The following is a 54,527-nucleotide window of genomic DNA, read 5'->3' as shown; positions in this document are numbered from 1 at the left end:
CCAGCTTTCAGACGGCTGTCTCTGCTGCACGGTGCACGGCGAACTGGTCGACACGCTGGCCGATCTCGTCGATCGGTTGCAGACCGGCCGCATCGCCCGGCTTGCCCGCATCGTCATCGAAACCACCGGCCTCGCCGATCCGGCGCCAGTGCTGCAGTCGATCATGGGGCATCCGGCGCTGGTCCAGGCCTTCCGGCTCGACGGCGTCGTCACGCTGGTCGACGCGGTCAACGGCAGTGCGACGCTCGACGCCCATGTCGAGGCGGTGAAGCAGGTGGCCGTCGCCGACCGAATCGTGCTGACGAAAGCCGATCTGGCCACCGATCCGCTTGATATAGAGGCCTTGCGGACCCGGCTGCGGCAGATCAATCCGGGTGCCGAACTGCTCGATGCCGGTGACAGTAGGACCGATGTAGCGGCGCTGTTCGATTGCGGCCTCTACAACCCAGCCACCAAGTCCGCCGACGTGCGGCGCTGGCTGGGCGAGGAAGCTGCCCATGATCATCACCACCATGGTGACCACGGCGACCATGACCGCGACCATCGGCACGATTCCCGTGTGCGCTCCCACGCGCTCGTCCATGATGGGCCGGTGCCGTTTTCGGCGATCGAGATGTTCCTAGACCTGTTGCGATCGGCGCATGGCGAGCGCCTGCTGCGCATGAAGGGCATCATCGAATTGCTGGAAGACCCGGCGCGGCCGCTGGTCGTCCACGGCGTGCAGAAGATCCTGCATCCGCCGGCGCGATTGCCGTCCTGGCCTGACGGCCAACGCGGCACGAGGCTGGTGCTGATCACGCTCGACATGCCGGAAGATTACGTCCGCCGGCTGTTTGCCGCCTTCACCAACCGGCCGTCGATCGACACGCCCGACCGCGCGGCGCTGGAGAACAACCCGCTGGCCATCGCCGGGCGGTAGCTTTCCTCTGGGTTCAATTCGAGCCACGAGGCGAGGCTGGCAGAAGCTCGCCGAACTCAGGCGATATCGCCGCGCTCGACCAGAAAGCGATGGCCGCCGGAAACCGCTGTCGTTTCGACCAGATGATGACCGCTCTCGGCACAGAAGGAGGGAATGTCGATGACGGCGAGCGGGTCGGTGGTCTCTAACCAAAGCTGGCTGCCCGGCTGCATCGCCGCCAGCCGTTTCTTCGCCTTGAGCACCGGCAAGGGACAGTTCAGCCCCTTGAGATCGTAAATAGCAGCGCGCTTGGTCAAGGTGAGAAACTTCAGCCGCCAAACATGCCGAGCAGCTTCCTCTTCAGCTTTGTCGCTGTGCTGTCCTCAGCGCTCGCCGCCTGCGTTTCGGTCACCGGGGCGGCCTCGGCGGGCGCGATGGTTGCAGTGGCGACAGGCGCTTCGGCCGCGGCCCTGACCGCTTCCTCTTCAGCCAAGGACTGAATCCTGGCCGCCTCTTTCTCGGCCTTGGCTGCTTCTATCGCGGCAAGCCTTTGCTCCTCGGCCTTCTGCTTGGCAGCCTTCTCCGCGTCGAGCGCGGCCATCTTGCGGCCCGCCGGCGAATCGATGCGGCCCATGCGCGCCGTCTCGGTCAACGAGCCGTCGGCGTTGAGCGAAGGCGGCTCGATCGGCACGCGTTCGCCGCGGGCGCGGCGCTTGGACCAGTCGGAAACGATGCTGGCTTCTTTGATGCCGGCGATGGTCGGCTTGGGTGCCGGCACGCTGGCCTTGACCGCGCCGTTGAAAGCCGCTTCGTAGGTGCTCTGGTAGGCATTGAAGGCGCTCTTCAGCGAATCCGGCTGTGTCGTCGTGGGGCAGGCGCTGGCCGGATCGAACGTCGCGCCGTCGGCCGCGACCTGGTTGAAGACATAGCGCTTCTCGCAGACGTCGACCTTCGGCGGCACCTTGGTGATCTCGAAATTGTCGTAGCCGACCTTCAGCATCTTCCAGAATTCATAGTTTGGATCCTGGCGATAACGCGCCATGTTGGCGGCGGTCATGCGGAACGGGAAGGCCTGGATTTGGAATTCGGTCTGGCCTCCCTGGAAGGCATCGCGGCCGAAAGCGTAGATTTGCTCGATCTGCGCGTTGGTCATCGAATAGCAGCCCGACGACGAGCAGGCGCCATGGACCATCAGATGGGAACCGGTGCGGCCATTGGCACGATCGTAGGCGTTGGGGTAGCCGATGTTGAAGGCAAGGTGGTAGCTCGACCGCGGATTCATCTGCGCCGGACGGACCGTATAGAAGCCTTCCGGCGCCTGGCGGTCGCCTTCGGTGAATTTGGGGCCCAGCTTGCCCGACCATTTGCAGATGTCGTAGCTGGCGACGATGTCGTAGCGGCCGTTGGTCTTGGCCTTCCAGATTTCGAGCTTGCCCTCTTCCTTGAAGATGCGGGCCATCACCGGCGAGGTGCGGGTCATGCCCTTGGCCTTCATGCTGGCCAGGATCTTGTCGGGCAGCGGGTTGTTGGCCGAAGGATTGAAATCCTTCATCGAGGAATCAGTGCAGCCGGCGACCCCTATCGCGGCAATCAGAAATCCGGTGCGGGCAAGCTTGGCAAACATGCGTATGGCTATGTCTTTTTTCTTTCGGACTGCAGGCATCAGCACCGTCAGACCCAACCCTAAACCCGTTAACCTTGAAAATTCCTTACCGCAAGCGCCGGGCGCATCCCTCACGGCAATCTGATTGAACCGAATGCAGCGGCATTTTTGTGGCGAAGCGCTCAATCTTGCTACATTGCGGCGCCGAGATCGTCTCGCGGTCCATCCGATTGAAAATCGGACGGACAGAATCTTCTTGTTTGACCACGATCTCCAGCGAAAACCGGTTCCGACTTTTTTGCTACGCTGACCTTCGGTCCGGGATCATGGTCTAGAGGTTCCGGCCCATAGCCAGGTATTTCTCGCGGCGCTGCTCGCGAAAATCGGTGTTGGCGCCGGCGAACTCCTTCATCGTTTTCGCGATGAGGTCGCCGGTGGCGGCGATCACCGTTTCCGGGCCACGATGGGCGCCGCCGAGTGGCTCGGGAACGATGGCGTCGATGATCTTCAGCTCGAGCAGGTCCTGAGCCGTGATCTTCATATTGGTCGCCGCATCCTTCGAGCGGGTGGTGTCGCGCCACAGGATCGAGGCGGCGCCCTCCGGCGAGATCACCGAATAGATGGCGTGTTCGAGCATGTAGACGCGGTTGGCGGTGGCGATCGCAATGGCGCCGCCCGAGCCGCCTTCGCCGATGACCACCGAGATCGACGGCACTTTCAGGCCGAGACAGGCAGAGGTCGAACGGGCGATGGCCTCCGCCTGGCCGCGCTCCTCTGCGTTGACGCCGGGATATGCGCCGGCCGTGTCGACCAATGTCAGCAACGGGATTTCGAAGCGGTCGGCGAGTTCCATCAGCCGCACCGCCTTGCGGTAACCCTCCGGTCGCACCGAGCCGAAATTATGCTTCAAGCGGCTCGCCGTATCCGAGCCCTTTTCCTGGCCGATGATCGCCACCGGTTCGCCACGGAAGCGGGCGAAGCCGCCGACGATCGCCTGATCCTCGCCGAAATTGCGATCGCCGGCGAGCGGCGTGAAATCGCTGAACAGACCCTTGATGTAGTCGACGCAATGCGGTCTGTCCGGGTGGCGCGCCACCTGCACCTTTTGCCATGGCGTCAGTGCCTTATAAATGTCGCGCAGCGCGTCGCGGACGCGTTTCTCGAGACGGCCGATCTCATCGCCGACATCGACCGCCTCGCCGTTCTCGGCAAGCTTCTTCAGCTCGAGGATCTTGCCTTCGAGATCGGCGATCGGCTTTTCGAAGTCGAGGTAATTGTACATTCTTCTGCGGACCGGTAAGTCGGAAGGCAATGACTGGCGGAACCTAGGAAACAAAGGCTCCGAGTGGCGGAACGTCGCCTCACATAGCGATATGACGCCTAGTCGGCAAGCGGATGATGATCGTTGACCAGTCGCACAAGCCGCTCCTCCAGCACATGGGTGTAGATCTGGGTGGTCGAGATGTCGGCATGGCCGAGCAACTGCTGCACGGCCCTGAGATCGGCGCCGTTCTGCAGGAGATGGCTGGCGAAAGCATGGCGCAGCACATGCGGCGATATTTTCGCCGAGGCGATGCCGGCTCGCGCGGCAAGGCCCTTCAGGTCGCGGGCGAAGACCTGCCTGGAGAGATAGCCGCTGCCGCTTGCTGCCGGAAACAAGAACGGGCTGTCTGCGAAAGCCGGCACCGTTGCCCGGGCAACGAGCCAGGCCCGCATCGCCATGCGCGCCTTTGCCGACAGCGGCACCATGCGTTCCTTGTCGCCCTTGCCGCGCACCAAGAAGAAACGATCGTCGCGCAACGCCACCGTCACCGGCAGGCCTACCAGCTCGGAAACGCGCAGACCAGTGGCGTAGAGCACCTCGACCAGCGCATGCAGGCGCAGCGCCGCCAGGCTGTCGCCATTGTTCAGCGAGGCGTCGCCTGCCTCTAGCGCCGCACGGTCGATCAGCCGGCCGGTATCGGCCTCGCTCATCGTCTTCGGCAGCGGCCGGCCCTTCTTCGGACTGTCCAGGGTTCCGGTCGGATCGTCGCCGCGCAGGCCCTCGGCATAAAGGAACTTGAAGAACTGACGGATCGCCGACAGTTTGCGTGCCTGTGAGGCGGCGGCAAAACCGCGCGCGGCGATATCGTCGAGGTAGGCGCGGATATCGGCGGCGGCGGCACCCGCAAGCCCGCCGTCGATCTCGGCCGAAGCGTCTTCGAGGTCGCGGCGATAGCTGGAAAGCGTGTTTTCGGCAGCGCCCCGCTCGGCGCTCATCATTTCCAAAAAGGCTTCGATGCGGGCCGCGCTGTTCATTTCTTTTGGGTCAATTTTTCTTGGGATTCAGCTTTTCGGGAGGAATGCGTACGCTCATTTCGACCTTTCTCGGCTCGACAAACATCGCCAGAGCGAACATCGCGCCATAGACAATGCCGGCCAGAATCGTGAGCGTCACGACAAAGCGAAACAGTGTCGGCATCAATTTACGCCCGTCTTCTTGTTCTGCGTTTCCAAACCCTGTGCCCTTATGGGATGCCAAACCGGCCAATTCAAGGACGAAGCTCGAGCGACGCGCGGCGCGCGTCACGCTTGACGCAAACAGGCTTTTGATGTCGATACGCCGGCAAGGAGGGCTCCAAGCAGGCATTTATGGCCAGCCCACGAATACCTGCTTGGATTCTTTGGTTTGTCGCAGGTTCTTATCGCCAACCCGTGGGGCACTTTTGCGGAACCTGCTTGGAAACATCATGGTGTCATGAACGCGCTGCCAGCAAATCCTCCTGATGAAAGCCATGCCGCGCTGCTCGGCCGGCTGGGTGACCGTTCCGTCGTCTTCGTCGGCCTTATGGGCGCAGGCAAGACGGCGATCGGCCGCAAGGTCGCGGGGATGCTGGGGCTGCCTTTCATCGACAGCGACCAGGAGATCGAAAGCGTGTCGCGCATGACGGTTCCCGAACTGTTCGAACGCTATGGCGAGACCGAGTTCCGGGCGCTTGAGCAACGCGTCATCCTGCGCGTGTTGGAACACGGTCCACAGGTGCTGTCGACCGGCGGCGGCGCCTTCATGAGCGCGCAGACGCGGGAGGCGATTGCGGGCCATGGCGTGTCGGTATGGCTGAAGGCCGAGATCGACCTGCTGATGGATCGCGTTTCCAAGAAGCAGAACCGGCCGCTCCTGAAAAGCGCCGATCCTCGCGCCGTGATCGAGCGGCTGATGGTCGAGCGCTATCCGGTCTACGCAACCGCAGATGTCACCGTGCCGACCCGCGACGATCGCAAGGAGGTCATTGCGGCCGAGGTGGTGAGCGCGCTTTGCAGGCATTTTGGCGTTGCAACCGAGACAGGCGAGGTGCGGTCGTGAGCGCCAACGCGACAGTCACCGTCGAAGTCGGGCTTGGCGACCGCGCCTACGACATATTGATCGGCCCCGGCTTGCTTTCCCGCGCAGGCACCGAGATTTCGCGCCGCTTGCCCGGCACACGCGCCGCGGTGGTCACCGACGACAATGTCGCCACAGCACATCTCGAAACGTTAAAGGCCGGTCTCGAACAGGGCGGCATCCAGCCTGCCGTCATCACGCTGCCGGCTGGGGAAAAGACCAAGAGTTTCGCGCATCTCGAGGAGGTGGTGGACGGCGTGCTCGCCGCAAGGCTCGAGCGTGGCGACGTCGTCATCGCGCTCGGCGGCGGCGTCATCGGCGATCTGGCCGGCTTTGCCGCCGGCATCGTACGCCGCGGCATGAATTTCGTGCAGATCCCGACCTCGCTCCTCGCCCAGGTCGATTCCTCGGTCGGCGGCAAGACCGGCATCAACAGTGCGCGCGGCAAGAACCTCGTCGGCGTCTTCCATCAGCCGAAACTGGTGCTGGCCGACACCGAAGTGCTCGACACGCTGCCGATCCGGGAGTTCAGGGCAGGTTACGCCGAGCTCGCCAAATACGGGCTCATCGACCGCCCGGACTTCTTCGCTTGGCTGGAGGAGAACTGGGGGCAAGTGTTTGCCGGCGGCCCGGAGCGGGCACAGGCCATCGCCGAAGCCTGTCGCGCCAAGGCCGACGTCGTCGCCCGCGACGAGTTCGAGACCGGCGACCGCGCGCTGCTCAATCTCGGCCACACGTTCGGCCATGCGCTCGAGGCCGCCACCCGCTATGACAGCGCCCGTCTCGTTCATGGCGAGGGGGTCGCCATCGGCATGGCGTTGGCTTATCGCTTTTCGTCACGCCTCAATCTGGCAAGTCCCGATGATGCGGCGCGCGTCGAGACGCATCTTCGCGCCGTTGGCCTGCCCTGGCGCATGGCCGATATTCCGGGCGAATTGCCTGATGCCGAGGCGCTGCTCGCCTTCATCACCCAGGACAAGAAAGTGTCGCGCGGCGCGCTGACCTTCATCCTGACGCACGGCATCGGCCAGGCGTTCATTGCCAGGGATGTGCCAGCGTCGGAAGTGCTGTCGTTTCTGAAGGAGAACCATCCGGGTCGGCAGAAAAGCCGCCCGGGTCAGCAGAGCAGCCCGGGTCAGCAGAGCCGCCCGGGATGAACGAGACCGGCTGGATCGTCGCTGCTGTCCTTGCCGGGCTCGGCCTGCTCGCTTTCGCCTTTCGCGCGCGCCTGCTCGCGGCCTTCGGCTACAAACTGCTGCGCATCGAGCCGCAGCATTCGAACCATGACGAATCGCGCGGCGCGATCGATGATTTTCGGCGCGATGGCCAGGTGGTGCGCGAGGATCGCGCCCGCATCGGCCGCCTCTCCGATCTCGATGAGCTCGAAGTGTCCGACGTCATGGTCCATCGCACCAACATGCGCTCGGTCAATGCCGACAATCCGCCGGAAGCGGTGGTGCGCGAGATCCTGCAGAGCCCGCACACCCGCATGCCCTTGTGGAAGGGCTCGCTCGACAACATCGTCGGCGTGCTGCACGCCAAGGATCTGCTGCGCGCTCTGAACGATGTCGGCAACGACTTTTCCAAGATCGACGTGATGAAGATCGCTTCAAAACCGTGGTTCGTGCCCGATACCACGACGCTGCAGGAACAGCTCAACGCCTTCCTGCGTCGCAAGGCGCATTTCGCCGTCGTCGTCGACGAGTATGGAGAGGTCGAGGGGCTGGTGACGCTGGAGGACATCATCGAGGAGATCGTCGGCGAGATCGCCGACGAACACGACATCGACATGCAGGGCGTCAAGCAGGAAGCCGACGGCTCCGTCGTCGTCGACGGCACGGTGTCGATCCGCGACCTGAACCGGGCGCTTGGCTGGGACCTGCCGGACGAAGAAGCCACCACCATTGCCGGCCTCGTCATCCACGAGACGCAATTGATCCCGGACGAGAAGCAGGCTTTCACCTTTCACGGCAAGCGCTTCGTCGTCATGAAGCGCGACAAGAACCGGATCGCAAGGCTGAGGATCAGGCCGGCCGGCGAGGTTTAGGTTCTTGTCCGGCTTACCAATCCTTGACTGGACGCTCGCCGCGCCGGCATGCACTTTCGACTGGGCTGTCTGGAACTGGGCTGTCTGGAGATGACGGTGATCGATCGGCGAACCCTGCTTTTGATGTCAATAGCTTTGTTGCCGGCCAGCGCTTCAGCGGCATCGCGCCGGCGTTCGCCGTCTCCGCAAACCTTCGACTACGGACCGGCCAGGCTCGACATCTACTCGCGCGATGGCGCACGCAACCTGCCTGTGGTCTTTTACATCCATGGCGGTGCCTGGCGAGCCGGCAATCGCACCAACGTGGATTCCAAGCCGGCCTTCCTGCTCGACAACGGCTTCTGCTTCGTCTCCATCGACTATCGGTTGCTGCCCAAGGCTGATGTCGCCACCCAGGCCGACGATGTCGAGCGGGCATATCGCTACGTGCGCGCCAACATCGCCAAACACGGCGGCGATCCGGAACTGATAGTGGTGATGGGCCATTCGGCCGGCTGCCATCTCGCTGCATTGACCGGCCTGCGCGGCGGCCTGCCCAATGTCGCAGCGCTCATCCTTGGCGATACCAAGGCCTATGACCTGGAGGCGCTTGCAAGGAGCGGCGGCATGACACGGGCCTATGCCAGGGCCTTTCCCGACCCCGCGCAGTGGCGCGCACTGTCGCCTGCCGCCCATGTCGGCGGACGCAAACATCCGCCGACCTTCATCGCCTATTCGCGCGCATCCGGTCGCGCGACCGTTTCACGGACTTTCGCCGAGCGCCTGCGGGCGACCGGAACGGAGGTGACACTATTCGACGGCAGTGCCTATTCGCACATGTCGATCGATCGCGCTTTCGGCGACGAGGGCGATGCCTTGACCTCTGCGGTGATGATCTTCCTGAAGTCGGCGCTCGGCTGATCCTACCATCTGGTCTTTTCGCCAGGTGCTGCCGGCTCGATAGCCAGCGCATGGACACCGGCCTTCAACTCGTCGGCCAGCAATTCGTTGACCGCGCGGTGGCGGTCGATGCGGCTCATGCCGGCAAAGGCCGAGGAGACGATGCGGACGCGGAAATGCGTCTCGCCGGTGCCGTCATAGGTGCCGTGATGGTCGGAGTCCTGATGGTGATGGCCGGCATGGAGATGGCTTTCGTTGATGATGACCAGCCGCTCCGGCGAGAACGCCGTCTTCAACTTGCCTTCCATCGTCGACTGTATGGACATTCGCACTTCCCTCCACCACATATGGCCGGCGCATGATCCCCGGAAATCGGTGCTCTTTGCGCGTCCAGGAGGACGCGCGATGCCCTCGCCGCGACAAAATTCGCCAATCGCCTGCTTTATGCCGCGATTCAGCGGTTAGGGCGATCATCGCGAAAATGTCAATTCTTGTTTCGTAACAGCGAACAGCCCATAAATGGGTGAGATGAAACCGTACCCCAAATATTTCGAGAAAATTCGCATCCGCCCGGAGAAGGATGCGGAGCTGAAGTCGCGCTCGCCGATCTGCCAATGGGACGGTTGCAAGGAGGCTGGCACCCATCGCGCGCCGGTCGGGCGCATGAAGGAGGGCGAGTATTTCCAGTTCTGCTTCGATCATGTGCGCGAGTACAACAAGGGCTTCAATTATTTCTCCGGTGTCCCCGACACCGAGATCGCCCGCTTCCAGAAGGAAGCGATGACCGGCCACCGGCCAACCTGGAAGATGGGCATCAACGGCGCCTCGACGCGCTCCTCGCCAGATTTCGCCCAGCAGCGCTCCGGCCGTGCCGGCTACTACAACCGCATGCGCGACCCGTTCGACCTGTTCAACGGTCCGAAGGATCCGCGCGCGGCGCATGCGCGCAAGGCCAAGCCGCTTGAGGCCAAGGCGCTGGAAACGCTTGGTCTTGATACAAAGGCGACTGGCAAGGATATCAAGGCGCGCTATAAGGAACTGGTGAAACGCCACCATCCGGATGCGAATGGCGGCGACAGAGGTTCGGAAGACCGGTTCCGCGATGTGCTTCATGCCTATCGCGTGCTCAAGCAGGCAGGATTGTGCTGAGCGACCTTACGGTCCGTGTCGTTTTCCAACTTTCATAAGGTTGGAAAAGGCTCTAAGACCGCCCCCGGACAAAATCGATTGCCGGCGAAATCAGGCGTTTCGCCCGTGGAGACGTTGATAGTGATGAACAAGGTCGATCGCGACATCGCCAACCTGCCCGACACTACGGTGTCGGTGAAGGAGAAATTCGGCTTCGAGTCCAAGATGGTCGTGCCGGCCTATTCGGTGACGAGCGAGCATGTGCCCGACGTCGATCCGGACTATCTGTTCGACAAGAACACGACGATGGCGATCCTCGCCGGCTTCGCCTACAACCGCCGCGTCATGGTTTCGGGCTATCACGGTACCGGCAAGTCGACGCATATCGAGCAGGTCGCCGCCCGCCTCAACTGGCCTATGGTGCGCGTCAACCTCGACAGCCATGTCAGCCGCATCGATCTCGTCGGCAAGGACGCGATCGTCGTCAAGGAAGGGCTGCAGATCACCGAATTCCGCGACGGCATCCTGCCCTGGGCCTACCAGCACAATGTCGCGCTGTGCTTCGACGAGTACGATGCCGGCCGCCCGGACGTGATGTTCGTCATCCAGCGCGTGCTGGAATCGTCGGGCCGGCTGACGCTGCTCGACCAGAGCCGGGTCATCCGCCCGCATCCGGCGTTCCGGCTGTTTTCGACCGCCAACACGGTCGGCCTCGGCGATACCACCGGCCTCTATCACGGCACCCAGCAGATCAACCAGGCGCAGATGGACCGCTGGTCGATCGTCACCACGCTGAACTATCTGCCGCACGACAATGAGGTGAACATCGTGCTGGCCAAAGCCAAGCACTATCGCGACGGCAAGGGCAAGGAGATCGTCAACAAGATGGTGCGCGTCGCCGACATGACGCGTTCGGCCTTCATCAACGGCGACCTTTCGACCGTCATGAGCCCGCGCACGGTCATCACCTGGGCCGAGAATGCCGAGATTTTCGGCGACATCGGCATGGCGTTCCGGCTGACCTTCCTCAACAAGTGCGACGAGCTGGAACGCTCGCTCGTGGCCGAGTTCTACCAGCGCGCCTTCGGTGAAGACCTGCCCGAATCGGCCGCCAATGTGGTGCTGGGCTAAGTATGGTTCCGAAAAGTCGCACGATTTTTCGGGCAAGATCATGCGTCAAGGAATGATCGATGGCGGGTCCGGGCGACAACACGCGCAACAAGTCGAAGACGGGTTCTGAAGCCGACAGCTTCAAGCGTGCCGTGACCGTCTGCATGCGCGCGATTGCCGGCGACAAGGATCTCGAAGTCGGTTTCGCCAAGGATCGGCCGGCGCTCGCCGGCAGCCGCGCCCGGCTCCCCGAACTGCCGAAGAAAGCGTCGAAAGCCGACATCGCCATCACCCGCGGCCTCGGCGATTCCATGGCGCTGAAGCGAGCCTGCCACGACGCGCGCATCCACACCAGGCTGGCCCCGGAGGGCAAGCAGGCCCGCGCCGTCTACGATGCGGTCGAGCAGGCCCGCGTCGAGGCGATCGGTTCTCGCGCCATGCAAGGTGTGGGCGACAACATCGGCTCGATGCTCGAGGACAAGTACGCCAAGGCGAACCTCGTCGACGTCAAGGACAAGGCCGACGCGCCGATCGAGGAAGCGCTGGCCCTGATGGTCCGCGAAAAGCTGACCGGCCGTGCCGTGCCGAAGAGCGGCGAGCGGCTGGTCGACCTCTGGCGCCCTTGGGTCGAGGAGAAAGCCGGCGCCGATCTCGACGGGCTGTCGGCAAAGCTCGACGACCAGCAGGCCTTCGCCCGTGTCGTGCGCGAGATGCTGGCTTCCATGGAAATGGCCGAGGAACTCGGCGACGACCAGGAGACCGAAGACACCGAGGACGACGACGACAACCAGCCGCAAGGCGAGGAGCAGAGCGAGGAGGGCGGCGAGGAGGATTCCGGCTCCGAGCAGTCGCAGTCCGACGACACCGAGGCGTCTTCCGACGACGAGCAATCGGCGGAGACGGAGGCGTCAGATGCCACCGCCGACGACCTGTCCGACGATGACGACGCCGATGCCGAGACGCCCGGCGAGGCGCGCCGTAACGACAATCCATTCACCAATCTGTCGAAGGAGATCGACTACAAGGTCTTCACCACCGCCTTCGACGAGACGGTGGGTGCGGAGGAACTGTGCGAGGAGGAAGAGCTGGATCGGCTGCGCGCCTTCCTCGACAAGCAGCTTGCCAACCTGTCCGGCGTCGTCGGCCGGCTGGCCAACCGTCTGCAGCGCCGCCTGATGGCGCAGCAGAACCGCTCCTGGGATTTCGATCTCGAAGAGGGTTATCTCGATCCGGCGAGGCTGGTGCGCGTCGTCATCGACCCGATGCAGCCGCTGTCCTTCAAGCAGGAACGCGACACCAAATTCCGCGACACGGTGGTGACGCTGGTGCTCGACAATTCGGGCTCGATGCGCGGCCGGCCGATCACGGTCGCCGCCACCTGCGCCGACATTCTGGCGCGCACGCTGGAGCGCTGCGGCGTCTCGGTCGAGATCCTCGGCTTCACCACCCGCGCCTGGAAGGGCGGGCAGGCGCGCGAGAAATGGCTGAAGGACGGCAAGCCGCCGAATCCCGGGCGGCTCAACGATCTGCGCCACATCATCTACAAATCAGCCGACCATCCGTGGCGGCGGGCCCGCCGCAATCTCGGCCTGATGATGCGCGAGGGCCTGCTCAAGGAAAACATCGACGGCGAGGCGCTGCTGTGGGCGCATAACCGCCTGATCGCCCGGCCTGAGCAGCGCAAGATCCTGATGATGATCTCGGACGGCGCGCCAGTCGACGATTCGACGCTGTCGGTCAATCCGGGCAACTATCTCGAACGGCATCTGCGCGCCGTCATCGAACTGATCGAGACGCGCTCGCCGGTCGAGCTCCTGGCCATCGGTATCGGTCACGACGTTACCCGCTACTATCGCCGCGCCGTCACCATCGTCGATGCCGAGGAACTGGCCGGCGCCATGACCGAGCAGCTCGCTTCGCTGTTCGGTGAGGAAAGCGCGCGGGACACGCGACGCGGCAGCATGCGGCGCGCCGGATGATTCTTTCGCGGGGCGGCTTTCGGCAGACGCTTTTCGCCGCTATAGCGCTGTTCGTTGCCGGTGTCGCCTTGTCGCCGGCCATCGCCGCCGGCCCGGTTTTGGTCGAGCCGATCGAAGTCTCGGTACGGCCGATAACCCGGTTTCATATCGGCCGTACCGAAGAACGGTTCGGTTCGCTCGAATTCGTCGGCGGGCTGGAGATGACCTCGCCGTCACGCGATTTCGGCGGGCTGTCGGCGTTTCGCTTCCTCAAGCCGGGCAGCGATTTCATTGGCGTCGCCGACACGGGCTTCTGGTTCTTAGGCACAATTGTCCACGATGCCGACAAGCGCCCCGTGGGCATTCAGAATTTCCGCATGCAAGAGATGGTCGATGGATCAGGCCAGCCGATCGACGAGAAGTGGGAGGTCGACGCCGAAGGCCTCGCGGTCAAGGGCGGCATCGCCACAGTCGGCTTCGAGCGCCAGCAGCGCGTCGCCCAGTTCAGCATCGATCCGGACAATATGAAAGCGCCGTTCAAGCAGCTCGATTTCCTGGTTCCGGCCCGGGAGCTTCGCCTGAATCGCGGCTTCGAGACCGTCACCCATGCCAATCCAAACGGCCAGCATCAGGGTGGGTTGGTCGTGGTGTCGGAGAAGAGCCTCGACAAATCTGGCAACATCTATGCCGCCATCATCGAAGGGCCGCACAAGGGCGTCTTCACCGTCAAGCGCAACGGCGATTTCGATATCACCGACGGCGCCTTCCTGCCGGATGGCGACCTCCTGCTTTTGGAGCGCAGTTTTTCGATGGCCGGCGGCGTCAAGATGCGGCTGAGGCGTATCTATGGCGAAAGCGTCGAGAAGGGCGCCGTTGCAGACGGACCGGTATTGATGGAGGCCGACATGGGCTACCAGATCGACAATATGGAAGGGCTGGATGTCTGGACCCGCGACGACGGCGCGCTGATGGTGTCACTGGTCTCGGACGATAACCACTCGATCCTGCAGCGCAATCTTTACCTGGAATTTGTTCTGCACGAGGATTGAGGCAGTCGGCGGGAACGACCGAAGCAGGTCTACAATTTCGCGCCGGCTGCTGCAGGCCGGGGTCCGTTGGTCGCGATCCAGATGACGTGGCGGGCACCGCGTTTGCCGTTGGCGCGGACCTTGACCTCCTCGACCGCGAAGCCGGCTTGGCCGAGCCTGCGTGTAAAGCCGCTGTCGGGGCCTTGCGACCAGATCGCCAGAATGCCGCCGGGCTTGAGCGCTGCTCTCGCGCTGTTCAGCCCGGCAATGCTGTAAAGGGCATCATTGGCCTTTTGGACGATCCCTTCCGGCCCGTTGTCGACGTCGAGCAGGATGGCATCCCAGGCAGAGGCTTCCGACCGTATGAGTTGTCCGACATCCGCTTCGCGAACACTCACGCGCGGATCGTCGAGACAGCCGCCAAACACCGGGGCCATCGGGCCGCGCGCCCACGCGACGACGGTGGGCACCAACTCGGCGACAACGATACCGGCATCCGTGCCAAGCTCGGCAAGGGCCGCGCGCAACGTAAAACCCATGCCCAGCCCGCCGATCACGATTTTCGGTTGCCTACGGCCGGCAATCCTTTGGCAGGACAGTCGGGCCAGCGCTTCCTCGGAACCGCTGAGGCGGCTGTTCATCAGCTCGTTCGAGCCGAGCATGATCGAGAATTCGGCGCCGCGCCGTTTCAGGCGAAGCTCGTGGTCGCCGTCAGGTGTTTTCGCGGTATCGAGTTGGACCCATGGGATCACTGCCTATACCGCCAGTGCCGGCTGGCTCCAGCGGGCGGCAAGCAGCCGGTAGGGGATCAGCGCCACCACCGCGATGATCAGCTTCACCGCTAGATCACCGAGCGCCCATGACACCCAGCGCATGGCCTCAATCGGCAGCACGCCCATCAGCGGCGCGGTCTCGAGCGCGAAGCCATCGTTCGGGCCAGCAAAGGCGAAGGCCGCCGAAAAGGCGACGGTGAAGAACACGGCGGTGTCGAACACCGAGCCGACCAGCGTGCCGACGATCGGCGCCCGCCACCAGCTCTGCCGGCGCAGCCGGTTGAACACGGCCACGTCGAGCAATTGTGCGATCAGGAACGCGGTACCGGAAGCCGCGGCAATGCGCACCAGCCGGTCGGCGGCCGTCTCGAACTCGATCAGCCCCTGGCGGAACAGGAAGGGCGGAACGAGGATCGAGCAGATCACCGCGGTCATGAAGCCGACAAAGACGATCCGGCGCGCCAAGGCCGGGCCGTAGCGGCGGTTGGCAAGGTCGGTGACCAGGAAGGAGAACGGATAGGTGAAGGCGCCCCAGGTCAAAATGTCGGCCAGCGAGAGGCCGCCGACCGCACCTTGCATCGGAAACTGCACAAGGATGTTCGACGCCACGACGACAAGCGCCATAGCGGCCACAAAGGGCAGGTATCGGGAGAAAAGAATCATTTTTTTATCCTGGGTAATGGAACCAGCGAAGTGTCATGCCGAGTTCGGACGACACTCCTTGGAAGGCGACCGCCTGAAAAATTAAGCGACCGGCTGTTCGGCCAGCTTCTTGGCGATCTGCTTCTTCAACAGACGGGCGCGCTGCGACAGCTCCTTGGCGTCGGCCTTGACCAGGAACGCATCAAGGCCGCCGCGATGCTCGACCGAGCGCAACGCGTTGGCCGAAATGCGCAGGCGCACGTTCTGGTTCAGCGCTTCCGAGATCAGCGTCACATTGACAAGATTCGGCAGGAAGCGACGCTTGGTCTTGTTGTTGGCGTGGCTCACATTGTTGCCGGACATGACTGCCTTGGCAGTGAGTTCGCAGGTGCGGGACATGATTCTAACCTTCAGTTCTCGGTCTGACCAAACATTCAACCCGCGCCGGGTGGCGCGCGGTTTCGGTCAGGCGGCCTTATGGAAAAAGTTGGCGTTCCATAGTTGCATTTCGCCGATGCGTCAAGCTCCGGCTTGCGGCCGGGTTGACGGCGCCTTTCACATAAAGGCCGGAATTCAGCCTATAAGCGGTCGCACAGGGCCATGCCAGGCCGGAGTTGCCCATCTCCGGCCGAAAATCGAGGACCGATTGCCACCATGCTTCGTTCGTCTCATGCTTTTGCTGCCTTGCTCGCCGTTGCGCTGCCGACGTCAACGTCCGCCGCCGCGCCACGATCCTTCAAGGGCGAGTATACGGTGTCGTTCCTCGGCCTCTCGGTGGCGAAGGCAACCTTTTCCAGCAGTTACGAAGGCGATACCTATTCGATCGACGGCAGCGTCTCCAGCGCCGGCCTTGCCACAATTTTCGACGACACGCGTGGCACGATCTCGTCAAAAGGGCGCATTTTGGGCGCGCAATTGCAGCCGGAGGCGTTCCGTGCCGACTACAAGTCGGGCAAGAAAACGTCGATGATTGATATCCAGTTCGCCAATGGCGCTGTTACCGCGACAAAGGTCGTGCCTGCGCCGAGGAAGCGCAATCCCAGGAATTGGATACCGCTAGGCGCCAACGATCTCGCGTCGGTGCTCGATCCGATGGCCGCCACCGTCATTCATGCCGATAGTCTCGACAAGGTCTGCGGGCGCACGGTGAAACTCTATGACGGGGAGATGCGCGCCAATCTGACACTGACCCACGATTCGAATGGCTCGACATCGGTGCGCGGCTACAAGGGCGATACCGTCACTTGCAAGATGGGTTTTGAGCCGGTGGCGGGTTACCGGAAGAATCGCAAGGCATTGAATTACTTGAAGAATCGCAGCCGCATCATGGTGACGTTTGCACCGGTCGGCCAAACCGGCGTATATGCGCCGATCCACGCCACGGTCAGCACGAAAATCGGCACTCTTACCGTCAGCGCGGAACGGTTCGAAGCAACAGAATAGGCGCGTTTCGCGCGCCGCCGGAGACGGGCATGGGGCGCGCAACATTGATAGGCTTCTCGGCGGTCGCCATGTGGGCGCTGCTGGCGTTGCTCACGGACGCGTCGGGTGCGGTGCCGCCGTTCCTGCTTTCGGCGATCACCTTCACGATCGGCACCGGCGTCGGGCTCGTCGCGCGGCTGTTCATGCCGGCCGCCGACAGGAGCGAGAAGATACCGCCGCAAGTGTGGGTGATCGGCATTGCCGGCCTGTTCGGCTACCATTTCTTCTACTTCACCGCGCTGCGCAATGCGCCGGCGGTGGAGGCGAGCCTCATCGCCTATCTGTGGCCACTGCTGATCGTGCTCGGATCGGCGCTGATGCCGGGCGAGCGGCTGGCCTGGAACCATGTCGTCGGCGCGGTGCTCGGCCTCGCCGGCACTTTCCTGATCGTCACCAAGGGCGGCGGGCTGGCCTTCGACGCGCGCTATGCCTTCGGCTATGCGATGGCCGGCGTCTGCGCCGTGCTGTGGTCGTCCTATTCGCTGCTGTCGCGGCGCTTCCCGTCGGTGCCGACCAGCATCGTCACCTGGTTCTGCGCGGCGACGGCAGTCCTTTCGCTCGTCTGCCATCTCCTGCTGGAAGAGACGGTGTGGCCTGACGGCGCCGGCCAATGGCTGGCCGTGCTCGGTCTCGGGCTGATGCCGGTGGGTGCTGCCTTCTATGCCTGGGACATCGGCGTCAAACGCGGCAACATCCAGGTGCTGGGCGCGGCGAGCTATGCCGCGCCGCTGCTGTCCACCCTGGTGCTGATTGCGGCGGGCTTCGCCGAGCCTTCCTTGCGCATTCTCGCGGCCTGCGTGCTCATCACCGGTGGCGCGGCGCTGGCGGCGAAGTCGCTGTTCCTGCGCAAGCCGACGACGAGCGAGGCGGCGACATGATGCCGTTTCCCGGCGGTATCGACGCCAACGCCAATGCGACGCTGGTGTTTTCCGTCGCGGCGGCGGTGATCTACGCTTTCACCCTGGACATGCGGCCGACGCTGGCGCGTTCGGCGGCCAAGACGCTGGCGGTGGCAATGCTTGCCGTGCTGGCATCGCTGCAGGGCGGTCCCTGGCTGCTCGTCGCGGCGCTGGCGCTCAGTGCCGTCGGCGATGCCTTCCTGTCGCGCGACGGCGAAAAGGCCTTTCTCGGCGGGCTCGCCAGTTTTCTCGCCGCGCATGTGCTCTATGTCGTGCTGTTCGCGCGCTCCGGCGGCGGGTTCGGGCTGCTCTCGGCCGAGCCGTGGCGCGGAGCGATTGCCGTGGCGATGGCCGTCTTTGCGCTCGCCATGCTTCTTGCGCTCTGGCGCCGTGTCGGTCCCGCCTTACGCCTTCCGGTAGGCGCCTATATAGCGGCAATCCTTGCCATGGGGATTTCCGCGCTCACGCTCAGCCATGTCTGGATCATCGGCGGCGCGGTTCTGTTCATGGCCTCCGACGGGCTGCTGGCCGCGGAAAAATTCCTGGCGCCCGCCCTCTCGCCGCACCGCGTGTGGATGCGTTACGCGGTCTGGGCGCTGTATTACGCCGCCCAACTGGCGATCACCCTGGGTTTTCTGCTGAAACACGGCTCAGTCTAGGTCAAAATTCACTCGGCTGGCTGCCACCAATGGCCGGGATGGGTGGGGAAGCGGAAGGGCGGCTTTTAGCAACTGAGCGCGATAGCTGAAGTTGAAGATCACCTGGTGCGGACTTGGTTCAGCGCCCAAACGCCTCCCAGCCGGTCAATTCGCCTCGAGGAAGCCCTCAATGTGCGGCAGGATATCAACCGTCAGATCGTGGCCAATACCAGCGACCTCCGCGTGCCGTCCATGGGAGAGCTCGCCCGCTATTTTGGCTGCTGTCTCACCCATCCAACTGGGACTCTTCTCGCCATAGAGCAACAGCACGGGCTGGTCGACCTTAACCGCCAAACCTTCTGGAAGGGTTAGATCCCGCATGATCGCCGCTTCGTAGGACAGCGTCTGGGCCATGCTCTCCATGAATGGCCGGAAAGGCGCGTTGCGCATCTGGGCAATAACGCCCTCAGGCATGCCGATGTAATCGCGTTGGAACAGTTCCACGGCCTCGCCAGGTTGGCCCTTGGCGACTAGTTCCCGTAGACTAGCCTCCAGATCAAGGTCGGGCCTGGGGCGTGCCTCGGAGATCATCCATGGCGCTTCCACGAGGATGAGCTTCGAGAGAGGAATACCCTCGGCCGCAGCCATTAGTACGAGCGACGCGCCAGACGAAAAACCGAGAACATCGGCATCTCCGCCAACGGCTTCCAGGATCGCGGTGAGGTCCTCAACTTCGCGGTCCGTCGAGTAGGTGGGTGCATCTCCGCTCGCCCCTCGGCCGCGCCTGTCATATGTCACGACGGTGTAGGAGCGAGTGAGTTCTGCAGCCAAGTCTGCCCCTGTATTGTGATCATTGAAAGCACCCACCACCATGATGATGACTGGGCCATTTCCATTAGACCAGAAGGCGATCTTGGTGCCATCCTCAGACATAGCATATCGCGGCTTGCTAACCTGCATCGGTATCGTCTCCTTGTTGATCTGAGCGAATGTCTTGTTTGTCGATAGGCAAAGCAGAGCCGTGGCTTCGGCGAGGAAGCAGCGTCGTTGCATCTCGATTGTCCTTGAGGTTTATGGATCGACGGGCAAGAGACGAGTCAAAAGCTGAGTAAGCCGGTCAAGCCCTTGCTCGAGCCCCTTGTCCATTCCAAAGCCGACCAAACGGCGGCGGTCGGCGGCGGACGCAAAGGTCACGTCCAAGGTTACGAGTGTTGCCAAATCAAGTTGATCGAAGCGGACCGTGTGTTGGATTCTGCCAGGAATATCTCCATGCCACTCGGCGATCGATGGATCAGGCTCGTCACTGTAGACAAGGCGGCTGTTGGGGATCACTTCGATGTATTCACCCGCATTGGGATAAAGCTTGCCGCTGGCTGTTTGCATATAGATGCGCCACCTTCCGCCTACCCGCACATCCAACTCGCAAAGCTGAACGGTCGAGCCTTGAATGCCCCACCATTGGGAGACGAGAGCAGGTTCGGTCCACAACCGGTAGACCTCAGCACAAGGTGCGTCGAAGGAGCGGGTCAAGGTCAGGCGTCGAGCGTCATTCATGGCGGGCCTCCTTAAGCAGCGCAGCCATTCGATCGAAACGACCTTCCCAAAGCGCCCGATATTGCTCCAGCCAAGCATCTACCTCTTGGAGTGGCGCCAGTTCCAAGCGGCTGGGCCGACGCTGGGCGTCGCGTGTTCGAGAAATGAGACCGGCCTTTTCGAGCACACTCACGTGAAGAGAAACCGCCCGGGGCGTCATGTCAAACGGCTCTGCGAGTTCGGCGACCGACGCCTCGCCAAGGGCAAGTCTCGCAAGGATGGCGCGGCGAGTTGGGTCGGCGAGAGCTGAGAAGGTCTTGTCGATGTCCATATCGTATCCGGTATTAATTACTTCCGGAAGGAATATCTACCAGATAGTTTCGCCTGTCAAGAGGCGCGCCTTGAGTCTACTCCTGAGGTGTACGGCGGTTGCCAGCTCATGAATCCAAGCAATTCCATTGATCGCCGCTTGGGCCTGCCTTGGGAGTCCGAATCCTGAGCGATCTGCGGCCGCTTTCGGGAAGCCCCGCAGCGGCAGTGAATGACAGGTCGAATTCGTCGTTCGAAGCGATTGGGTTTTAACCCTGGGGCAGGCCCGGCTCCCACCCCGGTTCGGCCATCTCGAAGGCGGCGAAATCGAAGCCTGGCGCCACGGTGCAGCCGACCAGCGTCCATTCGCCGAGGCTGCGCGCCGACTGCCACCAGCCGGCCGGAACGACGATCTGCGGCCGTTCGCCGGCGGCAAGAGCCGCGCCCAGCACCTGTTCGATCACCGGACCATCTTCCTGATGCATCGACAGCGCCAGCGGGGCGCCGGTATAGAAATGCCAGACCTCGGCCGCGTCCCTGACCCGGTGCCAGGCCGACAGTTGCTGCTCTTCCAGCAAGAAGTAGATCGCGGTCGAATGGCCGCGCCCGCCTTCCGCGCCATCGCGAAAGGTCTCGGCATACCAGCCGCCTTCCGGATGTGGCTTCAGGCCGAGCGTGGCGATGATTTCGGCGGCGCTGGTCATGCGTTCAGGCTAGCACGGCTTCTTGTTCGGACATCGGATTTTTCCCAAAACCGGTCTCCATTTTGGGTCCGAAGCTCTAGAGCCTGGTCCATCCCGATAGAATCGGGATGGGGCTCTAACTTTTTTGTTTGAGCATGATCTTTTCCGAAAACCGGAATCCACTTTTCGGGATCATGCTCTAGGCCTTTGTTTTTTCACATGATCTTGTCCGAAAAGTCTGCAACTTTCTGCTGCGCTGACCTTCGGTTCGGGATCGTGCTCTAGAAATTGTCCTTGCGCTTGCGGATCTCGGCGAACACTTCGGCGTCGGTGGCCTTCTCCATGCCGAGATGCTTGCGGATTGCCGGGTCGTGCCAGCGCAGGAACGGATTGGTCGACAGTTCCTCGCCGATCGTGGTCGGCAGCGTCGGCTTGCCGTCGGCGCGCAGCGCCTCGATCTTGGCGGCGCGCTCCTTCAGCGCCGAATTGGTCGGTTCGACGGTCAGCGCGAAGCGGGCGTTGGCGAGGGTGTATTCATGGCCGCAATAGACGACCGTCTCGGCCGGAAGTGCGGCGAGCTTTTTCAACGAATCATACATCACCGGCGGCTTGCATTCGAACAGCCGGCCGCAGCCGAGCGCGAACAGCGTATCGGCGGTGAAGGCCACTTTCGACGCCGGCAGATGATAGGAGACATGGCCTGCCGTGTGGCCGGGCGTGGCGATCACGTCGATCCTCTCCTCGCCGAGGCGGATGACCGAACCTTGCTCGACGGTCTCGTCGATGCCCGGGATCTTGGCCCTTTCCGCCTCCGGTCCGACGATGCGCAGCTTGAAGCGCTCCTTCAGCGCCATATTGGCCTCGACATGGTCGACATGATGATGGGTGGTCAGGATCATGGTCGGCGACCAGCCGGTACGCTCGATCGCGGCCAGGATCGGCGCCTCCTCGGGCGCGTCGATGATCGCGGTCTGGCCGCTTTTCGGGTCATGCACCAGCACACCGAAATTGTCGCTGCGGCACATGAACTGTTCAATTTCAACCGGCATCGCGTCTCTCTCTCTCTCCTTCGTCGGCCCCTTGTCGCCGCAGACATAGGGCGCTTGCCCGCGGATGTCATCCGCCTTTGTTGAACTTGAGCAGCATCGAAGATACCGTCGCGCGCATGTATTCCGATATCGTCGATCTCCGTTCCTTCTATTCGACCACGCTCGGGCGATTGGCCGAACGCTCGATCACCATGGCGTTGTCCTCGATATGGGCTGTCGTGCCCAATGAGCGGCTGGTCGGCCTCGGTTACACCTTGCCGTGGCTGGAGCGGTTCGGCGCAGACGCGGAGCGCGTCTTTGCCTTCATGCCGGCGACGCAAGGCGCAGTGGTCTGGCCGGCCACGGGGCCGACCGCGACCGCGCTGGTCTTCGATGAGGAATTGCCGCTGGTCGATGCCTCCATCGACCGCATGCTGCTCGTCCATTCGCTCGAACATGCCGAGAACCCGCGCGAGACGCTGAACGAAATCTGGCGGGTGCTGTCGCCGGCCGGCCGCGTCGTCATCGTCGTGCCCAACCGGCGCGGTGTCTGGGCCCGTTTCGAGCATACGCCTTTCGGCAGCGGCCGACCGTTCTCGCGCGGCCAGCTCACCGAACTGCTGCGCGAAGCAAACTTCACGCCCGCGGCCTGGTCCGATGCCCTGTTCTTCCCGCCATCGCGGCGACGCTTCATGATGCGGTTCCACAATGTGCTGGAGCGTGCCGGCCGCAGGTTCTGGCCGATCTTTTCCGGCGTCATCGTGGTCGAGGCGCAGAAGCGGCTCTATCAGGGCGTGCCGGTCGCCCAGCGCGCCTCCCGCCGCGTCTTCGTGCCGGTCTTCTCACCGCATGGCGCCACAAGGCTCGGCCGCACGTCTTAAGCAGGACGGAGCGCCTTTGGCCGCCGGGGTGACGCGTTCGTGAAAGGAATTGCGCTTTTTCTCACCTATCTGTCGAGGACGGGTTCGGGCATGCCCCGTCAATGCCCGTGACCGGGGTTAGCGCCGCTTCCGAATGCAAGGATCTCGCTCATGGCTGATCATCCGGACGACAAGGCCAACGCACGGCCAGGCGCCGCGTCGGTCGAGGCCAGCAGCCTGCGCGACCAGCTGGCGACAATCCGGCTGGCGCTGACCACCTCGCCGGTTCGCAAGACGCTGCTGTGGATGTCGATAGGCATCATGGCCGTCATTGTGGCAACCTCGATCGGACAGATCCTGCTCAACCGCTGGAATCAGCCTTTCTACGACGCGATCGCACGCCGTGACATGCAGGGCTTCCTGCATCAGCTTGTTGTCTTTGCGGCAATAGCCGGCGGGCTTGTGGTGCTCAATATCGGCCAGACCTGGCTTGACCAGATGATCCGGCTGAAGCTGCGTGAGGCGCTGACGCTCGATCTGATCGACGAATGGATGCGGCCGAGCCGCGCCTTCCGGCTCGCCAATGCCGGGGCCATCGGCGTCAACCCCGACCAACGCATGCAGCAGGATGCCGGGCATCTCTCCGATCTTTCCACCGGTCTCGGCATCGGCCTGCTGCAATCGCTCATTCTGCTTGTTTCCTTCGTCGGCGTCTTGTGGTCGCTGTCTTCGGGCTTCGTTTTCCATATTGGCGGCTATTCGCTGGCCATTCCGGGCTACATGGTGTGGGCTGCGATCCTCTATGCCGGCACCGCCTCCTGGCTGAGCTGGCTGGTCGGACGGCCGCTCATCCGCTTCAACAACGACCGCTATACGCGTGAAGCGGAGCTGCGGTCCTCGGTGGTCCGCGTCAACGAGAATGTCGATGCCATCGCGCTTGCGCATGGCGAGGCTGACGCGAAACGACGGCTTGAGCTGGACCTTGGCACCCTGCTCGGTGCCATGCGGCGCATCTACAGCGCCCAGATCAATCTCTCCTGGGTGACCGATACCTATGGCTGGATCACTGTCGTTGCGCCGATCCTGGTCGCGGCGCCGGTCTATTTCGCCGGTGATATCAGCTTCGGCGGGCTGATGATGGCGGTCGGCGCCTTCAACCAGGTCCACTCGTCGCTGCGCTGGTTCATCAACAATATCGGCGGCATCGCCGATTGGCGGGCCACGCTGATGCGGGTCGCCGACTTCCGCATTGCGCTTGGCGAAACCGACGTGCTTCACCACACCGAAAGGCGCATCGCGTTCGGCGAGAACCCAAACGATAGCCTGACATTCGAGGCGCCCGAGGTTGCGTCGCCGGATGGATGCACGAAACTTGCCGAGCCACATGTCGAAATCCGCGCCGGCGAACGCGTCATGATCACGGGAGAGCCGCGCGCCGGCAAGACGCTGCTCTTTCGCGCCATTGCCGGTCTGTGGCCGTGGGGAAGCGGGCGTATCGGCATGCCGGCCGGAGCAGTGCTCGCCTTCGTTCCGCGCACCCCCTATTTCCCGCTCGGCACGCTGCGCGAGGTGCTCGACCATGCCGACGGCACGGCCACGGCGGATGATGCCGAGATCTCGGCGGTGCTTGCCGAGGTCGGTCTCGAGCGCCTGTCGTCCTCGCTCGACCGCTCCGCACGCTGGGAGCGTGAACTGGGCGAAGACGAGCAACGCCTGCTTGCCTTTGCCCGGCTCGCCCTGCGGCAGCCAAAATGGGTGATCATCGACGAGGCTCTGGATACGTTCGACGGCGCGACGCTGAGGCGGGTACTGTCGATGCTGAAGGCGCGTCTTGCCGACGCCGCGATCCTCAATATCGGCCGTGGCCAGCACAACATTGAATTCTTTCCGCGCTCATTGACGATCGTGAAAGACATCGATCGACCGGCTCTCAAGCCAGTCCGCGTCAAGGCCGGCGCGATCGAGCCATCCCCGGCCATCGTCCCAGCCTATCAAGAGGAATAGCCGGTCATACGCAGCCAAGCTTTATTTCGCCGTGATCGCAGCGAAAGATCACCGGCTTCGTTCGGAAGTCCGCGGCGTTAGACCGGTGCTTGACGCGCTTAAAGCGCGTCCCATTGAAGGGAGCCATGCGACGCGCTTTAGGCCTTTGTTTCTATCCATGTCGGCACCCCAAAACCGCTGCACACTTTTGGGCGACATGCATTAGCCTGCTTGCCTGCCTTGCCTGCGCTCAGGCAGCACCACTGGCCGCGCCCGCCGATACCATTGCCGTGGATGTCGAACTGGTGCTGGCGGTCGACATTTCGCACTCGATGGACGAAAGGGAATTCGCCCTGCAGCGCGCCGGTTATGTCGAGGCGCTGCGCCACCCCGACTTCATCAAGGCGGTGCGTTCGGGTGCGACCGGCCGCATTGCGCTCGCCTATTTCGAATGGGCGGGCACCGTCCGCGACGATGCGGTCATTGCCTGGCAGGTTATCGACGGTGCGGAGAGCGCCGACGTTTTCGCCGACAAGATCGAGGCCCGCCCTTTCAGGAGCTTTCGCGGCACCTCGATTTCCGGTGCGCTCGCCTTCGGCGCGAGGCTCTTCGATGGAACCGCTTTTGAGAGCGAACGCCGCGTCATCGACATTTCAGGCGATGGCCCCAACAATATCGGGATGCCCGTCACCACGACACGCGACGCCGCGGTGGCAAAGGGCATCGTCATCAACGGCCTGCCGATCCTGATCAGCCCGTCGCCCAGCTTCAGCCATCTCGACCAATACTATGCCGAGTGCGTTACCGGCGGGCCCGGCTCCTTCGTGCTGCCGGTCTATGCCGCTTCCGAATTCGTGACCGCCATACGCCGCAAGCTGGTCCTCGAGGTCAGTGGCGTTGCCAACCCTTGGGCCGATCCCTGGACCGATCCAGGGACGACCCGGATCGATGCGGCGGCTCCTGTCGACTGTTTGCAAGGCGAGCGCGACCGGCGGTTTTTCTCTGATCCGTATTTCCCGGAACTTGACCGGTAAGATTCTGCCGGGAAATGGGACGGTCCTTGTATTCGGATCATTACCTTCGGGGTAATCGACCAGTGCGCAACGTCTCGGCAAACTGCTTCTATCAAGCCGGTAGTCCGGCTTCGAACCACCAGGGAGTACAGCCATGACCGCCTATGCCGTCGCCCATATGCGCCAGGTCACGCCGGGGCCGCAAATCGTCGAATACCTGCAGAAGATCGATGCCACACTGGAGCCGTTTGGCGGGCGCTTCATTGTGCACGGCAGCGAGGTGGACGTGGTTGAAAACACCTGGCCGGGGCACCTCGTTATCATCGAGTTTCCAGACTTGCAGCATGCGCGCGGATGGTACCACTCGCCCGCCTATCAAGAGATATTGCCGCTGCGTACCGACAATTCCCGGTCCGATGTGTTCTTCGTCGACGGCGTCAGGCATCCGCACAAAGCCACCGACGTTCTTGAATAGGATCGGCCCCGCGCCGCTCCTAACGCTTCAGCAGGAACACCGCTTGCTGGCCAAAGAAATTCCAGAACCACCATGGCATCGAGAGGCCGATTTTCTGGCCATTGGCGTCGAGCGCGGTTGCCTTTTCCACCGTTGCGCCGAGCTCGTCGCAGAGATTGACGAAGTCGCGGATGGTGCAAAAATGGATGTTGGGCGTGTCGTACCAGGAATAGGGCAGGTCCTTGGTCACCGGCATCCGCCCGTCGAGGAACAGCGAAAGGCGCACCCGCCAGTGGCCGAAATTGGGGAAGGAGACGATGGCGTGCTTGCCGATCCTGAGCAACTCGTCGAGCACCAGCTTCGGGTTGCGGGTCGCCTGCAAGGTCTGCGACAGGACGACGAAATCAAAACCCTTGTCGGGATAGAATTCGAGGTCCTTGTCGGCGTCGCCCTGGATGACCGACAGGCCGCGCGCCACGCATTCGTTGACGCCGCGCTGCGACAGTTCCATCCCGCGGCCGTCGACCTGCTTCGTTGCCTGCAGCAATTCGAGCAGCAGCCCGTCGCCGGAGCCGACGTCCAGCACCCGCGACTGCGCCGGGATGAGATCGGCGACGACTTCGAGGTCGACGCGCTGGGCATGGTTGACACTCATGGTCTCGCCTTTTGCTTGGCGCATGATCCTGATCCGAAAAGTCCGCAACTTTTCGGGGTCATTCGCTGAGCCCCCTGGCGCGGGCCGCCGAGGCGATGAAGCCGTTGATGGCGGCAAACAGCTCCGGCTCGTCGAGCAGGAAGGCGTCGTGGCCGCGATCGGTCTCGATTTCGACGAAGGACACCGAGGCGCCGGCCGCGTTCAGCGCGTGAACGACCGAGCGGCTCTCCTCGGTCGGGAACAGCCAGTCGCTTGTGAAGGAGACCAGGCAAAAACGGGTCTTGTTGCCGGCGAAGGCGTCGGCCAGCCGTCCGCCATGGTCGGCGGCGAGGTCGAAATAGTCCATTGCCCGGGTCATGTAGAGATAGGAATTGGCGTCGAAGCGGTCGACGAAGGTCATGCCCTGATGGCGCAGATAGCTCTCGATCTGGAAGTCGGCGTCGAAACCGAAGGTGAGCGCCTCACGGTCCTGCAGGTTGCGGCCGAATTTCCGGTGCAGGGCTGCCTCCGACAGATAGGTGATGTGAGCGGCCATGCGCGCCACCGCCAGCCCTTTTTCCGGGCGCTTGCCATGCTCGAAATATTTGCCGCCATGCCAGTCCGGATCGGCCATCACCGCTTGCCGGCCGACCTCATGGAAGGCGATGTTTTGCGAGGAATGGCGCGCGCCGGTGGCGATCGGCAGCGCCGAGAACACGCGCTCCGGATAGCTCGACGCCCATTGCAGCACCTGCATGCCGCCCATCGAGCCGCCGAGCACCGAGAACAGTTTTTCGATGCCGAAATGGTCGACCAGCATCAACTGCGCCCGCACCATGTCGCGGATGGTGATGATCGGCAGGTCGAGCCCGTAAGGCTTGCCGGTGGCGGGGTTGGTCGAGGCGGGACCGGTGGAGCCGAGGCAGCCGCCGATGACGTTGGAACAGATGACGAAGAAGCGGCTGGTGTCGATGATCCTGCCGGGCCCGATCAGCACTTCCCACCAGCCAGGCTTGCCGGTTACTGGATTGGTGCTGGCAACATGCTGGTCGCCAGTCAGCGCATGGCAGACGAGGATGGCGTTGGAGCGGGCCTCGTTGAGCGTGCCGTAGGTCTTGTAGGCGATCTGGAACGGCGACAGCAGCGTGCCGGCGTCGAGCTTGAGCGGCTTGTCGGCACCGAAACGCAACACCGGGCTCGACGGCTCGTCGGCCTCGTTGTTGGTTCTTTTAGCGCGCAGCGCGACCATCGCGTCCCTCTTACACTAACCCATCGCGCTTTCCGAAAATCGATTCCGATTTTCGGGCCGATGCGGTTGTCCGGCCGGCAACGGACAACAAAAAACCGGCATTGCCTTCGCAAAGCCGGTTACAGGATGCAAACGGCCCTTTAGCGAGTTGTTTAACGTGGCTGCAAGCCGACCGGCCAAATCACCACGGGATTTCGCCTCTCTTCTAGGACCGGCGCGCCCCGGCGTCAACGGCCAGCCGACACGACCAGTCGCTCACCCATGATTGCCGCCTCTCGACATTCCAGGCCACGGCTTGTATTTCCGCTGCGGCCTCCGGGCGGAAACGCTCTCTCGACGGATTTTTGCAATATGAACCAGGCATCGGATCAGGCACGTCCAACGCCCCGCGCGGGGATCATGGACATCGAAGCCTATGTGCCGGGCAAAAGCACGGCGCCGGCCGGTGTCGCCAAGGTCCACAAATTGTCGTCGAACGAGAACCCGCTCGGCCCCTCGCCGAAGGCAATAGAGGCCGCGCGCGACGTCGCGGCCAAACTCGACATATATCCCGACGGCACCGCCAGGCGCCTGCGCGAGGCGATCGCCGAGGTGCATGGCCTCAATCCGGCGAACATCATCTGTTCCAATGGTTCCGACGAGATTCTGGGCCTGCTTGCGCAGACATATCTCGCGCCCGGCGATGAAGCCGTCATCACCGAACATGGTTTCATGGTCTACAAGATCTATATCCAGTCGGCAGGTGCCGTCCCGGTGTCGGTCAAGGAAACCAATGAGCGGGCCGACGTCGACGCGATCCTCGCCGCCGTGACGCCGCGCACCAGGATTATCTTCCTCGCCAATCCCAACAACCCGACCGGCACCTATCTGCCGTTCCAGGAGGTGCGCCGCCTGCATGCCGGCCTGCCCCGGAATGTGCTTCTGCTGCTGGATGCCGCCTATGCCGAATATGTCCGCCGCAACGACTATGAAGCCGGCGTCGAACTTGTGGCCGGCGCGGATAACGTGGTCATGACCCGCACCTTCTCCAAGCTCGGCTTGGGAGGCGCACGGGTCGGCTGGATGTACGCGCCAATGCATATCATCGACGCGATCAACCGCGTGCGCGGTCCCTTCAACGTCAACGCGACGGCGATCGAGGCCGGCATTGCCGCGATCCGCGACCGTGCCCATGTCGAGCGCAGCGTGGCGCATAACGAGACCTGGCTGTCATGGGTGAGCGAGGAATTGACCAAACTTGGATTGCGTGTGACGCCGAGCGTCGGCAATTTCGTCCTTGTCCACTTTCCCGAGGACAAAAAGCATTCGGCGGAAGCTGCGGACGATTATCTCTCCGCGCGCGGCTACATATTGCGGCGCGTTTCCGGCTACGGCTTCCCGAATGCACTGCGCATGAGCATCGGCACCGAAGAGGCCAATCGCGGCGTTGTCGCCGCCCTCACGACATTTTTGAAAAGCTGAACCAATGACATCACCGATGTTCGAAAAGATCGCGCTGGTCGGCATCGGCCTGATCGGCTCGTCGCTGGCCCGCGTCATCCGCCGCGAAGGCCTTGCCCGCCACGTTGCCATCTCGACGCGCAGCGAAACGACGCTGGCGCGGGCAAGCGAACTGGGCCTCGGCTCGTCCTACACGATGGACGCGAAAGAGGCGGTCCGCGATGCTGACCTGGTCATCGTCTCGGTACCGGTCGGCTCTTCGGGCGAGGTCGCCGAGGAAATCGCGCCGGCGCTGAAGCAGGGCGCCATCCTCACCGATGTCGGCTCGACCAAGGCGTCGGTCATCGCGCAGATTGAGCCGCATGTGCCTGATGGCGTGCATTTCATTCCCGGCCATCCGTTGGCCGGCACTGAAAAATCAGGCCCGGACGCCGGCTTTGCCGAGCTGTTCGAAAACCGCTGGTGCATCTTCACGCCGTTGCCCGGCACCGATCCGGCAGCCTTGGAGAGGCTCTCGGAATTCTGGCGCCGCTGCGGCTCCAACATCGACACGATGGATCCCCAGCATCACGATATGACGCTGGCCATCGTCTCGCATCTGCCGCACATCATCGCCTACAACATCGTCGGCACCGCCGACGATCTGCAGTCGGTGACCAAGTCCGAGGTCATCAAATATTCGGCCTCCGGCTTTCGCGACTTCACTCGCCTTGCCGCTTCCGACCCGACCATGTGGCGGGATGTCTGCCTGCACAACAAGGATGCCATCCTCGAAATGCTGGCGCGGTTCTCGGAAGATCTGGCCTCGCTGCAGCGGGCGATCCGCTGGGGTGACGGCGAAAAGCTGTTCGACCTGTTCACCCGCACTCGCGCCGTCCGCCGCTCGATCATCGAGGCCGGCCAGGACATCGACGTACCGGACTTTGGCCGACAGGCGGTCGAGCATCCTGTAAAGGGGTAGGCTCTCTCAGGCCGGCCAGTGAGCCGCCATCATCGCCAGCGTCTCGACCCTGTCCGGCGCGCCCAGCCTGCCGCCGAAGCGCAGGCATTTGAGCGCGGCGGCGGCGCTGGCAAAGCGCAAGCTCTGTTCGACCGGCATGGCCTCCGCCAGCCCGACGGCGAAGGCGCCGTGAAACACGTCGCCGGCGGCAAGCGTATCCACGGCCTTGATGCTTGGCGCCGCGACATGGCGCACGGATCCCACAGAGCGGTCGAACCACCAGCTTCCTGCCGCGCCGCCCGTCACGGCGACGAACGCATCGGTGCGTCTGGCCAGCGCTTCGCAGGCCTTTTGCGGGCTTTGCTCCTCGCCGCAGAGGATGACGGCCGCCGGCTCCGATGCGACGATGTGCGAGGCCAGCGGAAACAGGCGTTCCAGCACATTCCGTGGCGCGGTGTCGGCGTCCAGTATGGCCGGACGGCCGATTGCGCGCGCCGCCTCGAGCGCCAGAGCCGCGGCGCCCGGCCAGCGCACGTCGACGAGGACGGCATCGAATGCGGTGAGGTCTTGGATGGGGAGCGCTTCGGGGTCGGCCTGGGCGAGCTTGTCATAAAAAGGAACGATGATGCGCTCGCCATGCGTGTCGACCAAGATGGCCGACAGCGCCGACCGCGCACCGGTGACGCGCCGGACAAGGCTGCAATCGACGCCCTCGGCCTCGATCCCGGCGACCAGCTGATCGCCGACTGGGTCGTCCCCCGCGCTCGCCCATAGCGATACGTCGGCGCCGAGGCGGCGTGCGGCGCAGGCCGCGCTCGAAGCCATGCCCGAGGCGATCTGTACGCCGTCGGACGCGATGAACTTGCCCTGGCGTGTCGGAAGCGTGTCGACGCCAAGGATCGTATCGAGCGTCAGCGCGCCAACACTCAGGAGCTTCACGGGCTGTTCATCTGTTTTCCTGTTTGGCCATGATCTTTTCCGATAACCGGGTCCCACTTTTTGCTTCGCTGACCTTCGGTTCGGGATCATGGTCTAATCGACCGGCTTGATCCTGCCCAGCGGGATGAAACCGAGCGAGGCCTTGCCCTTGACGATCTTCAGGGGCATCGACGGTTCGTTGCCAAGCAGCGCCAACCCGGCAAAACCGGTTTTGATCTGGCTCTTCTGCTCGGGAATGGCCTTGCCGAGGATTGCCGCCACGGCTTTCGGGTCGCTGATTTTGATCATCAGGTCGGCGTCGATAAGCCCGTCGGCATCGATCGACACCGGGCCGGAAACGGTGATGCGCCCGGTTCCCGACGACAGATCGAGCTTGCCTATGTCGACCGCCTGGCCGCGTAGGCTCCTTGGCTGGGTCTTGATCAGCGCCACGCCGTTCTTCAGCGTCACATCGCCGCCGCCGTCGAGCGGCGGCAGCACGCGGCCATCGATCGCCTGCGGATCGATTTCGAGATCGGTAAAACTCCCGGCATAGTCGATGTCCTGGCCATTCGGCCGCAATTGTCCGGCCGCCGTCCCTGCGCTGAACAGCTCGACCGGGTCTGTACCGTCCGTCGGATCGGTCTGGCCGGACAGGCCCTCGGCCTCAAGCGAAACGCGCCGGGGCAGCGGCCAGGACAGTTTCACATCCGCTCGCAGATTGTCCCAGTCAATCCACAGCGGCGCCATCGCCGGAACCGAGGTTCTCAGCGGCCCGCGCAGGTCGGCGCCAGGCGACAGGATCTGGGTGATGTGCGTGACCGCGTTGAGGCTGCCGAGCGAGACGGCGACGTTCCTGATGTCATCCTGATAAGCCAGGCTGTCGCAGGAAACGGCGAAGCTCAGTGGATAGCCGCTGACCGTGAGGTTGGCGCAGTCCGCCTCGATGCCATTGCCGTTGAGCTCGGTGACGGCCTTGTCGGTTTCGCTCCTGACCTTGTCGGCCAGGTAGAACCAGCCGGCGCTGTAGATGCCAAACAGCACCGCAACGAAGGCGGCAAGCCAGAAGAGGCAGCGGCGAAAATCCGGCGGTCGCTCTTCACTTGACGTCATGCTGCGGCTCTCGCTAACGCGTGTTGCAGGAATCGCTTCCGGCAACAGAGATAGACGGAGACGATTGAAAAGACACCGATTCCGGTGCGGTGTGCAGTCAGGCTTGGCGATATGGGCGATTTTTGGGTTTTTGGCTACGGTTCGCTGATCTGGCGGCCGGGATTCGCGCATGTCGAGACGCGCCGCGCCCGCCTGCACGGCTACCGCCGGTCGCTGTGCGTCTATTCTTTCGTGCATCGCGGCACGCGCGAGCGGCCCGGCCTGGTGCTCGGCCTCGACCGCGGCGGCTCCTGCATCGGGCTGGCTTTCCGCGTTCCCGGCGATCTGCGCGACGAGGTCATCGCCTATCTGCGCGAGCGCGAACTGGTCACCAATGTCTATGTCGAGCGCATGCTTAGCATTCGCCTGGACGAGGGCGGGGGTGAGAACGGCAGGGGCAAGACGGACGGGGGCGAGACGGTTTCGGCGGTCGCCTATGTGGTCGACCGTCGCCACGAGCAATATGCCGGCGCGCTCGATGCGGCCGATGCGGCGACCGTCGTTCGCGGCGCCGTCGGCCAGTCTGGAAAGAACGAGGATTACGTCTCCAGCACGCTGGAGCACCTCGAGGCACTGGGAATCCGCGACCACTGGCTGGAAGAGGTGGCGGAACGGATCGGGTCGTAATCTTCTTTCGTTGTTTCGACCATGATCTCAAGCGAGAACCGGTTCTCACGTTTTGCTTTCGGTTCTCGATGATGGTCCGGGCTACATCCTGAAAATCTGCTTTCCGAGATCAGCGCGATCCAGGCTGTTTGTAACAGCGAGTTCGAACTCCGCCAGCGGATGGATGCCGCCGACAGGGACATGGAAATCCGGTTGGCCGAAGATGTCGACAATTTCGCGCAACACTGGCCGGTCGGCTTCGACAGGCGGCGAAAAGAAGAAGCGGTAGATATTTGCCCTGATCTCGACGCCGCTCAGCAGCACGTCGAAATTGTGCAGTTCGAAACGCTCGGTGCTCATGCCGCCATTGATGATCATCTGCCCGCCCATCGCGAGGGTGCGGATCAATTCGCCGCTGGCGGGTCCGCCGACATTATCGATGATACCGTTCAGCCCCGCGCCGTCGGTCATGTCCATGACCGCTTCCCTGATGCCGACCTTTAAGCCCGACAGATCAAGGATGGCGGTGGCGCCAAGCGCTTTCAGGTCCAGCCTGTCGTAAGAGCGTCGCACTAGCGCGATCACGTTGATGTCGCGCCGTTGGGCGAACTGCATTACCATCGTCGAAACCGATGAATAGCCGGCCGTGACGGCCAGCCACTGGCCAGGCTGCACACGGGAATCCGCCAGCAGGTCCCAGGCGGTGATGGGGTTCACCATCTGCCCGGCGCGTTCGACCGGATAGTCGGCGGGAAGCGGAATCAGCCATTCGGCCGGAACCGCCGCATATTCGGCCCAGCTGTTGTAGTAGCTGAATGCGACAAGCGTGCCCGGTTTCAAAGCGACGTTCGCGCCCACGGCCTCGACAATGCCGGCGCCATGGTTTCCGGCTATCTGCCGGGGAAAATGCGGCTTCTTCGGTTCGGGATAGAGGTTCTGGATGAACAGAAAATCGCCAGGGTTGACCGAGGCGGAGACCATCCTGACCAGCACCTCGCCGTCGTCAATTCGCGGCATGGGTACGTCGTGCAGATAAAGCACGTCCCGCGGCGAGCCGATTGCGTCGAATACAATTGCTTTCATGGCGGTCTCCAGTAACGGGCGATCCGGGCAAGCAGCCTGGACGTCACCAGATTGCAGCACCGGTGCTTGCATCGGTGCCGTGGAACCTAAGGTCGCCAGCAACAATCGGAATTGGCAGATTTGACAATCTATATGCTAAACTTGCCATAGCTGTTCAAAGGAGGCATCTTGGACAATCGTCCCGTCCACGCCGTGATCTGGCTGCCGTCGACCTTCTATTCGGCCGTCGCCGCGACACTTGTCGAAATGTTCGAGCTGGTGAACACCATTCGCGGCGCGCCGGCGATTTCCTTCGAATTCGTGGCACGGCAGGCCGACGCCACGACGACGCCTGGAATTTCCTTTCACACCAGACGCGAACCCTCGCAGCGCATGGACCTGCTGGTCCTGCTGGCCATGCCGGGTATGCAAATCCCGGAGCTTGTTGCGGCGTTGGAGGAAGAGAGCCGCCATGCCGCGCCGCTTATCGCAAGCGCGCAGCGCGACGGCGCCATCATCGCCGCGCATTGTGGGGCCGGTTACTTCCTGGCGGACGCCGGTCTTCTCGACCAAAAGCGCGCGACGATCTCCTGGTGGCTGAAGGCCGATGCCCAGCGCCGCTTTCCGAAGGTGCGTTGGGACGCTTCACGTGTGCTGATCGGCGACGGACGGATCTACACTTGCGGGGGCGGTTTTTCAGGCCTGGAGCTCGGCAAGGCGCTTCTCAGGGACCTGGGCTTCGCCAGGGAGGAGCGCCTGGTTCGCAAATTGCTGGTGCTGCCGCCGTCGCGTCAGATCCAGACCCCCTACGAGTTCCCGCTCACCGATCTGCTGCCTTCGCAAGAGCCGTTCCGCGACCGGCTCGAAGCCCTGTCCAAACAGCTCGGAGCGCTTGACCTTGCCTTCCTTGGAGCGCAGCTCGGCCTGTCGCCGCGAACGCTTGCGCGCCGGTTTTCCGATGAATTGCACACCACTCCCGGCCGATGGATTCAAGACCGACGCCTCGAGGCCGCGAAGACGCTTCTTGAAAGCACCAAGCTTGGTATTTCGGAAATATGTTACCAGGTCGGCTACCGGGATACAGCCTCGTTCAGCCGGCTTTTTAACCGCGTGGTCGGGCTGCCGCCTGGCGAATATCGGCGCCAGAGCCAGTAGACATCGGCTGGAACGCGGAGCGTGGCGAGTCGCGGCCTTGTGAAGCACTGGTCCGTCGGAAAGGACGGCCAGGCCTTTGACCTCGGCGCGGTGAGACCTAGGTTAGGCGAGGGCTTTCGCCCGATCGTTCCCAGCACCACGGAGATCAGTCTTGCAGAAACGTCGTCTCGGTCAAACCGACCTGTCCATCGCGCCGCTGGTCCTGGGTGGCAACGTCTTCGGCTGGACCGCCGACGAGAAAACCTCTTTCGACCTGCTCGACCGGTTCGTCGGCGCGGGCCTCAACGCCATCGACACCGCCGACTCCTATTCGCGCTGGGCGCCCGGCAACAAGGGCGGCGAATCCGAAACCATCATCGGCAAATGGATGAAGAGCCGTGGCAACCGCGACGAAGTCGTGGTTATCACCAAGGTCGGGTCGGATATGGGGCAGGGCAGGAAAGACCTCTCCGCCGCCTATATCGAAAAGGCCATCGATGCGTCGCTGAGGCGGCTGCAGACCGACGTCGTCGATCTCTATCTGTCGCACTGGCCGGACCCGACCACCCCCTACGAGGAAACGCTTGGCGCCTACCAGACGCTGCTCGCCAAGGGCAAGATCCGCCACGTCGGCGCCTCCAATCTCGATGCCGGCCAGCTTCGCGCCGCGCTCGACGTGGCAAGCCTGCGCGGCCTGCCGCGCTACGCGGTGCTGCAGCCGGAGTACAATCTCTACGATCGCGCCTCCTTCGATGGGCCGCTCCGCGATCTGTGCATGGCCGAGGATATCGGAGTCATCACTTATTTCAGCCTCGCCAAGGGGTTCTTGAGCGGCAAGTACCGCAGCGATGCCGATCTCGGCAAAAGCGCGCGTGGCGACGACGCGAAGGACTACCTCAATGCGCGCGGCATGCGCATCCTGGCAGCACTCGACGCCGTGTCGGCGCGTCACTCGGCCAAGCAGGCGGAAGTGGCGCTCGCCTGGGTGATCGCGCGGCCCGGCGTCACGGCGCCGATCGCCAGCGCCACGACGCTGGACCAGGTCGACAGCCTCGTCCGTGCCGCATCGCTGAAGCTCAGTGCGGACGACATCGCCGAGCTCGACAGCGCGAGTGCGTAGAAGCGGCGGCGGCTTGCTCAAACAGCAGCCAAGGATCGCGCGCGGCCCGCGCCGAATGCCCGCGCACGATCGTTCAAGACGCCCCGCTCTGGCCTGCCATACCATCGGTCGCATCGCGTCGGGATACTGGTATACAGATGGCCGAACAGGTCTTTTCCCATCCGGAACTATGGCAGCAATTGCTGGCGCTCATCCTGGCATCGGCGGTCGTCATGGGCAGTCCGGGGCCGGCTACGATAAGCGTCACCGCCGTTGGCGCCGCCTTTGGTCTGCGCGATTCGCTCCGCTACGCCTCGGGCATCGTTCTTGGCACGGTCGCCGTGCTTCTTGTCGTGGCCACGGGCATCACGGCTATGCTTGCTTCCGTGCCGAAGCTCACACCGCTCCTGGTTGTGGTATCCGCCGCCTACATCCTCTATCTTGCCTTCAAGGTTGCAACGGCTCCGCCTCCGGCAGCGCGCACCAGCGGGACAGTGCTTCCTACGTTCCTGGGCGGGTTTCTTTTGGCCGTGGCGAACCCAAAAGCCTATGTGGCGATTGCCGCCGTATTCGCCGGCACGTCGTCCGCCGGTGAGCTCGACGCAGGGCTCAAGCTGGCGGTCCTTGCCGTGATGATCGTCGCCATCCATGCTCTGTGGCTTCTCGCTGGGGCAGCGTTTGCGCGCCTCCTGCGCAAGCCGCGGGCCTCGCGAATCATCAATCTGACGTTCGCGGCGATACTTGTTTTGGCCACCGCGCTGGCCGTGGTCCCGTAGGACCTGTCGATCAGGCAAGTGGTTCAGGCCGGGGTATCGGAGGCCAGCTCCCTCAGCCGCCTCACCGCCGTCGGCGGCATGGGCGGCGGGTTCGGCGCACGGGACGCCTCCACGAGCAACTGGTCGCAGGCGGCTTCCGTCTCGCCGATCAGCCGTTCCATGAATTCCTCCTTGCCGAGGCCCGGCGGGATCGCCGGCAGGAAGCGGGCCTTGATCGTGCCGGGATAGCGCAGGAATTTCCGGCGTGGCCAGTAGAGGCCCGCGACATGGGCGACCGGCACCACCGGGACGCCAAGCTGCGCATAGATCTCGACGATGCCGTATTTATAGGCCGGCTCGTCGCCCGGCGCCCGGCGCGTGCCCTCGGGATAGATGATCAGCTGGCGGGGATTGCGCGCCAGCTCCTGCCTGGTCGCGACGACCACCGCTTTCAGCGCCTTCGAGCGGCTGCCGCGGTCGACCGGGATCATCCGCATCTTCAGGATGTACCAGCCGAAGAACGGGATCCAGGTCAGTTCCCGCTTCAGGATGTAGAGCGGATCCTGCAGGAAGGGGAAAAAGGCGATCGCATCCCAGAAGGACTGGTGCTTCGGCGCCAGGATGAAGGAACCCTCGGGCAGGTTTTCCTGGCCGGTGATCTCGCTCCTGGTGCCGGCGATCTTGTCGTAGAGCCACATGCAGGTGCGCGACCAGAATTTCGGCACGAACCAGGCCCGGTGGCGCGGCGACATGAAATAGTACGGGGTCCAGAGGATCATCTGGACGATCAGATTGACGTAGAAGACGAAGTTGAACGCCAGCGAGCGGACATAAAGCATGCAGGAAGAGCCCGGTGAGGAGGTGTGCGTTGGTTACACCAAGCGCGGGCAAAAAGGAAACGGCTCGAGATCGATCCGACTTGATGAACCCGCTACCCGGTTCGTCAGGCCTGCCACGTCGCTTGCACCAGCCGCTTCTTCAGGCGTGGGGCGGCGAAATCGAGGAACGCACGCAGTTTCACCGGCAGCAGGCCCTGGCCGGCATGCACGAGGCTGACCGGCCATGGCTGCGGCTCGAATGCCTCCAGCACGGTGCGGAGTGTGCCCGACCGCACCGCAGCCGTGATCTGGTAGGAAAGCACCCTCGTCATCCCGACACCGGCAACCGCGGCATCGACCGCCGCTTCCGCGGTGTTGACCCGAAGCCGTGAGCGGATCGGAACAGTGAAGTCGGTCTTGCCGGTGGCAAAAGTCCATGCGGCGGGAGCGGTGAGCCCCTCGAAGGTGATGCAGCTGCGTGCTGCGAGGTCTTTCGGAGTCTCCGGCGTACCGTTCTCGGCCAGATAGGCCGGGCTTGCGCAAACAACGCGCCGGATCGAACCGATGCGGGTGGCCACCAGGCTCGAGTCGGGAAGCTCGCCTATTCGGACGGCGAGATCGATGTGCTCCTCGGTCAACTGGGTTATCCGGTCCGCCAGCATCAGGCGGATGGCTACGTCGGGGTAAGCCGCGAGGAAGCCGGTGACGACCGGCAGCACGTGCAGGCGGCCAAAGACGATCGGTGCGGTGATGATCAGTTCGCCTGTCGGGGCGCTGTATTCGCCGGCGGCGGTCCGCTCGGCCTCGCCGACCTCGTCGAGAATGCGATGACAGGCAGCGAGGTAGGCGTGACCGGCGTCGGTCAGCGTCAGCTGCCGCGTCGAGCGGTTCAGGAGACGCGTCTTCAGATGCCGCTCCAGGTCGGAGACCTTGCGGCTGACCGTTGCAAGCGGAATGCCGAAACGGCGTCCGGCGGCCGAAAGGCTGCCGGCCTCCACTGCGGCGACGAAAAGCGACATGGCTTCGAGGCGATCCATGCTTCTCCCGGAAAATGGAAGGAGAGATTGCAAGCATGCCATCTACATCCGGAAGATGGAAGGTCATATTCTAATGGACAGTATCCCGCTGCTCTGCCCTCAAGGGAGGCTTTCATGAACGCCCACGCCTTCACCAGCGATGTCGCCTTTACCCCAACCGTCAAGGCGATCCAGGCCCGCAAAGGCTCACGCGAGGCCTATGCCCGGGTCGAGGCGCGTGGCGGCTGGCAAGCTGATATCACCCCCGATCTCGCTGCCTTCATCGAGGCGCAGACCAGCGTCTTCCTGTCGACGGCCAATGGTGACGGCCAGCCCTACATCCAGCATCGCGGAGGGCCGGCCGGCTTTCTCAAGGTGCTCGACGATCGGACGATCGGCTTCACGGATTTCTCCGGCAACAGGCAGTTCATCACTCAGGGCAATCTCGATGACAACCCCCGCGCTTTCCTGTTCCTGATCGACTATGCCCACCGGCAGCGAATCAAGATCTGGGGCCGCGCGCGTGTCGTCGAGGACGATGCCGAACTGATGGCGAAGCTGATGCCGGAAGGCTACAAGGCGCGCCCGGAGCAAATCATCCTGTTCACGGTTTCGGCCTGGGATTCCAATTGCCCGCAGCACATTCCACAGCGCTTCGAAGCGGTCGACGTGGCGGCGGCGCTGGCCGAGCGAGACAAGCGCATCGAATGGCTCGAACAGGAGATCGCGCGCCTGCGTGAATGAGGCACGATGCGCGGACTGCTCAGTCTTCGGCTGTCGAAATTTCTGCGAGCGCGATGCCGGTTGGCGTTGGCTTAACCGGCACGATGCCGCGCGCCAGCGCCAGCAGATATTTGTTGTATTCGGTGAACAGCACGCGCAGCGCCCTGGGCTTGGTCAGCCAGCCGCCATTGCCAAGATTGCTGTTGACCACCGGGTAGGGCTCGAGCTTGGCGTTGCGTAGCAGCCGGCCCATCTCCAGCAGGCTGCGCGGCATGTGGTAATTGTTGGTGACGAGGATCACGGTGCCATAGGCGTGGTCTTCCACCCATTTGGCGCTTTCCTCTGCATTGCCGATCGTGTCGAGCGCGGCGCGGTCGATGTCGACGCAGCAGGAAAACAATCTCTTGTCGCCGCGGGTCGCGACCTGAAGCTGGCGGCGGCTGGCGGAAGGATGGACACCGCTGATCAGCAGCCGCTCGCCCTTGCCGGACGCAAGCAGGCCCATAGCGGCGTCGAGACGCGAGTGGCCGCCGGTCAGCACGATGATGGCATCGGCCTTTGCCGGATTGGCGGGCGTCGTGAGATGACTGACGGTGTTGGCGAACCAGCCGAAACCGCCGGCAAACAACGTCGCCAGCACGAGCAGAAAGAGAGCGGAGATGCGCAACGCGCCGACCACTCGGCCGGACCTGGTGTGCTCGCGGGAACGCGCAATCACCAAGGGCAACTGTCCAGCCGTTCCGGTCGAGTCGGGCGCGTCCATCATCTTATCGTTAACCCCGAAATACGGCGTTTAGTAGGTGAAAAAGCACAAATTACGTTACGCTAATTCTTTATCCGTGATCACCCCGCGTCCGGCTGGCGGACATCGATGTCGCTGAGATAGGTGACGACGGTGACATGGGAGGTTGCCGCAGTCAGCGCACCGATGACCAGCACCATCAGGACGACGCCGAAATAGCCGGCCGAGCCGATGGCGAAATTGCCGAACAGGGCGGTCGCCTGATCGGCCTGCGGCGTCGCCATGTTGCGCGACGACCACCATGAGAAGACGATGAAGACGAGCACCGCCGCCGCACCTCCGGCGGCCGCGCCCTTCATTCCGGTGACCAGAAAATGCTGGCGGAATTCGCGCGCGATGAAGCGCGCTTCGGCGCCGACGAAATGCAGCACCTCGATGATGTGGCCGTTGCCGGCCATGGCGCCGCGCGTTGCGAACACTACGGTCAGCACGGTTGCCGACAGCATCAGCGCCAGCACGGCGACGCCGATGGTCACCGTGGTGCGGGCCATGGCCACCAGCCGGTCGACCCAGGTGCGATGGTCGTCAAGTGCTGCGCTTGGCAGTTTCGGCGTGATCGCGGCGCGCATCGCGGCGAAGTCGGGCGGGCTGTTCTCGTCTATGGTGACGATGACCAGACGCGGCACCGGGAGGTCGTCGATGTTGAGACCCGAACCCAGCCAGGGCTCCAAAAGCCGCGCCGTGGCGTCGCGGTCGACGATCCGGGTAGCCTTGACGCCGGGAAATTCGCTGGCGATCTGCGAGGCTTGGGCAAGTGCCGCCTCCATGTCGAGGCCGTCGACCGGCTTGATCTGGATCGTCGCCTCGCGCGAGATCTGATTCTCCCAGACCGAGGCGGTGTCGCGCACCAGCGTCACCGCGCCGAAGGTCAGACAGGAGAGGAACGTCATAATGGCGATGACCAGGACCAGCGCCCGGCCGGCGATGTTGTGCGCCGGCACGATCGGCGCCATCTTGCGCTGAACGCGCTGTGTCGGCCGAGCCTGCTCGGCGTGTTGGTCTTCGACGTGGTCAACGGAAAGGTCAGTCATAGATGTCCAGCCTTCCGCCAGCCAGGATCATGCGTCGTGCGTCGACCTGTTCCATCAGGCCGAGGTCGTGCGTTGCAATCACCACCGCGGTGCCCAGCCGGTTGAGCTCGATGAACAGCCGCAACAGGCGCCGCGCCAGCGGTGGATCGACATTGCCGGTCGGCTCGTCGGCAAGCAGGATCTCGGGCTGCTCGATCAGCGCCCTGGCGATCGCGGCCCGCTGTTTCTCGCCACCCGACAGCACCGGCGGCAGCACATGCATGCGCTCGCCGAGGCCGACCCATTTCAGCAACTCGGTCACATCGGTGCGGTAGCTTGCCTCCTCGCGCCCGCGCACGCGGAGCGGCAAGGCCACATTCTCATAGGTCGTCATGTGGTCGAGCAGGCGAAAATCCTGGAACACCACGCCGATGCGACGCCTCAGATGCGGCAGTTCCGTGCGCGAGATGCGCGAGCGGTCCTTGCCGAAGATGGTGATCAGTCCGCGCGTCGGTTTGAGCGACATGAACAAAAGCCGCAAAAGCGTCGTCTTGCCGGCGCCCGAAGGGCCGCTCAGGAACTGGAAGGAGCGCTCCGGTATGTGCAAGGAGATGTCGCGGAGGATTTCCGGACCCATGCCATAGCGGAGGCCGACATTTTCGAAGCGGATCACGTTCGACGACCTGAAACTTGCGGTGGCGACGAGCCAGCCTTCTCTGAGAAAAGACCATCGGCCCGCATGGTTAACCGGCGGTTAATTTCGAGGTTTTTTGGGCGCGTCACAAGGGCTCCGGTGGGGAAGCGTTAACCATTTCCGTTTACGCAAAAGATACGAAGAGCGAACAGGTGCTGTAGTGCTGGGCCGTATGGCTGAGGATCGAACCGCGCGCCCGATTTCCGGCGAAATCATGACCGATGCGGCTGCCGCACCGGAACGCATCATGCGTGCTCCAGCCGATGACATTGTCGATGCCGACTACCAGGTGCTGCCGCGCTTCACCGCCGGCATCGACCCTTCACCGCCGCTTTCGCGCGTGATCGCCACGCCATCGATCGAAGGCATGGACATGCTGCGCAAACCCGAAGCCACGATGGAACGGCCGCGAGCATCGCGCGGCGGGCCGGCCTTCTGGATCGCCGGCCTCGGTGCCGCCTTTGCAGCCTTCTGGGTTTCGGGCGGGCATGCGCTGGTGCGCCAGGCGCCGTTTCTTCTCGCTGCACCGGAAACGGGCGATGCACTCAGCATTTCAGGTGTCACCTCGCGTGTCGATGCGTCCGGATCGACACCTGCCCTGTTCGTCGACGGCGAGGCCGCGAACGACGGCACCGGCCCATCGCCACTGCCGCCGCTGGAGATCCGGGTCACCGGCAAGGATGGACGCATCACCCGCTACACGCTGGCGGCATCCAGCCGTCCGCTGGCGCCCGGCGAAAGATTCGGCTTTTCCAGCCGGCTCGAGGTGCCTAGAAACGGAGTGAGGGCCGTTTCGGTCACTTTCGCCAACTAGGGCGAACATTTTTGGAAAGGCTGCCAATGCCAGTCGTGCGCGGCAAGTATATAGAAGTTCTGTTTTCAGCATCGGCGATTGCGCGCCGCAATCTGGAGCTCGCCAAGGAGATAGCCGGGCACGATTATCAGGACCTTCTGGTGATTTCGGTGTTAAAAGGATCGTTCATCTTCGCCGCCGATCTCATCCGCGCCATGCACGATGTCGGCCTGTCGCCCGAGGTCGAGTTCATCTTCATTTCGAGCTATGGCGCCGGCACCACCAGCGGCGAGGTGAGGGTGCTGCGCGATATCGACAATGAGGTCGCCGGCCGCGACGTGCTGTTGATCGACGACATTCTCGAATCCGGCAAGACGCTGTCCTTCACCCGCGACCTGATGCTGTCGCGCGGCGCCAAAAGCTGCGCCGTCGCCGTGCTGCTCGACAAGCGCATGCGCCGCCAGACAGCGCTCAACGCCGACTATGTCGGCTTCGACTGCCCCGACTATTTCGTCGTCGGCTATGGCATGGATGTCGCCCACGCCTTTCGCGAACTGCCCTTCGTCGGCATCGTCAAGGGCGACGCCTAGATTTATCTTCGATGCCGTTGGTGGTTCAGGAAAAGTCAACTTTTCCCCGCCAAACATTCCTCTATGGCAAAGCTCCTGATCGTCGAGGACGATGAGTCCGTCCGCACCCTCGCCGCCCGCGCGCTCGAACGCGCCGGGCATCTGATCGACATCGCCGCCGACGGCGCGCAAGGGCTTGCCCTGATCCGCGCGGCGCAAGGCGGCTACGACCTTGTCGTCTCCGATATTCGCATGCCGGAAATGGACGGCATCGAGATGGCCAAGGCGGCGGTACGCCTTTTCCCGGCGACGAAGATCTTGCTGATGACCGGCTATGCCGACCAGCGCGAGCGCGCCGAGGAATTGAATGGCGTCATTCTGGACGTCGTGCAGAAACCGTTCACGCTGGCCGAAATCCGTGCGCGCGTCGAACGGGCGCTCGCCTGTTTCGCGTGAAGAAGGCCTGACCGCGGTCAGGCTGGATCGCAGGTCGCTTGGATTTCCGGACCGCTGCTCCGGTGCCGGCTGGTGTTGAGCGCGAACAGACCGGCACCGATGATAAGAGCCGCGCCGATGACGGTGGTCGATCGCGGCACTTCGGCAAAGAACAGGAACCCCCATAGCGGCGACCAGATGATGCCGGTGTATTCGAAGGTGGCGACGCTGTTGGCGGGCGCCAGCCGATAGGCCTGCGACAACAGGACCATCCCGGCCGAAGCGACGAAGCCGCAGGCTGCCATCTTCAGGAAATCGATCGGCGTCGGCCAGATCCACGGCCTGACCAGGAACTCCAGGCTCGGATGTGTGGCGTGAGCTATTCCTGCCAGCCAGAACAGGCCGGCGACCACAGCCGCGCCGAAGAGGTAGACGCCGTTTTGATAGAACGCCATGACCGTGGACGATTCGGTGTCACCAATCTTGCGGGCCATCAATTGCGAAAAACCGTAAAGCACCGCAGAGGCCAGCGACAGCAGTGCCGCCCAGTCGAACAGCCCGGCACCGGGCCGCAGCATCACCAGCACGCCGAGCATCCCGACCATGACGGTGACCAGCGTCTGCCACGCCACCCGTTCGCCGAGATAAGGACCGGCAAGCGCCATGATGAACAGCGGCGCCATGAAATAGAGCGCCACCGCGTCGGCAAGCGGCAGGGCGGCGATCGCCAGATAGTAGACCGTGTAGGAGGTGAACAGGATGAAGGCGCGCATCGTCAGCATGCGAAATCGGCTCGAGAAGATCGCCCTGAGCCCGACATCGGCATGAACGAGCACGAGAAGAATAGGCAGGGCGACGATGGAGCGGATCGCCATCACCTCGGTCACCGGATAAGTGCCCGATACGGCCTTGATCAGCGGATCCTGGAGCGAGAACACCAGAACGCCGAGGCAAAGGCTTGCCATGCCGAGCACGATCCGGTTCTGCATGTCGTTCAACGGCTCCCTGCGTATGCGGCCCGAACCGGGTCTGCATTTTAATTTGCTTTGTGCAGGTCGTTGTCCCAAACCGCTGCACACTTTTGGGCGACATGCATTAAAAAGAACCCGCCACCGTTTCGGGCAGCGGGTACGAGTGAGGACTTTTGATTGGTCCGCGGCCGATTTCGCAGCCGCATATCCAATGGGTGAAGCAACTATTGTCCGCCGTTTGACATGTTGCAAACGAATTGGAATGATACCAGCAATCAGATTTTCTTATGGCGGATACATGAAGCCCACGCTCGACAGCGACCTGCTGCGCACCTTCGTCGCGGTTGCCGACGCCGGCAATTTCACCAAAGCTGCGATGCAGGCCGGCCGGACCCAGTCGGCGGTTTCGATGCAGATGAAGAAGCTCGAAGATGTGGTCGGCGACAGCCTGTTCGAACGCGGCTCGCGGGGCGTGGCGCTGACGCGTCGCGGCGGCGAACTCATCGTCAACGCTCGCCGGATCGTTTCGCTGCTGGACGAGACGGCGGCATCGATGGTCGCGGCGCCGCTTGGCGGGCCGGTGCGCATCGGCATTCCGGAGGAATATGGCCATGCGATCCTGTCGCGCGCACTCGGCGCCTTCGCCAAACGCCATCCTCAGGTCGACATCACCGTCCGCTACGCGCATTCCGGTGCGCAGATCGCGGCGCTCGCCGCCGACGCGCTCGACCTGGCGGTGGTGTTCGAATGGCAGGATCTCTCCGATGGTGAGGTGCTGATGCATGATCCGACCGTATGGGTGACGTCGGAGCTGCACCACATGCATGAGGAGCGGCCGGTGCCGATCGCGCTCTACAACCGTGCCGGCTGGTGCAAGGATTTCGCGATCAAATCACTGGAACAGCGCGGTCTCGCCTATCGCGTCGCCTATACCAGCGATACCAATGGCGGCCTGCGGCTCGCCGTCACCTCCGGGCTGGCGATCGCGCCGATCTCGCGCAGCAACATCCCGGCCGGCTGCCGCGAACTTACGGCCGCCGACGGGTTCGGCGACATCGATTCCTCGAACGTGGTGCTGCGCCGCAATCCGAACGCTTCCGGCGAGGCAATCGACGGCATGGAAGAGGCGATCCGCGAGGCGTTCATGGTCACCAGGCAGGCCAACGCCGCGCCCGACATGTGATTGTCGACTGCGCCCAAGCATGTGCGCCATGAGCGGTTCAGTGTTTGATGGATCGCTGGACCGTTCTAACTATTTGTTTTTGCGCAATACCGGACGGAAAGCAGTTACACATCTTTCCTGAAATTGCTCCAAAAGCGCGTCGCGTCTGAAAGGATTCGCGCGACGCGCTTTAAGTTCTTTTTTTATGCATGTTGTTATCCCAAAACCGGCGCGCACTTTTGGGCGACATGCATCAGTCCGGCGGGCCGCTTTCCATCTGCTTCAGCCAGCGTATGGCGTCATCCAGGCGGTCGTCGCCCCAGAACAGTTCGCCGTCGACGACGAAACTCGGCGAGCCGAAAATGCCGAGCGCCTTCGCCTGTTCGGTTGCTGCGGCAAGATCGGCATTCGCTGCGTCGGAATCGGCTTTCCGCAGCACGCGTCTTGGCTGCTGACCGGCCTCTTCGATGCTGGCTGAAAGATTGGGTTCGCTGCCCGCCGGCTCGCCCTGTTCGAACCATCGCCTGTAGCTTCCCCGGGCATAGGCCTCGCACCAGCCTTCGGCCGCGGCAATGACCGCTACACGATTGGCGCGTTCGAGCTCGGCCAGCGGGTAGGGCGTCGGCAGTTTCGGGACCATCTTGTACATCGCCGCGCGCCGCTCGATGTCGCGCCACATATAGGCGGCCTTCGCCGGTTTTTTGGCAAACGGGATATTGTCCATCTCGATCATGATGGCGCGAACATTGAAGGGGCGCCATCGGAAGTGCACGCCGGTTTGCGCCTCGACCTCAGCCAGGCGCATCACAGAAAGATAGCTGTAGGTGCTGCCGATGGAAAACCAGAAGTCGATCATGACAACGCTGCCCTCTCCGCAAAGGATATCGCAGCCGTTTGACTGATCTTGGGCGATGTTTCGTCCCTTGGAGGACGAACTACTTCAGCTCCAGCAGCCGTTCCAGATAGCTGCGCTCGATTTCGGGGCTGAGCGCATTGCCGAGCCGCTTGCGGATCGCATCGAGTATCTGGCGCGCGCGCTGCACGTCGATCTCATCCGGGACCTTCACCGAACTTCCATCATCGGGACCCTCGGTGGCGCGCGGCCGGCCAAGCGGATCGCGGTCGGCGTTCTGCTGGCGACCGCCCTGCTCGCTGCCGCCCTCGTCGCCCTGCATGGCCTGCAACTGCTTCATCATGTCCTTGGCGCCCCTGCGCAACGCCTCCAGCGCGCGACCCTGATGACCGACGGCCTGGTCGCCGTCGCTCTCACCCAGCGCCTGTTCGGCACTGCCCATGGATTTGCCGGCATCGCCAAATCCCTCATTGGGCTCGAGCCCCATGCCTTCGAGACCTTTCCTCAACTGGTCGAGGTCGCCTTGCAGCTTGCCCTGGCCTTCCTGCAGCCGCTTCAGCGCATCGGCGAATTCCTGCGGCGTCATCGGCTTCTGCCGGCCGAGCGGATCGCGGTCCTCACCGGGGCCGGGCCTGCCTTGCTCGTCCATTGGGCCTGGCTCGCCGTTCTCGCCGAGCTGCTCATCGCGATTCTCTCCGCGCTGGCGCTGGCCGCGCTGCCTCTGGTCCATGCGGAAGGTTTCGTTCATCATCTCCTGCTGGCGACGCATGATCTCGCCGAGCTTGTCCATCTGCTGGCGCATCTCGCTGTTCTGCTGGCCGCCCTGCTGCTGACGTCCGGCCTGCAGATTGTTCATCATGTCCTGCAGTTGCGAAAGCAATTGTTGCGCGCTGTCGCGATCACCGGACTTCGCCAGATTCTCGATCTGGTCCATCATGCGTTCGATGTCGCTCTGGCGCAGTTCCTGGCCGTTCTGCTGCATCTGCGGCGCGTTCGGATTCTGCTGCGCGCGCTGGGCGAATTCCTGCAGGAACTGGTTCATCGCCTCGCGCAGTTCCTTCATCGCCTTGTCGATTTCCTCGTCGCTGGCGCCGTTCTTGATCGCGTCCTGCAGCGCCTGCTGGGCCTGGCGCAGCCGTCTCTCGGCTGCCGAAAGATTGCCTTCCTCTATGCCGAGCGCGATTTCCCACAGATAGGCGACCTCGTCGCGCAACTGGTCGTCGTTGTCGGCTATCTTCAACCGGCTGCGGGCGCTCATGATGGCGAGGTAGTGCGCCATGTTGTCGAACGTGTCTTCGGGCCTGAGCGTGATTGCGTCCATCAGGTCGAGCACACGGCTCTTGGCGTTGGCGTCGAGCGCCAGCACGCGGCGCTGCTCGATCACGGCCCTCGCCAGCGGATTGGAGAAAGGCCGCTCCGGCATCACCAGCGTCTTGGTTTCGCTGGTTGCCGTATGTCCGGCATCGTCGGTGGCGACAAGCGTGAGCTTGATGTTGCCACCGGCCCAGACATGCTCGGTCAGGTCCTTCGTGGTCTTGGCTGCATTCCCTTTGGCGCCGCGGCGCGGCAGCGACAGCGGCATTTCGGGCGGGCCATAGAGCGGATGCGCATCCGGCGCCGGTGGGTCGGCCAATGCGAAATCCGTCTTCGCGGAGGCCGCGCCATAGTCGTCGTCGATCTGGTAGTTGAGTTCGAATGTGCCGTTGGCGGCGCGTTTCGGCTCGCCGACGAAGCGGATCTGCGGCGGCTTGTCCGGGATCACCGCGAAGGCCCATTGGCCGAGTTCGTCACCGCCCGATTCCAGCGTCAGCGTGCCGTTGGCCGTCAGCTTTCCGGTGAACTGGCGCACCGCGGAGGGCGTTGCCGCCGCCGGCTTGGTCGTGTCGGCCTGCTGCCCAGCCGGCTCGATGATGCGGGCGTTGCCGCCGGCGTCCGTGTAGCTCAGCGTTTCCTCGCCCGAACCGCCGGTGACGCGCAGCGATACATCGCTGCCTTCCGGGACGGTAAAGGCGGGCGCCGACTGATTGACGTTGGCTAGGGTTGGGTTGGCGAGGGCTGGGGCAGTAAGGAAGACTGGCGGCCTGCCGGTGTAAGCCGGCGGCGTCACCCAGGCGTCGATGCGCGGCGGCACGGCGTCACGCGCCGCGTGGGCAGTGAACCCGTCTGCGATGCGGCCGCCCGACGGTCCGAAGGAGAAGGCAAAGGCGGTGACCAACAAAAGCGCCGCCACCGCGCGCAGCCCCCACCTATCGCGCTCCGGAACCCGCGTGCGCGGCAGGTCGCCACCGAGGTTGCCGAGTTTTTCGGCCATGCGTTTCTGGTGCTCGCGCCACAGCGCTTGCGAAAAAATGCTTTCCCGGCCGCTCGGCCGGTCGGTCTGCACCAGCACCGGGCTGTGCAGCAACTGGTTGGCCGCCTCGATGCGCCGGTCGATCTCGGCGCCGGACGGCACCCGGAAGAAACGCAGGGGATAGAGCGCGGCAAGGGCCGCGATGCCGAACACTGCCAGAAGGCCGATGCGCGCCATATCGGGCAGCAGAAGGAAGAGGCCGAGCCACGAGACGCTGAGGAACAGGCTGGCGACGATCGCCAGCGGAAGCAGCAACGGCCAGCCACGCTCGACCGTCATCGAGACCCGCGTCGCCAGCCGACTCAGGGCAAGGCGCCCGGCCAGGCTGCGATCGCTGGTGAAGGTGGGTCGTTGCGTCATCGGCCCTTCCTGGCTGGGCGGGATAGCCCGAACCTCACGACTCATCGCATCGACCCGAAAATCGGTTCCGATTTTCGGAAAGTACGATGCGAAGACTCAAAGTCTTGAGACACGTACTTTGTGCATCCAAGCGGATGCACGTCGCCCCAAACATACCAACAAACACGGCGAAGGCGAGGCGGTTCCCGAAAACGTGAACAGGACTGCCCCGTTATCATCAGAATTTAGCCGGATTGGCGTTTGCACCGCAGACCAGCACGGCGACGCGCTCGCCCGCAGCCGGCGCGTAGCGGCCGGAAAGGATCGCCGCGAAGGCCGCGGCGCCGCCCGGCTCGGAGATGATTCGCACCCGGTCCCAAAGCGCCGCCTGCGCGGCGATGATCTCGTCGTCGCCGACCAGTATGGAACGCTCGACAAAGGCCTCGGCGATCGGAAACATCAATTCGCCGACGCGCTTGGGGGCCAGCGAATCGGCGGCGATGCCCTCAGCCGGCGCATCGACGGGCCGGCCGGCCTCGAAGGCGCGATAAAGCGTCGGCGCGCCCTCGGGCTCGACGGCGATGATCCTGATGCGTCCGGCGAACCAGGCGGCGATGCCGCCGATCAAGCCACCGCCACCGACTGCGACCAGCAGCGTGTCGAGCTCAGGCAGGTCGGCCTCGATCTCGACGCCAAGCGTGCCTTGCCCGACCAGCGTTTCTTCCTGGTTGAAGGCGTGGATCTGCAGCGCGCCGGACTTTTCGGCAAAGTCTTCGCTGGCGGCCAGCGCCTCGGCATAGCGCGCGCCGCCGACGACCAGCTCGGCGCCGTAGCCGCGGATGCGTTCCAGCTTGGCCGGCGGGCTCACTTCGGGAACGAAGATGGTCGCCTTGTGACCGAGCCGCATGGCGGCATAGGCGACCGCGGCACCGTGATTGCCGCCCGATGCAGCGACGACGCCGGCCTTGGGAACCGGCCGCTCGAGAAGATTGGTGAAGGCGCCGCGCGCCTTGAACGAGCCGGAATGCTGCAGGCATTCGAGTTTCAGGTCGACGCCAAGAGGCGGGCGGCCGAAATCGGCCATGTCGACGCGCAGCACCGGAGTGTGGCGCACGAACGGCCGGATGCGCGGCTCCATTGAAGCGATGCGTTCGCGTGTGATCATATTGCCGTTCAGCATGGCCTGCTCCCAGGGTTGACATTACTTAGTAACTTAGCAAAATGGCTAAATGCAAGAGGTCGATGTATTCAAGGCGATCGCCAACGAGCGCAGGCTGCAAATCCTCGATTGGCTCAAGGACCCGCGCGCGCATTTCCCACGCCAAGTGGATGGCGATCTGGTCGAGGACGGCGTCTGCGCGCTGTTGATCGCGGAAAAGCTGGGGATCACCCAGGCAACGCTCAGCGAGCATATGCGGGTGCTCACCCAAGCCGGGCTTCTGCGCAGCAAACGCGTCAAGCAGTGGACGTTCTATCGCCGCGACGAAGACAGGATCGCCGAGACCAGGGCGCTCATTCAGCACCGGCTGTAGCGCTGCAGGCGGTCTATTTCTATTTGACCATGATCGTTTCCGAAAACCGGTTCCCACTTTTCGCCGACGTGGACCTTTGGCTCGGGATCATGGTCTATTCCAGCCAGTCGGGCAGCGAATCCAGCCCGATCAGCTCGTCATAGGTCTGGCGCGGGCGCACGACATGGAAACGGTCGCCGTCGACCAGCACTTCGGGCACCAGCGGCCTGGTGTTGTAAGTGCCGGCCTGCACCGCGCCATAGGCGCCGGCGGTGGCGACAGCGATCAGGTCGCCGGCCTTCAGCCGCGGCAGGTCGCGGTCGAGGCCGAGATAGTCGCCGGTCTCGCAGACCGGTCCAACCACGTCGACCGTCATGCGCGGTGTTGCCGCCGGCTGCTGCACCACCGGCTTGATGTCATGGAAGGCGTCGTAGAGCGTCGGCCGGATCAGATCGTTCATTGCGGCGTCGACGACCAGGAAATTCCTGGCATCGCCCTCCTTCACGAAGATCACTTGCGAGACGAGGATGCCGGCATTGCCGACGATCAGCCGGCCCGGCTCGAACATAACCTTCAATCCAAGCTTGGCTACGTGCTTCTTGACGATCTGGGCATAAGCGTCCGGCAAGGGAGGCGGGCTGTTGTCGACGCGATAGGGAATGCCGAGGCCGCCGCCGAGGTCGACATGTTCGATGGCGTGTCCGTCGGCGCGCAGCGCGCCGACCAGTTCCACCAGCAGCGCAAAGGCGTCGTCGAAGGGCTGCAATTCGGTGATCTGGCTGCCGATATGGGTGTCGATGCCGGTGACCTTGATGCCCGGCAGTTGTGCTGCGCGGGCATAGACCTGGCGCGCCTTCTGCCAGGGAATGCCGAACTTGTTCTCGGCCTTGCCGGTGGAGATTTTCTTGTGGGTCCTGGCATCGACATCCGGGTTGATGCGCAGCGAGATCGCCGCCACCTTGCCTAGTGCCGTGGCTCGGGCCGACAGCATTTCCAGTTCCGGCTCGGATTCGACATTGAAACAGAGAGTGCCGGCCGAGAGCGCAAAATCCATTTCGCGCGCGGTCTTGCCGACGCCCGAAAACAGGATCTTGTTGGCCGGAATGCCGGCGGCCAGCGCACGGCGCAATTCGCCTTCGGAGACAACGTCGGCGCCGGCACCGAGCTTGGCCAGGATCTTCAGCACCGCCTGGTTGGAATTCGCCTTCATGGCGTAGCAGACCAACGCGTCGAGCCCGGCAAAGGCCTGCGCAAACACGCGGAAATGCCTGGTCAGCGTCGCCGTCGAATAGCAATAGAACGGCGTGCCGACGCTTGCGGCGATATCCGGTATCGCCACGTCCTCGGCATGCAGTACGCCGTCGCGGTAATCGAAATGGTTCACAAGAGTGGTTCCGGAAGTTGGAGCACGATGAGATCGGGTGATCTCATCGGCTCTAGATCAGCGGGTCGAGAACGAACTTCTTGTCCTCGACCGGTTTTTCCGGCTCCGGCGGCACGGGCTGCTTGGCCTTCTCGGCGTCCTTGCGTGCCTGCACGGCCGCCTCATAGGGCGTGTCGAGCCCGGACTTCCTGCCGCAGGCCGTAACGGCCGCAATCGCCGCCAGCAGCGTCAGTGTCACCAAAATCCTGCTTGCGGTCATCCGTGCCATCCGTCCGAAACTTTTGCCCGCCGCTTTTAGCCGAGTTTTGCCGGCATTGCACCCTGGCATCACGCCTTGGCGATGTGCTTTTTCCAGTACCGGATCTGCTTCCTCACTTCCGACGGCGCTGTGCCGCCGAAGCTCGTCCGGCTCTTCACCGAGTTCTGCACGGCAAGCACCGAAAACACGTCCGCCGTGATGCCGGGGTGAATGGACTGCAGATCTTCCAGCGGCAGCCTGTCGAGCCCGAGCTTCTTCTCTTCTGCCAGCGCCACCGCGCGGCCGGTGACATGGTGCGCCTCACGGAACGGCAGGCCGAGCGTGCGCACCAACCAGTCGGCGAGATCGGTCGCCGTCGAATAGCCGGCGCCAGCCGCCTTCTTCATGGCGGCGGCGTTCACCGTCATGTCGCGCACCATGCCGGTCATCGCCGCCAGCATCAGGTCGAGCGTCTCGGCGGCGTCGAACACGGACTCCTTGTCCTCCTGCATGTCCTTACCGTAGGTCAGCGGCATGCCCTTCATCACCGTCAGCAGGCCAACCAGATGGCCGGTGACGCGGCCGGTCTTGCCGCGCACCAGTTCGGCGGCGTCGGGGTTCTTCTTCTGCGGCATGATCGAGGAGCCGGTGGAAAAGCTATCCGACAGCCTGACGAAGCCGAATTGCGGCGTCGACCAGATGATGATCTCTTCGGCCAGCCGCGACAGGTGCGTTGCGCAGATCGCCGCCAGCCCCAGAAACTCCATCGCGAAATCGCGGTCCGAAACGCTGTCCAGGGAGTTGCGCATCGGCTCGCGGAAGCCGAGTGCCTTGGCCGTCTGGTGCCGGTCGATCGGAAAGCTGGTGCCGGCGAGGGCGGCAGCACCGAGCGGACTTTGGTCCATCCGTTCGATGGCGTCGCGAACACGCGACAGGTCGCGCGAAAACATCTCGACATAGGCCATGCAGTGGTGGCCGAAGGTCACCGGCTGCGCCGCCTGCATGTGGGTGAAGCCCGGCATCACCGTCGCCGCATGTTCTTCGGCGCGTTCCAGGAACGCCGCGATCAGGCCCTTCAACGCTTCGGCGACGCGAAAGCACTCGTCCTTGACCCAGAGCCGGAGATCGACCGCCACTTGATCGTTGCGCGAGCGGGCGGTGTGCAGGCGGCCGGCGGCCGCACCGATCAACTCGGCAAGGCGAGCCTCGACATTCATGTGGATGTCTTCCAGCCTTGTCGAGAACTCGAAACTGCCGGCTTCGATCTCTGCCAGGATCGTGTTCAGCCCGTGAGCGATTTTTTCTTGATCGGCCGCCGAAATAATGCCCGTTTGCGCCAGCATCTCGCTGTGGGCGATCGAGCCTCTGATATCCTGCGCGTAGAGTTTGCGGTCGAAGGAGATCGACGCGTTGATCGCCTCCATGATCGCGGCCGGACCCGAGGCAAAACGTCCGCCCCACATCTGGTTGCTGGCCTTCTTGTCGCTCATCGCTATAACCCGTGCTCCGGAGCAGTTTTTAAAAAATGGCAGACGGCAATAAATTTTTCCCGGCCCCGCGC

The 54,527-nt window shown here is 63.3% G+C and carries 60 protein-coding genes and 1 riboswitch (2 of these 61 cut by a window edge); of the genes, 29 read left to right on the top strand and 31 right to left on the bottom strand.

Annotated features, from left to right (window positions below; all coding sequences use genetic code 11):
• Positions 1–919, top strand: the 3' portion of a protein-coding gene (locus tag IQ26_RS20360; protein ID WP_145720145.1) for a CobW family GTP-binding protein. The gene continues 182 nt to the left of window position 1, outside the view; the window shows 919 of its 1,101 coding nt (coding positions 183–1,101); the start codon falls outside the window, past its left edge; the stop codon is at positions 917–919.
• A gap of 56 nt (positions 920–975) precedes the next feature.
• Here IQ26_RS20360 and IQ26_RS20355 read toward each other — a convergent pair whose 3' ends face one another.
• From IQ26_RS20355 to IQ26_RS20335, 5 genes are all read right to left on the bottom strand, one after another.
• Entirely contained in the window at positions 976–1,215 is a 240-nt protein-coding gene (locus tag IQ26_RS20355) for a sulfurtransferase TusA family protein (RefSeq protein WP_145720144.1), read from the bottom strand.
• Positions 1,216–1,226: 11 nt separating this feature from the next.
• Complete coding sequence (locus IQ26_RS20350; protein WP_145720143.1) at positions 1,227–2,522, bottom strand: L,D-transpeptidase family protein; 1,296 nt, start codon at positions 2,520–2,522, stop codon at positions 1,227–1,229.
• 310 nt (positions 2,523–2,832) lie between these two features.
• On the bottom strand, positions 2,833–3,783 hold the full coding sequence (locus tag IQ26_RS20345) for an acetyl-CoA carboxylase carboxyltransferase subunit alpha (protein WP_145720142.1): 951 nt from the start codon (positions 3,781–3,783) through the stop codon (positions 2,833–2,835).
• 98 nt (positions 3,784–3,881) lie between these two features.
• Positions 3,882–4,799 carry a site-specific tyrosine recombinase XerD gene (locus tag IQ26_RS20340; protein WP_145720141.1) on the bottom strand — a complete coding sequence of 306 codons (918 nt, stop codon included), beginning with the start codon at positions 4,797–4,799 and terminating at the stop codon, positions 3,882–3,884.
• A 10-nt stretch (positions 4,800–4,809) separates the two neighbouring features.
• Positions 4,810–4,962, bottom strand: coding sequence for a histidine kinase (locus tag IQ26_RS20335; RefSeq protein WP_145720154.1), 153 nt, complete (start codon positions 4,960–4,962; stop codon positions 4,810–4,812).
• Between the two features lie 276 nt (positions 4,963–5,238).
• Between IQ26_RS20335 and IQ26_RS20330 the strand changes: the two genes are divergently transcribed.
• The 4 genes from IQ26_RS20330 to IQ26_RS20315 all read left to right on the top strand — a co-directional run bounded on the left by IQ26_RS20330 (position 5,239) and on the right by IQ26_RS20315 (position 8,809).
• Positions 5,239–5,844 (top strand): shikimate kinase, encoded by a 606-nt coding sequence (locus tag IQ26_RS20330; RefSeq protein ID WP_145720140.1) that lies wholly within the window; start codon positions 5,239–5,241, stop codon positions 5,842–5,844.
• A complete protein-coding gene (gene aroB / locus IQ26_RS20325) occupies positions 5,841–7,019 on the top strand; it encodes a 3-dehydroquinate synthase (RefSeq protein WP_145720139.1) in 1,179 nt (392 codons plus the stop codon). The genes IQ26_RS20330 and aroB overlap by 4 nt, the downstream gene beginning before the upstream one ends.
• Positions 7,016–7,909: an HlyC/CorC family transporter gene (locus IQ26_RS20320; protein ID WP_145720138.1), complete on the top strand. Its 894-nt coding sequence runs from the start codon at positions 7,016–7,018 to the stop codon at positions 7,907–7,909. Before aroB ends, IQ26_RS20320 begins: the two co-directional genes overlap by 4 nt.
• 96 nt (positions 7,910–8,005) lie before the next feature.
• On the top strand, positions 8,006–8,809 hold the full coding sequence (locus IQ26_RS20315; RefSeq protein ID WP_145720137.1) for an alpha/beta hydrolase: 804 nt from the start codon (positions 8,006–8,008) through the stop codon (positions 8,807–8,809).
• A gap of 2 nt (positions 8,810–8,811) precedes the next feature.
• On the opposite strand, the gene IQ26_RS20310 is transcribed toward IQ26_RS20315, so the two are convergent.
• Complete coding sequence (locus IQ26_RS20310; RefSeq protein ID WP_145720136.1) at positions 8,812–9,114, bottom strand: BolA family protein; 303 nt, start codon at positions 9,112–9,114, stop codon at positions 8,812–8,814.
• A gap of 193 nt (positions 9,115–9,307) precedes the next feature.
• Here IQ26_RS20310 and IQ26_RS20305 point away from each other — a divergent pair, with 193 nt between their 5' ends.
• From IQ26_RS20305 to IQ26_RS20290, 4 genes are all read left to right on the top strand, one after another.
• Positions 9,308–9,937, top strand: coding sequence for a J domain-containing protein (locus tag IQ26_RS20305; protein WP_145720135.1), 630 nt, complete (start codon positions 9,308–9,310; stop codon positions 9,935–9,937).
• A 123-nt stretch (positions 9,938–10,060) separates the two neighbouring features.
• Positions 10,061–11,047 (top strand): cobaltochelatase subunit CobS, encoded by a 987-nt coding sequence (gene cobS / locus IQ26_RS20300; RefSeq protein WP_145720134.1) that lies wholly within the window; start codon positions 10,061–10,063, stop codon positions 11,045–11,047.
• A gap of 59 nt (positions 11,048–11,106) precedes the next feature.
• Complete coding sequence (cobT, locus tag IQ26_RS20295) at positions 11,107–13,005, top strand: cobaltochelatase subunit CobT (protein WP_145720133.1); 1,899 nt, start codon at positions 11,107–11,109, stop codon at positions 13,003–13,005.
• Entirely contained in the window at positions 13,002–14,033 is a 1,032-nt protein-coding gene (locus tag IQ26_RS20290; protein ID WP_145720132.1) for an esterase-like activity of phytase family protein, read from the top strand. The genes cobT and IQ26_RS20290 overlap by 4 nt, the downstream gene beginning before the upstream one ends.
• Before the next feature lie 29 nt (positions 14,034–14,062).
• Here IQ26_RS20290 and IQ26_RS20285 read toward each other — a convergent pair whose 3' ends face one another.
• From IQ26_RS20285 to rpmB, 3 genes are all read right to left on the bottom strand, one after another.
• Positions 14,063–14,764 (bottom strand): spermidine synthase, encoded by a 702-nt coding sequence (locus IQ26_RS20285; protein WP_145720131.1) that lies wholly within the window; start codon positions 14,762–14,764, stop codon positions 14,063–14,065.
• Between the two features lie 3 nt (positions 14,765–14,767).
• Positions 14,768–15,448, bottom strand: coding sequence for a queuosine precursor transporter (locus IQ26_RS20280; protein WP_145720130.1), 681 nt, complete (start codon positions 15,446–15,448; stop codon positions 14,768–14,770).
• 81 nt (positions 15,449–15,529) lie between these two features.
• The gene (gene rpmB / locus IQ26_RS20275; protein WP_145720129.1) at positions 15,530–15,826 is read right to left on the bottom strand and encodes a 50S ribosomal protein L28; all 297 of its coding nucleotides are present in this window, start codon (positions 15,824–15,826) and stop codon (positions 15,530–15,532) included.
• A gap of 255 nt (positions 15,827–16,081) precedes the next feature.
• On the opposite strand from rpmB, the gene IQ26_RS20270 reads away from it, so the two are divergent.
• The 3 genes from IQ26_RS20270 to IQ26_RS20260 are packed head-to-tail and all read left to right on the top strand — an operon-like array spanning position 16,082 to position 18,467.
• Positions 16,082–16,870 carry a DUF3108 domain-containing protein gene (locus IQ26_RS20270; RefSeq protein WP_145720128.1) on the top strand — a complete coding sequence of 263 codons (789 nt, stop codon included), beginning with the start codon at positions 16,082–16,084 and terminating at the stop codon, positions 16,868–16,870.
• A gap of 29 nt (positions 16,871–16,899) precedes the next feature.
• Positions 16,900–17,787, top strand: coding sequence for an aromatic amino acid exporter YddG (gene yddG / locus IQ26_RS20265; RefSeq protein WP_145720127.1), 888 nt, complete (start codon positions 16,900–16,902; stop codon positions 17,785–17,787).
• A complete protein-coding gene (locus tag IQ26_RS20260; RefSeq protein ID WP_145720126.1) occupies positions 17,784–18,467 on the top strand; it encodes a lysoplasmalogenase in 684 nt (227 codons plus the stop codon). Before yddG ends, IQ26_RS20260 begins: the two co-directional genes overlap by 4 nt.
• A 144-nt stretch (positions 18,468–18,611) precedes the next feature.
• Here IQ26_RS20260 and IQ26_RS20255 read toward each other — a convergent pair whose 3' ends face one another.
• The 5 genes from IQ26_RS20255 to gloB all read right to left on the bottom strand — a co-directional run bounded on the left by IQ26_RS20255 (position 18,612) and on the right by gloB (position 22,020).
• The gene (locus IQ26_RS20255; protein ID WP_145720125.1) at positions 18,612–19,499 is read right to left on the bottom strand and encodes an alpha/beta fold hydrolase; all 888 of its coding nucleotides are present in this window, start codon (positions 19,497–19,499) and stop codon (positions 18,612–18,614) included.
• Between the two features lie 18 nt (positions 19,500–19,517).
• Complete coding sequence (locus IQ26_RS20250) at positions 19,518–20,000, bottom strand: SRPBCC family protein (RefSeq protein ID WP_145720124.1); 483 nt, start codon at positions 19,998–20,000, stop codon at positions 19,518–19,520.
• The gene (locus tag IQ26_RS20245) at positions 19,993–20,310 is read right to left on the bottom strand and encodes an ArsR/SmtB family transcription factor (RefSeq protein ID WP_145720123.1); all 318 of its coding nucleotides are present in this window, start codon (positions 20,308–20,310) and stop codon (positions 19,993–19,995) included. The genes IQ26_RS20250 and IQ26_RS20245 overlap by 8 nt, the downstream gene beginning before the upstream one ends.
• Before the next feature lie 247 nt (positions 20,311–20,557).
• Positions 20,558–20,992 (bottom strand): cupin domain-containing protein, encoded by a 435-nt coding sequence (locus IQ26_RS20240; RefSeq protein WP_145720122.1) that lies wholly within the window; start codon positions 20,990–20,992, stop codon positions 20,558–20,560.
• Positions 20,993–21,252: 260 nt separating this feature from the next.
• Positions 21,253–22,020: a hydroxyacylglutathione hydrolase gene (gene gloB / locus IQ26_RS20235; protein WP_145720121.1), complete on the bottom strand. Its 768-nt coding sequence runs from the start codon at positions 22,018–22,020 to the stop codon at positions 21,253–21,255.
• A gap of 116 nt (positions 22,021–22,136) precedes the next feature.
• Between gloB and IQ26_RS20230 the strand changes: the two genes are divergently transcribed.
• The 4 genes from IQ26_RS20230 (at position 22,137) to IQ26_RS20215 (ending at position 26,330) form a co-directional block, all read left to right on the top strand.
• Entirely contained in the window at positions 22,137–22,880 is a 744-nt protein-coding gene (locus IQ26_RS20230) for a class I SAM-dependent methyltransferase (RefSeq protein ID WP_145720153.1), read from the top strand.
• A gap of 150 nt (positions 22,881–23,030) precedes the next feature.
• Positions 23,031–24,863: an ABC transporter ATP-binding protein/permease gene (locus IQ26_RS20225; protein WP_145720120.1), complete on the top strand. Its 1,833-nt coding sequence runs from the start codon at positions 23,031–23,033 to the stop codon at positions 24,861–24,863.
• Between the two features lie 200 nt (positions 24,864–25,063).
• Positions 25,064–25,876 carry a DUF1194 domain-containing protein gene (locus IQ26_RS20220; protein ID WP_276316436.1) on the top strand — a complete coding sequence of 271 codons (813 nt, stop codon included), beginning with the start codon at positions 25,064–25,066 and terminating at the stop codon, positions 25,874–25,876.
• Positions 25,877–26,009: 133 nt separating this feature from the next.
• Positions 26,010–26,330: a DUF1330 domain-containing protein gene (locus tag IQ26_RS20215; RefSeq protein ID WP_145720118.1), complete on the top strand. Its 321-nt coding sequence runs from the start codon at positions 26,010–26,012 to the stop codon at positions 26,328–26,330.
• A gap of 19 nt (positions 26,331–26,349) precedes the next feature.
• Here the strand turns inward: IQ26_RS20215 and metW are convergent, their stop codons facing one another.
• Positions 26,350–26,964, bottom strand: a complete 615-nt coding sequence (gene metW, locus IQ26_RS20210) for a methionine biosynthesis protein MetW (protein ID WP_145720152.1) — start codon at positions 26,962–26,964, stop codon at positions 26,350–26,352.
• A gap of 58 nt (positions 26,965–27,022) precedes the next feature.
• Positions 27,023–28,192 carry a homoserine O-acetyltransferase MetX gene (gene metX / locus IQ26_RS20205; protein WP_145720117.1) on the bottom strand — a complete coding sequence of 390 codons (1,170 nt, stop codon included), beginning with the start codon at positions 28,190–28,192 and terminating at the stop codon, positions 27,023–27,025.
• A 120-nt stretch (positions 28,193–28,312) separates the two neighbouring features.
• A riboswitch (SAM riboswitch) is annotated at positions 28,313–28,390 on the bottom strand.
• A gap of 153 nt (positions 28,391–28,543) precedes the next feature.
• Here metX and hisC point away from each other — a divergent pair.
• Together hisC and IQ26_RS20195 are read left to right on the top strand one after the other, a co-directional pair.
• On the top strand, positions 28,544–29,653 hold the full coding sequence (hisC, locus tag IQ26_RS20200; protein ID WP_145720116.1) for a histidinol-phosphate transaminase: 1,110 nt from the start codon (positions 28,544–28,546) through the stop codon (positions 29,651–29,653).
• Between the two features lie 4 nt (positions 29,654–29,657).
• Complete coding sequence (locus IQ26_RS20195; RefSeq protein ID WP_208760189.1) at positions 29,658–30,593, top strand: prephenate/arogenate dehydrogenase family protein; 936 nt, start codon at positions 29,658–29,660, stop codon at positions 30,591–30,593.
• 6 nt (positions 30,594–30,599) lie between these two features.
• Here the strand turns inward: IQ26_RS20195 and IQ26_RS20190 are convergent, their stop codons facing one another.
• Positions 30,600–31,511 (bottom strand): sugar kinase, encoded by a 912-nt coding sequence (locus IQ26_RS20190; RefSeq protein ID WP_240547180.1) that lies wholly within the window; start codon positions 31,509–31,511, stop codon positions 30,600–30,602.
• Between the two features lie 93 nt (positions 31,512–31,604).
• Positions 31,605–32,603, bottom strand: coding sequence for a DUF2125 domain-containing protein (locus IQ26_RS20185; protein WP_145720113.1), 999 nt, complete (start codon positions 32,601–32,603; stop codon positions 31,605–31,607).
• A 111-nt stretch (positions 32,604–32,714) separates the two neighbouring features.
• Here IQ26_RS20185 and IQ26_RS20180 point away from each other — a divergent pair, with 111 nt between their 5' ends.
• Positions 32,715–33,269, top strand: coding sequence for a gamma-glutamylcyclotransferase (locus IQ26_RS20180; RefSeq protein ID WP_145720112.1), 555 nt, complete (start codon positions 32,715–32,717; stop codon positions 33,267–33,269).
• A gap of 81 nt (positions 33,270–33,350) precedes the next feature.
• On the opposite strand, the gene IQ26_RS20175 is transcribed toward IQ26_RS20180, so the two are convergent.
• A complete protein-coding gene (locus IQ26_RS20175) occupies positions 33,351–34,331 on the bottom strand; it encodes a quinone oxidoreductase family protein (protein WP_162458021.1) in 981 nt (326 codons plus the stop codon).
• A gap of 168 nt (positions 34,332–34,499) precedes the next feature.
• On the opposite strand from IQ26_RS20175, the gene IQ26_RS20170 reads away from it, so the two are divergent.
• From IQ26_RS20170 to IQ26_RS20160, 3 genes are all read left to right on the top strand, one after another.
• Complete coding sequence (locus IQ26_RS20170) at positions 34,500–35,465, top strand: GlxA family transcriptional regulator (RefSeq protein WP_145720110.1); 966 nt, start codon at positions 34,500–34,502, stop codon at positions 35,463–35,465.
• 151 nt (positions 35,466–35,616) lie between these two features.
• A complete protein-coding gene (locus IQ26_RS20165; protein ID WP_145720109.1) occupies positions 35,617–36,564 on the top strand; it encodes an aldo/keto reductase in 948 nt (315 codons plus the stop codon).
• Between the two features lie 137 nt (positions 36,565–36,701).
• Positions 36,702–37,319 (top strand): LysE family translocator, encoded by a 618-nt coding sequence (locus tag IQ26_RS20160; RefSeq protein WP_145720108.1) that lies wholly within the window; start codon positions 36,702–36,704, stop codon positions 37,317–37,319.
• A gap of 23 nt (positions 37,320–37,342) precedes the next feature.
• Here the strand turns inward: IQ26_RS20160 and IQ26_RS20155 are convergent, their stop codons facing one another.
• Both IQ26_RS20155 and IQ26_RS20150 read right to left on the bottom strand, forming a co-directional pair.
• Positions 37,343–38,137, bottom strand: a complete 795-nt coding sequence (locus IQ26_RS20155) for a lysophospholipid acyltransferase family protein (protein ID WP_145720107.1) — start codon at positions 38,135–38,137, stop codon at positions 37,343–37,345.
• A gap of 104 nt (positions 38,138–38,241) precedes the next feature.
• A complete protein-coding gene (locus IQ26_RS20150) occupies positions 38,242–39,153 on the bottom strand; it encodes a LysR family transcriptional regulator (protein WP_145720106.1) in 912 nt (303 codons plus the stop codon).
• 114 nt (positions 39,154–39,267) lie between these two features.
• Between IQ26_RS20150 and IQ26_RS20145 the strand changes: the two genes are divergently transcribed.
• Positions 39,268–39,876 (top strand): pyridoxamine 5'-phosphate oxidase family protein, encoded by a 609-nt coding sequence (locus IQ26_RS20145; RefSeq protein ID WP_145720105.1) that lies wholly within the window; start codon positions 39,268–39,270, stop codon positions 39,874–39,876.
• 19 nt (positions 39,877–39,895) lie between these two features.
• Here the strand turns inward: IQ26_RS20145 and IQ26_RS20140 are convergent, their stop codons facing one another.
• The 3 genes from IQ26_RS20140 to ftsE form a co-directional block, all read right to left on the bottom strand.
• A complete protein-coding gene (locus IQ26_RS20140) occupies positions 39,896–40,621 on the bottom strand; it encodes a YdcF family protein (RefSeq protein WP_145720104.1) in 726 nt (241 codons plus the stop codon).
• A gap of 77 nt (positions 40,622–40,698) precedes the next feature.
• On the bottom strand, positions 40,699–41,688 hold the full coding sequence (locus tag IQ26_RS20135; protein ID WP_145720103.1) for a cell division protein FtsX: 990 nt from the start codon (positions 41,686–41,688) through the stop codon (positions 40,699–40,701).
• Entirely contained in the window at positions 41,681–42,340 is a 660-nt protein-coding gene (gene ftsE, locus IQ26_RS20130) for a cell division ATP-binding protein FtsE (RefSeq protein WP_010911739.1), read from the bottom strand. The genes IQ26_RS20135 and ftsE overlap by 8 nt, the downstream gene beginning before the upstream one ends.
• A 235-nt stretch (positions 42,341–42,575) precedes the next feature.
• Between ftsE and IQ26_RS20125 the strand changes: the two genes are divergently transcribed.
• From IQ26_RS20125 to IQ26_RS20115, 3 genes are all read left to right on the top strand, one after another.
• Complete coding sequence (locus tag IQ26_RS20125) at positions 42,576–43,175, top strand: hypothetical protein (protein ID WP_240547179.1); 600 nt, start codon at positions 42,576–42,578, stop codon at positions 43,173–43,175.
• Positions 43,176–43,201: 26 nt separating this feature from the next.
• Positions 43,202–43,744, top strand: a complete 543-nt coding sequence (gene hpt / locus IQ26_RS20120; protein ID WP_145720101.1) for a hypoxanthine phosphoribosyltransferase — start codon at positions 43,202–43,204, stop codon at positions 43,742–43,744.
• A 63-nt stretch (positions 43,745–43,807) separates the two neighbouring features.
• Complete coding sequence (locus IQ26_RS20115; protein ID WP_145720100.1) at positions 43,808–44,179, top strand: response regulator; 372 nt, start codon at positions 43,808–43,810, stop codon at positions 44,177–44,179.
• A gap of 17 nt (positions 44,180–44,196) precedes the next feature.
• On the opposite strand, the gene IQ26_RS20110 is transcribed toward IQ26_RS20115, so the two are convergent.
• Positions 44,197–45,147, bottom strand: a complete 951-nt coding sequence (locus IQ26_RS20110) for a DMT family transporter (protein WP_145720099.1) — start codon at positions 45,145–45,147, stop codon at positions 44,197–44,199.
• A gap of 280 nt (positions 45,148–45,427) precedes the next feature.
• Here IQ26_RS20110 and IQ26_RS20105 point away from each other — a divergent pair, with 280 nt between their 5' ends.
• Positions 45,428–46,312, top strand: a complete 885-nt coding sequence (locus IQ26_RS20105) for a LysR substrate-binding domain-containing protein (protein WP_145720098.1) — start codon at positions 45,428–45,430, stop codon at positions 46,310–46,312.
• A gap of 232 nt (positions 46,313–46,544) precedes the next feature.
• Here the strand turns inward: IQ26_RS20105 and IQ26_RS20100 are convergent, their stop codons facing one another.
• From IQ26_RS20100 to IQ26_RS20090, 3 genes are all read right to left on the bottom strand, one after another.
• Positions 46,545–47,147, bottom strand: a complete 603-nt coding sequence (locus tag IQ26_RS20100) for a 2-hydroxychromene-2-carboxylate isomerase (RefSeq protein WP_145720097.1) — start codon at positions 47,145–47,147, stop codon at positions 46,545–46,547.
• A gap of 79 nt (positions 47,148–47,226) precedes the next feature.
• The gene (locus IQ26_RS20095; RefSeq protein WP_145720096.1) at positions 47,227–49,854 is read right to left on the bottom strand and encodes a TIGR02302 family protein; all 2,628 of its coding nucleotides are present in this window, start codon (positions 49,852–49,854) and stop codon (positions 47,227–47,229) included.
• 217 nt (positions 49,855–50,071) lie between these two features.
• Positions 50,072–51,013 carry a threonine/serine dehydratase gene (locus IQ26_RS20090; RefSeq protein ID WP_145720095.1) on the bottom strand — a complete coding sequence of 314 codons (942 nt, stop codon included), beginning with the start codon at positions 51,011–51,013 and terminating at the stop codon, positions 50,072–50,074.
• A gap of 49 nt (positions 51,014–51,062) precedes the next feature.
• Between IQ26_RS20090 and IQ26_RS20085 the strand changes: the two genes are divergently transcribed.
• Positions 51,063–51,365 (top strand): ArsR/SmtB family transcription factor, encoded by a 303-nt coding sequence (locus tag IQ26_RS20085; RefSeq protein WP_145720094.1) that lies wholly within the window; start codon positions 51,063–51,065, stop codon positions 51,363–51,365.
• A gap of 94 nt (positions 51,366–51,459) precedes the next feature.
• On the opposite strand, the gene lysA is transcribed toward IQ26_RS20085, so the two are convergent.
• From lysA to argH, 3 genes are all read right to left on the bottom strand, one after another.
• Positions 51,460–52,728, bottom strand: a complete 1,269-nt coding sequence (gene lysA, locus IQ26_RS20080; RefSeq protein WP_145720093.1) for a diaminopimelate decarboxylase — start codon at positions 52,726–52,728, stop codon at positions 51,460–51,462.
• A 52-nt stretch (positions 52,729–52,780) separates the two neighbouring features.
• Positions 52,781–52,987, bottom strand: coding sequence for a lipoprotein (locus IQ26_RS20075; RefSeq protein WP_145720092.1), 207 nt, complete (start codon positions 52,985–52,987; stop codon positions 52,781–52,783).
• 68 nt (positions 52,988–53,055) lie between these two features.
• A complete protein-coding gene (gene argH, locus IQ26_RS20070; RefSeq protein WP_145720091.1) occupies positions 53,056–54,456 on the bottom strand; it encodes an argininosuccinate lyase in 1,401 nt (466 codons plus the stop codon).
• A gap of 35 nt (positions 54,457–54,491) precedes the next feature.
• Between argH and tlpA the strand changes: the two genes are divergently transcribed.
• A protein-coding gene (gene tlpA / locus IQ26_RS20065; protein ID WP_145720090.1) for a thiol:disulfide interchange protein TlpA crosses the window boundary here: on the top strand, positions 54,492–54,527 show its 5' end (the start). It continues 651 nt past the right edge of the window; 36 of the gene's 687 nt are visible here — the first part of the coding sequence; it begins with the start codon at positions 54,492–54,494; its stop codon lies beyond the right edge, outside the window.

Origin of the sequence: Mesorhizobium tianshanense (genome assembly GCF_007830515.1) — a bacterium.
Lineage (GTDB): Bacteria > Pseudomonadota > Alphaproteobacteria > Rhizobiales > Rhizobiaceae > Mesorhizobium > Mesorhizobium tianshanense.
Note: the sequence above shows the minus strand (reverse complement) of the source record. Positions and strands in the feature narration are given on the sequence as shown.

Excerpts from the sequence above, each read along its gene's own strand:
- IQ26_RS20075 (WP_145720092.1), bottom strand. The coding sequence starts at position 52,987 with ATGACCGCAAGCAGGATTTTGGTGACACTGACGCTGCTGGCGGCGATT.
- IQ26_RS20230 (WP_145720153.1), top strand. The coding sequence starts at position 22,137 with ATGTATTCCGATATCGTCGATCTCCGTTCCTTCTATTCGACCACGCTC.
- IQ26_RS20150 (WP_145720106.1), bottom strand. The coding sequence starts at position 39,153 with ATGGATCGCCTCGAAGCCATGTCGCTTTTCGTCGCCGCAGTGGAGGCC.
- yddG (WP_145720127.1), top strand. The coding sequence starts at position 16,900 with ATGGGGCGCGCAACATTGATAGGCTTCTCGGCGGTCGCCATGTGGGCG.
- cobS (WP_145720134.1), top strand. The coding sequence starts at position 10,061 with ATGAACAAGGTCGATCGCGACATCGCCAACCTGCCCGACACTACGGTG.
- IQ26_RS20345 (WP_145720142.1), bottom strand. The coding sequence starts at position 3,783 with ATGTACAATTACCTCGACTTCGAAAAGCCGATCGCCGATCTCGAAGGC.
- IQ26_RS20140 (WP_145720104.1), bottom strand. The coding sequence starts at position 40,621 with ATGATGGACGCGCCCGACTCGACCGGAACGGCTGGACAGTTGCCCTTG.
- IQ26_RS20245 (WP_145720123.1), bottom strand. The coding sequence starts at position 20,310 with ATGGACATCGACAAGACCTTCTCAGCTCTCGCCGACCCAACTCGCCGC.
- IQ26_RS20225 (WP_145720120.1), top strand. The coding sequence starts at position 23,031 with ATGGCTGATCATCCGGACGACAAGGCCAACGCACGGCCAGGCGCCGCG.
- IQ26_RS20290 (WP_145720132.1), top strand. The coding sequence starts at position 13,002 with ATGATTCTTTCGCGGGGCGGCTTTCGGCAGACGCTTTTCGCCGCTATA.
- IQ26_RS20215 (WP_145720118.1), top strand. The coding sequence starts at position 26,010 with ATGACCGCCTATGCCGTCGCCCATATGCGCCAGGTCACGCCGGGGCCG.
- IQ26_RS20280 (WP_145720130.1), bottom strand. The coding sequence starts at position 15,448 with ATGATTCTTTTCTCCCGATACCTGCCCTTTGTGGCCGCTATGGCGCTT.
- IQ26_RS20145 (WP_145720105.1), top strand. The coding sequence starts at position 39,268 with ATGAACGCCCACGCCTTCACCAGCGATGTCGCCTTTACCCCAACCGTC.
- IQ26_RS20100 (WP_145720097.1), bottom strand. The coding sequence starts at position 47,147 with ATGATCGACTTCTGGTTTTCCATCGGCAGCACCTACAGCTATCTTTCT.
- IQ26_RS20155 (WP_145720107.1), bottom strand. The coding sequence starts at position 38,137 with ATGCTTTATGTCCGCTCGCTGGCGTTCAACTTCGTCTTCTACGTCAAT.
- IQ26_RS20240 (WP_145720122.1), bottom strand. The coding sequence starts at position 20,992 with ATGACCAGCGCCGCCGAAATCATCGCCACGCTCGGCCTGAAGCCACAT.
- IQ26_RS20110 (WP_145720099.1), bottom strand. The coding sequence starts at position 45,147 with ATGCAGAACCGGATCGTGCTCGGCATGGCAAGCCTTTGCCTCGGCGTT.
- argH (WP_145720091.1), bottom strand. The coding sequence starts at position 54,456 with ATGAGCGACAAGAAGGCCAGCAACCAGATGTGGGGCGGACGTTTTGCC.
- hpt (WP_145720101.1), top strand. The coding sequence starts at position 43,202 with ATGCCAGTCGTGCGCGGCAAGTATATAGAAGTTCTGTTTTCAGCATCG.
- IQ26_RS20350 (WP_145720143.1), bottom strand. The coding sequence starts at position 2,522 with ATGTTTGCCAAGCTTGCCCGCACCGGATTTCTGATTGCCGCGATAGGG.
- rpmB (WP_145720129.1), bottom strand. The coding sequence starts at position 15,826 with ATGTCCCGCACCTGCGAACTCACTGCCAAGGCAGTCATGTCCGGCAAC.
- metW (WP_145720152.1), bottom strand. The coding sequence starts at position 26,964 with ATGAGTGTCAACCATGCCCAGCGCGTCGACCTCGAAGTCGTCGCCGAT.
- IQ26_RS20115 (WP_145720100.1), top strand. The coding sequence starts at position 43,808 with ATGGCAAAGCTCCTGATCGTCGAGGACGATGAGTCCGTCCGCACCCTC.
- metX (WP_145720117.1), bottom strand. The coding sequence starts at position 28,192 with ATGGTCGCGCTGCGCGCTAAAAGAACCAACAACGAGGCCGACGAGCCG.
- IQ26_RS20260 (WP_145720126.1), top strand. The coding sequence starts at position 17,784 with ATGATGCCGTTTCCCGGCGGTATCGACGCCAACGCCAATGCGACGCTG.
- IQ26_RS20250 (WP_145720124.1), bottom strand. The coding sequence starts at position 20,000 with ATGAATGACGCTCGACGCCTGACCTTGACCCGCTCCTTCGACGCACCT.
- IQ26_RS20330 (WP_145720140.1), top strand. The coding sequence starts at position 5,239 with ATGAACGCGCTGCCAGCAAATCCTCCTGATGAAAGCCATGCCGCGCTG.
- IQ26_RS20105 (WP_145720098.1), top strand. The coding sequence starts at position 45,428 with ATGAAGCCCACGCTCGACAGCGACCTGCTGCGCACCTTCGTCGCGGTT.
- IQ26_RS20255 (WP_145720125.1), bottom strand. The coding sequence starts at position 19,499 with ATGCAACGACGCTGCTTCCTCGCCGAAGCCACGGCTCTGCTTTGCCTA.
- cobT (WP_145720133.1), top strand. The coding sequence starts at position 11,107 with ATGGCGGGTCCGGGCGACAACACGCGCAACAAGTCGAAGACGGGTTCT.
- IQ26_RS20305 (WP_145720135.1), top strand. The coding sequence starts at position 9,308 with ATGGGTGAGATGAAACCGTACCCCAAATATTTCGAGAAAATTCGCATC.
- IQ26_RS20340 (WP_145720141.1), bottom strand. The coding sequence starts at position 4,799 with ATGAACAGCGCGGCCCGCATCGAAGCCTTTTTGGAAATGATGAGCGCC.
- IQ26_RS20125 (WP_240547179.1), top strand. The coding sequence starts at position 42,576 with ATGACCGATGCGGCTGCCGCACCGGAACGCATCATGCGTGCTCCAGCC.
- IQ26_RS20270 (WP_145720128.1), top strand. The coding sequence starts at position 16,082 with ATGCTTCGTTCGTCTCATGCTTTTGCTGCCTTGCTCGCCGTTGCGCTG.
- IQ26_RS20160 (WP_145720108.1), top strand. The coding sequence starts at position 36,702 with ATGGCCGAACAGGTCTTTTCCCATCCGGAACTATGGCAGCAATTGCTG.
- IQ26_RS20185 (WP_145720113.1), bottom strand. The coding sequence starts at position 32,603 with ATGACGTCAAGTGAAGAGCGACCGCCGGATTTTCGCCGCTGCCTCTTC.
- IQ26_RS20180 (WP_145720112.1), top strand. The coding sequence starts at position 32,715 with ATGGGCGATTTTTGGGTTTTTGGCTACGGTTCGCTGATCTGGCGGCCG.
- IQ26_RS20195 (WP_208760189.1), top strand. The coding sequence starts at position 29,658 with ATGACATCACCGATGTTCGAAAAGATCGCGCTGGTCGGCATCGGCCTG.
- hisC (WP_145720116.1), top strand. The coding sequence starts at position 28,544 with ATGAACCAGGCATCGGATCAGGCACGTCCAACGCCCCGCGCGGGGATC.
- IQ26_RS20135 (WP_145720103.1), bottom strand. The coding sequence starts at position 41,688 with ATGACTGACCTTTCCGTTGACCACGTCGAAGACCAACACGCCGAGCAG.
- IQ26_RS20310 (WP_145720136.1), bottom strand. The coding sequence starts at position 9,114 with ATGTCCATACAGTCGACGATGGAAGGCAAGTTGAAGACGGCGTTCTCG.
- IQ26_RS20085 (WP_145720094.1), top strand. The coding sequence starts at position 51,063 with ATGCAAGAGGTCGATGTATTCAAGGCGATCGCCAACGAGCGCAGGCTG.
- IQ26_RS20320 (WP_145720138.1), top strand. The coding sequence starts at position 7,016 with ATGAACGAGACCGGCTGGATCGTCGCTGCTGTCCTTGCCGGGCTCGGC.
- IQ26_RS20335 (WP_145720154.1), bottom strand. The coding sequence starts at position 4,962 with ATGCCGACACTGTTTCGCTTTGTCGTGACGCTCACGATTCTGGCCGGC.
- IQ26_RS20095 (WP_145720096.1), bottom strand. The coding sequence starts at position 49,854 with ATGACGCAACGACCCACCTTCACCAGCGATCGCAGCCTGGCCGGGCGC.
- gloB (WP_145720121.1), bottom strand. The coding sequence starts at position 22,020 with ATGCCGGTTGAAATTGAACAGTTCATGTGCCGCAGCGACAATTTCGGT.
- IQ26_RS20175 (WP_162458021.1), bottom strand. The coding sequence starts at position 34,331 with ATGAAAGCAATTGTATTCGACGCAATCGGCTCGCCGCGGGACGTGCTT.
- IQ26_RS20090 (WP_145720095.1), bottom strand. The coding sequence starts at position 51,013 with ATGCTGAACGGCAATATGATCACACGCGAACGCATCGCTTCAATGGAG.